The sequence below is a fragment of the Rahnella inusitata genome (genome assembly GCF_003263515.1).
Taxonomy (GTDB): domain Bacteria; phylum Pseudomonadota; class Gammaproteobacteria; order Enterobacterales; family Enterobacteriaceae; genus Rahnella; species Rahnella inusitata.
Genome location: NZ_JYDE01000028.1, coordinates 1 through 44721 on the forward strand (window position 1 = coordinate 1; position 44721 = coordinate 44721).

Genomic DNA, 44721 nt, shown 5'->3' on the forward strand with positions numbered 1-44721 from the left:
AAAGGAAACAGAGATGTGAAAGTCTAGTGATTTAAGAAGTACCTCGTGTGGGGGTATAGCTCAGCTGGGAGAGCGCTTGCATGGCATGCAAGAGGTCAGCGGTTCGATCCCGCTTATCTCCACCAAATATTAAAGAAACCCGCTTAGGCGGGTTTTTTGCTTTCTGCTGTTCACTGCTTTCCCCGTGTTCAATTCCCGGTATTTCCCAAATTGCAGGTATAAAAAAAGGCGCCGGAGCGCCTTTCTTGTCGTTCTGTCGTTCGCTTACTTACGCCAGTACCAGACCCGCGATAGAAGCAGACAACACGCTGACCAGCGTCGAGCCGTACAGCAGTTTCAGGCCAAAGCGAGAAACTACGTTGCCCTGATGTTCGTTCAGACCTTTGATAGCCCCTGCCACGATACCAATCGAGGAGAAGTTAGCGAAGGACACCAGGAACACGGACAAGATACCGACGCTGCGTGGTGACAAATCAGCAGCAACTTTCTGCAGATCCAGCATGGCAACGAACTCGTTGGAAACCAGCTTGGTGGCCATCATGCTGCCGACCTGCAAGGCTTCGTGGCTTGGTACGCCCATCATCCATGCAAACGGATAGAAGACATAACCCAGTACGCCCTGGAAGGTGATACCGAATACCACGTCGAACAACGCATTCAGGCAAGAGATCAGTGCGATGAAACCAATCAACATGGCTGCAACGATGATCGCCACTTTGAAGCCGGCGAGGATGTATTCACCCAGCATTTCAAAGAAGCTCTGACCCTGATGCGTGTTACCGATCTGCAGGTCTTCTTCCGAATCAACTTTATAAGGGTTGATAAGCGACAATACGATAAAGGTACTGAACATGTTGAGTACCAGCGCAGCAACAACAAAGCGCGGTTCCAGCATGGTCATGTACGCACCCACGATCGACATAGAAACCGTCGACATTGCCGTAGCGGCCATGGTGTACATACGTTTTTCAGACATTTTGCCCAGAATATCTTTATACGCGATAAAGTTTTCTGACTGACCCAAAATCAGGGAACTGATGGCGTTGAAAGATTCCAGTTTTCCCATGCCATTAATTTTCGACAGTACCGTACCGATGATACGGATGACGAAAGGCAGTACGCGAATGTGCTGTAAAATACCGATCAGTGCGGAAATAAACACGATCGGACACAAGACTTTCAAGAAGAAGAACGCTAATCCCTTATCGCTCATGCCCCCAAATACGAAGCCGGTTCCTTCCGCAGCGAATCCTAATAATTTCTCAAACATATCTGAGAAGCCTTTCACAAAACCTAAACCAATAGATGAGTTCAGGAAGAAATAGGCTAATAGGACTTCAATCACTAACAGCTGAACGATGAACCGTAAACGGATACTTTTACGGTCACGGCTCACCAGTAAAGCGAGTACTGCGACAACGGCCAACGCTAATACAAAGTGCAAAATGTTAGACATGGGTGCTCCAAATTAGAGGCAGGCTATATTTCGACGGACATTCTATGTAACGCGTACATTTAAAACGTGAAGTCGCTTGCAAATATAGAAATTGCAGACATGAATTGCAACAAATCCCATTCCACCACACAAAAAATCAAGATGTTAAGAAAAATAGGCACAGTTTGCTTTCCTGTGCTAGCTTTATCATGTGCCGTAATGCGTTCTAAATCTGGTCAAACAGCCTCTGTTTTAGGAAAGCGCGCGCGTCCGGATTGAGAAAGCCGGGCGGGCGAATAACCACACAGTTATCACGTCGTCGCTTACTGCCTATCAGAATCATCGCTCAAATTTATCTAAATGCACTTGATAATCATTATCATTTAGACGATATTTGTGTAAGCGTAATAATTGTAGGGGTTAACACATTATGTTGAACAGCCGGACCGAATCTTCAGGCCGCGCATCCAGAAAGATGAAGCTTTCGTTGATGGGACCGGCTTTTATAGCTGCCATCGGTTACATCGATCCGGGTAACTTTGCGACAAATATCCAGGCCGGTGCTTCTTACGGCTACCAGCTGCTGTGGGTCGTCGTCTGGGCCAACGTGATGGCGATGCTGATCCAGCTTCTTTCTGCCAAGCTCGGTATCGCCACTGGCAAAAATCTCGCTGAACATATTCGCGATCGCTTCCCGCGTCCTGCCGTCTGGGCTTACTGGGTGCAGGCAGAAATTATTGCGATGGCCACCGATCTGGCAGAATTTATCGGTGCGGCCATCGGTTTCAAATTACTGCTCGGCGTGTCGCTGTTTCAGGGCGCGGTGCTGACCGGTATCGCCACCTTCATTATTCTTGCTCTGCAAAAGCGCGGACAAAAGCCGCTGGAACTGGTGATCGCCGGTCTTCTGCTGTTCGTGGCCGCCGCTTATATTGTCGAACTGTTCTTTTCGCAGCCGAGTATGGTCGCGCTGGGAAAAGGGATGTTAATTCCGGCGCTGCCGACCAGTGATTCCGTCTATCTGGCTGCCGGTGTGCTGGGGGCGACAATTATGCCCCACGTCATCTACCTGCACTCTTCGCTGACCCAGCGCGGGGGCAAGGCGTCGAAAGCGCAACGTTATTCTGCCACCAAGCTGGATGTCGGGATCGCCATGACCATCGCGGGTTTCGTGAATCTGGCGATGATGGCGACCGCCGCTGCGGCTTTCCACTTTAGCGGGCACAGCGGTATCAGCGAGCTCGATGAAGCCTATCTGACGCTGCAACCTTTGCTCGGCCACGCCGCCGCCACCACCTTTGGCCTGAGTCTGGTCGCCGCCGGGTTGTCTTCGACCGTCGTCGGAACACTGGCCGGTCAGGTGGTCATGCAGGGCTTTGTGAAGTTCTATATCCCGATTTGGGTGCGTCGCGTCGTCACCATGATGCCGTCCTTTATCGTTATTCTGATGGGGCTGGACGCCACACGAATTCTGGTGATGAGCCAGGTGCTGCTGAGTTTCGGGATTGCGCTGGCGCTGTTGCCGCTGCTGGCGTTCACCGGCAACCGCAGCCTGATGGGTGAGATGACCAACACCAGAACGGTGCAATGGGCGGGGCGGCTGATTGTGCTGATTGTCGTCAGCCTTAACCTCTATCTGCTGATCGGCATGCTGAAATAACCTCAGCGCCGCAGCAATAAAAAACGGGACAGCGCAAACTGTCCCGTTTTTTTATCTGAAATCTTTGCGAATCAATGGCGGTGATCGCCATGACCCCGGTGATCATCATGTCTGTCGTGCCCGCGATCCGGGCCGCGACCTCTGTCGTGACCATGACCCCGGTCCGGCCCGCGACCATGATTATCATAATGGGGACGGCCATAATAGCGCGGCGGAGGTGGACGATGATGAGAACGGTTATCCCACCAGCCGCGATCGCGCCAGCGGCCGCCATCCCAGTAATAGCCGCGATGGCTGCGTTCACCGTAGTAACGGCCGTGGTGATTGTTCCACCAGCCGGCATCACGCCAGTCATACCCATCCCAGTAATAACCGCGACGATCGCGGTCACCGATATTGATTGAAAGACCCGGAGTACTCAGGCTAAAGCTGCTGGCCTCTACAGCGGGAGCCGCAGCAGGAAGCAGTGCAAATAATAATGTACCGAACAGTAAAGGCTTAATCATAATGCCCCCAGATTCCTTATAATTTATGCTGACAGTTATAAGGCGAAGACACCCCCGATACTATTGGTCGCAATCCTGTTTTGATTGATTTACGCGCCTTAACGGAATCCTTACTGAGTCTCCATAAAGGCGCGTTTTTTGCTCATATGCGTAAACGGTTACACTAAAATCGCTTCAATCGCCGCCAGTTCTTCCTGCGTGAAATGACGGTTAGCGACCATGCCGACTGCATCATCAATCTGACTGGTTTTGCTGGCACCAATCAGCACGGAAGTCACGCGGTCGCCGCGCAGCACCCACGCCAGCGCCATCTGCGAGAGCTTCTGCCCGCGCGCCTGCGCGATGTCATTTAGCTTGCGGACTTTCGCCAGTTTTTCTTCAGTGAGCGAATCGGTAGTCAGGAACTTACTGCCGCTGGCGGCGCGTGAATCCTCAGGAATACCGGCCAGATAACGGTCAGTCAGTACGCCACCGGCCAGCGGGGAGAAGGCGATTGAACCGACGCCGTTGTCTGCCAGCGTTTCGAGCAAATCGGCTTCCACCCAGCGTTCGAACATTGAATATTTCGGCTGATGGATAAGGCATGGCGTACCGAGCTGTTTCAGGATTTCAAACGCTTCTTTAGCGCGGTCAGCAGGATAGTTGGACAGCCCGACGTACAGCGCTTTGCCCTGACGGACGATCAAATCCAGCGCGGCCATGGTTTCTTCCAGCGGCGTATCGGGATCCGGGCGGTGATGATAGAAGATATCCACGTAGTCCAGGCCCATGCGTTTCAGGCTCTGATTCAGGCTGGCGACCAGATATTTCCTGGAACCCCAGTCGCCGTAAGGGCCGTCCCACATGGTGTAACCGGCTTTTGAAGAGATGATCAGCTCGTCGCGATACGGCAGCAAATCTTCCTGCAAAATACGGCCAAAATGTTGTTCTGCCGAACCCGGAGGTGGCCCGTAGTTGTTGGCGAGGTCGAAGTGGGTGATCCCGTGGTCAAAAGCATGGCGGATAAGCTTGCGGCCATTTTCAAAATGCGCGTTATCGCCGAAGTTGTGCCACAGGCCGAGGGAAACGGCGGGCAGTTTCAGGCCGCTATGGCCGCAGCGACGATATTCCATCTTTTCGTAACGGTTTTGACTGGCAAGATACGGCATAAGAACCTTTTTGATTGAGGTAGAAATAATGTAAGGATGAGGTAAATGCTGTTTTAGTGTATGCGTTTTCACTCGCAATTCCAGCTACTCCGATCACAACCAGAACAATCCTTAGTTTCCGTTACCGTTGAAAAGCGGAGTTATTATCATCATCCATTACTTTCATTGCTGAACCTGCATCGTTGCGTGATCTCAGTGCAATGCTGTAACTCTGCGTTGCCATACCTCTTTCGAATAAAAAATCTCCTATTCCCGTTTTTGGCGTAATACTTAAGTTAGCGGGATTAACTGTTTACCTTCTATTTAACAGAGGATCGTCATGGATAATCTATACACCGTAGGTGACTATCTCTTGGATCGCTTATCCTTCAGCGGTATCTCCGAACTGTTTGGCGTGCCGGGCGATTACAATCTGCAATTCCTCGACAGCGTCATCAGCCATCAGGAAATTACCTGGGTCGGCTGCACCAACGAGCTCAACGCGGCCTATGGCGCGGACGGCTACGCGCGCACCAAGGGCATCGCCGCGCTGCTGACCACCTTTGGCGTCGGCGAACTCAGCGCGCTGAACGGCATTGCAGGCAGTTATGCCGAATATGTCCCTGTGATCCACATCGTGGGCGCGCCGCCACTCTCTGCGCAGCGCAAAGGTGAATTACTGCATCACACGCTGGGCGACGGTGATTTCAGCCATTTCATGCGCATGTCGCAGCCAGTAAGCGTGGCGCTGGGCTCGCTGACCCCGGAAAATGCGCTGACCGAAATCGACCGCGTTATCGAAGAAGTGATCTACACCTCGCGTCCTGGCTATCTGTTGTTGCCAAGCGATGTCGCCGCTATGCCGGTCAGCACGCGGGCGCACGCCGTCCCTGCGCGGCAACCGACGTTTTCAGCGGCTTCGCTGGAAGCTTTCGTGGCCGCCGCCGATGCCCAACTTCGCCGTGCCGGACGCGTTGCCCTGCTGGCGGATTTTCTGGCCGAGCGATTTGATGTAAAAGCCGCACTGGAACACTGGATGGAGGACGTGCCGCTGGCGCACTCAACGCTGCTGATGGGCAAAGGATTGTTCAATGAACAGCAGCCGAATTTTGCCGGTACATACTCCGGCGCGGCCAGCGCGGCTTCCACCAAAGAGGCGATTGAAGGCGCTGATGTGGTGATTACCGTTGGCGTTAAATTCACTGACACCATCACCGCAGGTTTCACCCAGCAACTTCCCGCCGAAAAATGTATCGATCTCCAGCTGTTTTCCGCCCGCGTAGGTAATCAGATCTTCCACCAGTTGCCGATCGCCAAAACTGTCAGCGTGCTGCACCGGCTGACGGCTGAACTGGCCTCACTGTGGCCGCCGTATGCCGTGAAACGCACAACGCTTCCTCAACCGGCGGATGACAGCCTCGATCAGTATGCCTTCTGGCAACAGATTCAGGCCTTTCTCCGGCCTGGCGACGTGCTGGTTGCCGAGCAGGGGACATCTTGTTTCGGCGCTGCGGCGCTGACGCTGCCGCAGGACTGCCAGTTTGTCGTCCAGCCCTTGTGGGGGTCGATCGGCTTTACGCTGCCCGCTGCGTTTGGCGTGCAGATTGCGGTGCCGGATCGCCGTGTGGTGTTGCTTATCGGTGACGGCTCGGCGCAGCTGACGCTTCAGGGGTTAGGCGCTGCGATCCGCTACGGACTGCCGCCGGTGATTTTCGTCATCAATAATGAAGGCTACACGGTTGAAAGAGCGATCCACGGCGAGACTCAGCGCTACAACGATATTGCGCAATGGAACTGGACGCAGTTCCCGGCGGCATTCGGTGGTAAAAATGTGTTCAGCGCGCGGGCAGATACCCCGCAGGCGCTGAAAGCGGCAATTGAACAGGCCAGCGCCAAACGGCGGATGGCGTGGATTGAGGTGATGTTGCCGAAAATGGACATTCCCGAGCTGCTCGATTCCGTCACCAAATCGCTGGCGAAGCGTAACTCAGGGCAGTAACTCAGCGTCCGGCGACGGCGGGTCGATCAGCTGGTCGATGAACCAGCTTCCCGCCGGTCCGGGCTGATTATTCTTGCTCCACACCGCATCCACCGAAATCTTCTTCGGCCAGCCGCGCAGGGGAAGGGCGACCAGCTTGTCATGCCCGAACTGCTGCACCAGCCAGTGCGGCAGCGTCGCCCAGCCAAACCCTTGTTCCGCCATTTCCAGCAGCATCAGATAGCTCGGCGCAGACCAGATCTGTCCCTGCGCGCGCGGCATTTCCCGGCGGCTGTAAGGTTGCAGACACAGCTCGCGGAAGGTAGGTAACTGCTCGGGCTGCAATTGTGGGATCTTTGCCAGCGGATGGGCTTTGCTGCAAAAAATCGACATATCCGTCTGCTCCGGCAATCGCGCCACGCCGATGTCCGGCGGGTAGCTCTTCTGGACTTCCACCATGCCGATATGGGCGCGGCCCGACTGCAACAGGTCGATAACGTCCTGATCTTCCGCAATCTGGCACTCGAATTCAATATCGGGATAACGCCGTTCGAACCGGCGGAGCAGCGCTTCGTGGTGGGTCGGCTGATACGTATCTGAAAGTACAAACGTCAGGCGCGTCTCCACCTGGGTGGATAACCGCACCGCCAGTTCGTCGAGGCGTTCACTGGCGGCAAGGATCGCCTGAACGTGGCTCAGCACGCGCTGCCCGGCGGGTGTCAGCACTGGATGGCGGCTCTGGCGGTCAAACAGCGTCACGCCTAAATCCACTTCCAGATTAGCGATGGCGGTACTGACGGTGGACTGACTTTTGCGCAGCTTTCTGGCGGCGGCGGAAAAGGATCCGGCGTCGGCGGCTTCTACAAAGGCCATCAGGGCTTCCGGCGAATAACGCATGTTCACTCTCCTTACTATTGATGTATCTATTTTATCGATACTTTCTATCTTTTACCTATCTCATTTTATGATGATAATGCCCGCCTGTGACAACCGTCACTCATCAATATTCAGGAATCAGGCAGGTTTTTATGTCTAAGCAAACACGGAACATCTCTCAGAAAACCTTCGGCGAGCGCATTTTACATGCGGTGGGCTTCGAAACGCTGGCCGTGCTGATCTCAGCCCCGGCAGCGGCCTGGTTATTAAATAAACCGGTCTGGGAAATGGGCGCACTGGCCATCATGTTGTCGACAACGGCGATGGTGTGGAACATCGTTTATAACAGCATCTTTGACCGGTTGTGGCCCGTATCGCGCGTGGTGCGGACGTTTAAAATCCGCGTGGCTCACGCTTTGGGTTTTGAAGGCGGCTTTATCCTTATCGGTCTGCCGATTGCCGCGTTGTGGCTGGGTATCAGCCTGCTGGACGCCTTTATGCTGGAAATCGGGTTCTTCCTGTTCTTCCTGCCGTACACCGTGGCGTACAACTGGATCTACGACACCCTGCGTCAACGCTTGATAAGCCGTCGTCAGACAATGGAGGATTGCCCCGCGAAGCACTGATCGTCGTTTTGACGTCACACCGAAAAGCCCGCAGACATTTTCTTTGTTTGCGGGCTTTTTGTCGGTTATGGTTTTGCACATCACACACATTCAGGGGCGAAGATGAAGACGTTAGGGCTGATTGGCGGCATGAGCTGGGAATCCACCGTGCCGTATTACCGTATGATCAACGAACACGTCAAGCAGCAGCTCGGCGGCTTACACTCGGCCACACTATTTCTCTACAGCGTCGATTTCTATGAAATTGAAAAACTGCAAATGGCCGGAGACTGGCAGCAGGCGGGCGAAATCCTCGGTAATGCGGCCAATGCCCTGGCGCGCGCCGGGGCAGAGGTGATTGTGGTTTGTACCAACACCATGCACAAAGTGGCGGACGATATCGAACGCATCGGCGGCCTGCCGTTACTGCATATCGCTGATGCGACGGCAGAAAAAATTAAAGGGCAGGGGCTGCGAAAAATCGGTCTGCTTGGCACCCGTTTCACCATGGAACAGGATTTCTATCGCGGGCGTTTACAGGGTATTCATCAGATTGAGGTCGTGACGCCGGATGAAGCCGACCGCGCAATTGTCCACCGGATCATCTACGAAGAGTTGTGTCTGGGGATCGTTAATGACGCATCACGCGAAGAATACCGCCAGATTATTGCCAAACTGGAGCTGCAGGGCGTTGAAGGCATTATTCTGGGCTGCACTGAAATCACCCTGCTGGTCGGTGCGGAAGACGCCAGCGTGCCGGTCTTCGACACCACCGCCATCCATGCGCTGGCGGCGGCGGAGTTCTCTCTTAAAGACGATGTTTAAGCTTTACGACTCAGGATCCGGCGGCTGACGACGCAGCTGCTGTTTCGCCACCAGCATCAGCGGCTTTCCTGCCAGCATCAGCCAGGCTGGCAGCATCACGATGCACAGCAGTGGCAATAATTTCAGCCCCGGCACCACGGCGGCGGCCATAAACAAACTTAGCCAGCCGTCACGCGTGACCACCAGCACCATGCCCATCACGGCGCAGGAAACCGTCACCGCCGCCGGTACATCTGGCGCGTACTGATGCAGCATCAGGCCGAGCGAGACGCCAACAAATACCGCCGGGAAAATGCGTCCACCACGAAAACCGCAGGCTGCCGCTACCACTAAGGCCGCGAGTTTGGTCAGGGTGATCGCCAGCAGCGGTCCCATCTCAAACAGCTGGTTGGAGTGCGCCAGTTCCTTCATCTCATCCAGCCCTTTGAACAGGGTGATTTCCCCGCCGATCAGCGCCAGCAGGCCAAGCACAAACCCGCCGATCCCCAGTTTCAGCACCGGATTTTGGATGCTGTTAAACAGCCTGTGTACGTGCGGGAACAACCAGACGGCGATCATACCCAGCGCAACGGCAATGAGCACCACCACCGAACCGCTGAAAATATCGATCAAATTAGAGCTGTCATACGGTGGAATACTCAGCGAAAAATCCGGTTCGAAGAACTGATCGGTGGTGATCGCCCCGGCACCTGCCGCGACCAGCGGAGCGAACAGGCGATCCCACAGCGGCACATCTTTATTGGTGCCGAGCGATTGCGAGAAAATCAGCGCGGCTGCAACCGGTGTGCCAAACAGCGCACCGATGGTGCCCGATGCCGCGAGGATCACCCAATCGGTGGTCGGAACTTTCGGCATAAACCGTGCGCCAAACGCTGCGGCCAGCGCGATATTGATCACCGTAATCGGATATTCAGGCCCGAGGCTGACACCCCCTGCTAAACCGAGCATCAGTGCCAGTGCCAGACCGGGCAAGGCGTTCACTGCGACCGGTGCGCCAATCAGCGATTCTGCCGCCGGATCCGGCCCGGCGTGTCCTGGCATATACTTAATCAGCGCACCGACGCCGATCCCGGTCAGCGTCAACATGAACAACGTCCAGCTGGCGGACTGGGTGTTGACGTGCAGGACAGCGGGAATGTGCTGCCACAATAAGGTCTGCAGCGCGCCGGCAATCATCATAACCGCCACCAGAATCAGGCTCGATAACACGCCGATAATGAGAGCAGGCAGGGCGAAAGCCAGCATGATTCTGGCGCGGGGATGAAACATGCAAATATTTCCTTATAGTTATACTTATCTGATAGTTCCGATGAATCTTAATGCGGTCGGGTTGCGGACCTTCGACATTATTTTGTGTGACATGCCGCATAAATGTGCGTTGGTTCAAAACAGCGTTGCAGCGTATAGCAAATACGGCTATTTTGCCCACACGATTTATTCAGCACTTTTACCTTGTATAGCCTTGTTAGCAGGCTTTAGCCAGTCGCATTAATCGATGAATACCGCTTACATCGTGGCGTCGGGCAGCGTACTCTCTGGCCCAGCCGTTTTGACGCGGGTGCGCAGTATAACTACATTATTTTCGTGGAGAATAACATGACCAAATACTCCCTGGTGGGCGATGTCGGGGGCACTAACTGCCGTCTGGCGCTTTGCGCTTTAGACAGCGGCGAAATTTCACAGTCACAAACCTTTTCCGGGCTGGATTACGACAGTCTCGAAGCGGCGGTGCGTGAGTATCTCTCGCAGCAGCATCAGGAGATTGAGGATGCGTGTATTGCGATTGCCTGTCCGATCACCGGTGACTGGGTGGCGATGACCAACCATACGTGGGCGTTCTCCATTGCTGAAATGAAAAAAAGCCTTGGCCTGCAGCATCTGGAAGTCATCAACGACTTCACCGCCGTATCAATGGCGATCCCGATGTTGAAAGAACAGGATTTGTTGCAATTCGGCGGTAAGAAAGCGCTGGATGGCAAACCGGCGGTGATCTACGGTGCGGGCACGGGTCTGGGTGTCGCGCACCTGATCCACGCCAATAAGCAGTGGCTGAGCCTGCCGGGCGAAGGCGGTCACGTGGATTTTGCACCGAACAGTGAAGAGGAAGACATCATCCTTGAGCAGCTGCGTACCGAAATGGGTCACGTTTCTGCCGAGCGTATTCTCTCCGGTCCGGGATTGGTGAATCTGTACCGCGCAATCGTAAAATCCGATAACCGCGTGCCGGAAAACTTCAAACCGAAAGACGTCACCGAACTGGCGCTGTCAGATGACAACGTCGACTGTCGCCGCGCGCTGTCGCTGTTCTGTGTGATTATGGGGCGTTTCGGGGGCAATCTGGCGCTGAACATGGGCACGTTCGGCGGTGTGTACATCGCAGGCGGCATCGTTCCGCGCTTCCTGGAATTCTTCAAAGCGTCGGGCTTTCGCGCCGCGTTCGAAGATAAAGGCCGCTTCAAAGATTACCTGATGGATATTCCTGTCTTCCTGATCACTTACGATCAGCCGGGATTATTAGGTGCAGGTGCCTACTTGCGCCAGTCGATGGGTATGACCATCTGATTTTACTCCCTCCCCTGCGAAGGGGAGGAAGCCATATCAAAACCGCATTAACTGCCTGAACTCTTTCACTTTACTGCGACTCACCGGCACTTCAAAATCCAGATCGCTTAACCGCAAAATGTAGGTGTTGTTAAACCACGGCACGATCTCGCGGATCTTCGACAAATTGACACAATACGACCGGTGGCAGCGGAAAAAATGTTCTTCCGGCAGGCGGTTGCACAACTCGGTGATATTCATCGGCATGGTGAATTCTTCTTTACGCGTGTACACCTGCGTTACCTTTTCCTGCGCGGCCGCGTAATAAATATCGTTGATGTCAGTGACGATAATGCGTTCGTCTTTAATCAGATTGATGCTGTGACTCACGCGGGTGGCGCTGCCCTGGGCCGGATGAACGTCTTCCGGCTTATTCACGCTCTGCTTATCGCGCGCAAAATGCGATTCCAGTTTTTGCAGCATGGTCACAATGCGCGACTCGTGATACGGCTTAAGAATGTAATCGAACGCCTCAATTTCAAAGGCTTCGGCAGCGTGTTCTTTGTAGGCGGTGATAAACACGATGTACGGCTTGTGGGCGAATTTACTGATGTTCTGCGCCAGTAATACGCCGTCGAGGGAAGGGATGCTGATATCGAGAAAAATCGCATCGACTTCATGAGTTTGCAGATATTTGAGCACGTCCAGCCCGTCGTCGAACGTGGCTTCAATTTTGATGCTGCTGTGCGTATTAATGAGATAACTCAGCTCTTCCTGAGCCAGCACTTCATCTTCGACGATAATAGCTTTCATGGAATTATCCCCCGTGCGAAGGCCCGAAAAGCGGGCATGAGTAAAAAGTGTGAACAAGTTTCCCTCAAACGTGGTCAGGCTATATCGCTCTCGAGGGCTGCCGTGACTTTTGCCGGGGATTGGGTTATCAGAAACGAAATATCGGTGCCGGGCTCCAGGCGGCGGATCACCAGCCCCTGACCATACAGTAAAGAGACGCGGTGATGCACATTCAGCAGTCCAATTTTATTGCCAGGCATTTCATTGCGCGCCACGCGGTCAATGGTTTCCTGATTAATCCCGTGGCCGGTGTCTTTCACAGAAACCCAGATACCCTTTGCATGGTGCTTGATTGAAATCACCACCACACCTTTGCCGCTGCATTTTTGAATGCCGTGCACGATGGCGTTTTCCACCAGCGGCTGGATCAGCAGGCTGGGTATTTTCACCGAAATATCATCATCAATATCGTAGATGACCGTCAGTTTACTGCCAAAACGCGCCTGTTCGATGGCGATGTAATCCTGCACCTGATGCAGCTCCTTGCGCAGGTCGATTAGCTCGTCGTTCAGCTCCAGGTTGTAGCGCAAATAACGGGAGAGATTGATTACCAGCTGGCGAGCGACGTCAGGTTTGGCACGGATCGATGAGGAAATCGCATTCAGGGCATTAAACAGGAAGTGCGGATTTATCTTGCTCTGCAACGCGCGCATTTCGGCTTTGTTCGCCATTTCGCGCAGCTGTTCGGTGCGCGACACTTCCATCTGCGTCGACATAATCTGCGACAGCCCGATCGCCATGACTTTCAGCGAATAGGTGATGCGGTGCGGGTCGCAATAATAGATTTTCAACGAACCGGTCACTTCACCTTTTTCCCACAGCGGGATAATGATAAGCGAGTGAATTTGCGGCGTGCGGTGCATTTCGTCGTTATTTCTGACCGTGATTTCCCCGCTTTCCAGAGTGGCTTTGGTCATGTCACTCAGCGTTTCATGGCCGATATTGTATTCTTCTGCTCCCACCCCGACGTACGCCAGAATATTTTTGTTATCAGTGATCGCCACCGCATCGGCATCGATATCATCGCGGATAATCCGGCATATACTGGCTAACGATTCGGCGTTGATATCGCGGAAATAGGGCAGCGTTTTATTGGCGATATCCAGTGCCAGCCTTGCCTGGCGGGCGGCGATCACCTCTTTTTCATCCTCGACGCTTTGCACCAGCAGTACGATTAGCCCGATAGAGCTGGCACCGAGGATCAGCGGCGCGGCGATGTTCATCACGATATCCAGCCCGAGCGAAAACGGGCGCGCCATCAGCAGGATAAGCACCATGGTCAGTGTTTCGCACAACATTCCGGCGAGGATACCGACCTTCCAGTGAAGTGCCTTTTTGACTTTCTTATTGATGTAGCCCGAAAGCACGCCGGCGGTAATGCTGGTGATCAGACAAGGAATGGAGGTCGGGCCGTGAATGTCTATCAAAAAACGGTGCGTACCGGAAATCACGCCGGTGATAATTCCCACCCACGGACCGAACAGGATCCCGCCGGACATAATGGCGATGGTTCGCACGTTAATCAGTGACCCTTCGACGTTGATGCCCGAGAGCGTGCCGAAAATGGCAAACAACGAGAAAATCGCTGTGACCGCCGCCAGCTCAAGCGCCGTATGGTTTTCGTTTTCTTTGTGCAGCAGTTTGCGAAACAGCGGGGTGCGCGTGAGGAAGAACAGGCAGATCAGCATCAGCGCTGCGCGGTCAAAGACCGCCAGCAGCATATCGAACATGTGTTGCATGGCAGGTTCTCTGCGCGACATTGTATAATCACGCTAAATTAATTCGTGGTTTATTATATGTAAAAGGCCCGTGATTAACCACCGGACAGACCCTCCGCCGTCTGTTTTGGCACGATAAAATCAGGGATAGTGATCAGACAGCAAGGGAGTTTTGGACATGATTTCGTTATCCACCTCAAGGCTGGTGATGCAGCCGCTTCAGGCCGACGACTGGGCTTTTTTCCTGCGGTTATACCAGACCCCTGACGTCATGCGTTTTATCGGTAATCTCGAAACCCCTGCTCAGATCCACAGCCGGTTTGAGCAGCGTCTGGGTAACTGGGATCGCTACTGTGATTTCTGGTTGTGCTTACTGATCCGCGAAAAAGAGACCGGCTCCGCCGTCGGACTGACCGGATTCTTTCCCGACTGGCGACCTTATCAGCAAGGGGAGGTGGGGTTTATTCTGGCACCTGAACATCAGGGCAAAGGCTACGCGGCGGAATCCCTGCGTGAAGTGCTGAATTTCGCCTTCGATCACTGCGATTTTCACCGCTTACAGGCTAACGTGCTCGAAGGCAATCACGCCTCTCGCCGCGTGCTGGAGAAATGTGGTTTCCAGATGGAAGGGCTGTTGCGCGACAGCTACCGCATCGGGGAAGAGTGGAAGAACGACTGGCTGTTGGGGCTGCTGAAAAGCGATCCGCGCCCTTAATTAAAAAATTTTGCTCACTCTCTCGACAGTTTTTTGCGACTGCGATATGTTCGTGGAAGGCCGCAAAGCGGCCAGCGTCGCTCGGACGGTCCGGGCGCTTACGTATCCTCGAGGAATTTATGGCTGACTCACGTTCACCACGTCGTTTTTCACGCATTGATCGTCTTCCCCCTTATGTGTTCAACATCACCGCTGAGCTGAAAATGGCTGCGCGCCATCGTGGCGAAGACATCATCGATTTCAGTATGGGTAACCCCGACGGCCCGACACCGCCACACATTGTGGAAAAACTGGTGCAGGTTGCCCAGCGTGAAGACACTCACGGTTATTCGACCTCACGCGGTATCCCGCGTCTGCGCCGCGCCATTTCCCGCTGGTATGCGGATCGCTATCAGGTTGAGATTGATCCGGAAAGCGAAGCCATCGTCACCATCGGTTCGAAAGAAGGTCTGGCGCATCTGATGTTGGCCACGCTGGATCACGGCGACACCGTGCTGGTGCCGAACCCAAGTTATCCCATCCACATTTACGGTGCGGTGATAGCCGGTGCGCAGGTGCGCTCCGTACCGCTGGCCGAAGGGGTGGATTTCTTCGCTGAGCTGGAAAAAGCCATACGCGAAACCATTCCGCGTCCGAAAATGATGATCCTCGGTTTCCCGTCTAACCCGACGGCGCAGTGCGTGGAACTTGATTTCTTCGAACGCGTCGTTGCGCTGGCGAAACAGTACGACGTGCTGGTGATCCACGATCTGGCCTATGCCGACATCGTCTATGACGGCTGGAAAGCTCCGTCGATCATGCAGGTGCCGGGTGCAAAAGACATCGCGGTGGAATTCTTTACGCTATCAAAAAGCTACAATATGGCGGGCTGGCGCATCGGCTTCATGGTGGGTAACCCTGAGCTGGTCAGCGCGCTGGCGCGTATCAAAAGTTATCACGACTACGGCACCTTTACGCCTCTTCAGGTTGCAGCGATTGCGGCGCTCGAGGGCGATCAGCAATGTGTGAAAGATATCGCCGAGCAGTACCGTCAGCGTCGTAACGTGCTGGTACGCGGTCTGCACGAAGCAGGCTGGATGGTGGAAAATCCGAAAGCGTCGATGTATGTTTGGGCAAAAATTCCGCCGGCGTATGCCCATTTAGGTTCGCTGGAATTCGCTAAACGTTTGCTGACGGAGGCCAAAGTCTGCGTGTCTCCGGGCATCGGTTTTGGGGATTACGGTGATACCCACGTGCGTTTCGCGCTGATCGAAAATCAGGACAGGATCCGTCAGGCGCTTCGCGGCATCAAAGCGATGTTCCGCGCCGACGGTTTGCTTCCTCCGAAGAAAGCGGCGGGTGACCCCCCGGTGGAACAGGATCCTGCGCTCAATCCGTAATTCAATGTCTTTGCATGAAACCGGGCTTGTCCCGGTTTTTTTATCTTTTGTTTTCATAAAGTCTGCATGATTACCCCTTATACTCACTTCGATACCCTTGTTGATATTGTGTTCATCCTCCCCAGGAAATGACTTATGAAAACCCGTTATTCGCTGTCTCAGATAAGCCTGCACTGGGCGACGTTGCTGATGATTATCCTGACCTACGCCGCAATGCTAACCCGCGATTATTTCCCGGAAGACAATCAGCCGCTGGTCAAGCTGCTGCACTTCAACTTTGGGATTTGCGTCTGGCTGCTGATGTTTGCGCGTATTTTTCTTCGCACCCGTCACGCCACGCCGCCGGTCACGCCGCCGCTGCCGCGCTGGCAACATGCCGCTTCGCATGCGGTTCATGGCATTTTGTATCTGCTTTTTCTGTCGTTACCGGTGCTGGGCGTGCTGACGCTGGAGTTTGGCGGGCGAGAGTGGTTTTTACTGGGCTGGCAGGTGCCGCAGTTTGTGACGCCTGATCCCGACACGCGCAGTGCGGTAAAAGCAACGCATGAGTTTCTGGCGAACTGCGGTTATTACCTGATTGGCTTACACGCGCTGGCGGCGATTTATCATCATTACGTTCGTAAGGACGATACGCTTTTACGCATGACGCCTTAATTTTGGTAAACCGGCAGGCGGAATGCCTGCCGGTGAATGACATGTAGAATTACTCATTTTCGCTGCTGTAATAGACCACCCGACGTTTCCCCTGAATCTGCACGTCCGCCCATTTACGCGGCACCGGTTTCACTTCCCCGTCACGCAGTGCCTGGATCAGCCCGTTTTTATCTTTGTCATCATAAAGATACAGTTCGCCGGCTTGCTGCCATTTCCCTGACTGTTTAGCGTATATACGGCAGTTAATGGAAACGGTATTGAGCGTATTACACAGGAAAATTTCTTTCTGTTTGTCATTATTGAGCTCAAGCGTATTCAGGATGCACGCGCCCTGCAGGCCAAGACAATCGCGCAACGTGCTGCTGTATTTCTCCAGCTCCGGCAGGCTGTTCCACCAGGCATCCTCGGGTGAAACCGAGCCTTTCGCCAGTTGAAACATTTTCTTCGCGTTTTCCGGACGATAATTTTTTGCCGCCTGAGCGGCATCTTCCACACCGTAAGATCCCCAGCGTGACGTCTGCGAAATCGTATTTTTCAGTATGGCCATCAGGCGTGGATCGGTCATAAACGCCGGGTTTTGCTGTAAATCTTTCAGCGCTTCATTTCCGCGACGACCGGTATCGAAGCGCAACATGCTCAGATCGAGATCTTTCGCCTGGGTTTTCCCTTCGTCTAAACGGGCAATCTGATTATTCACGCTGATGCGATAAGGGTCGAGCAACGGGCTGTTTACGGCGATCACCAGCAGCACCACCAGCAGCGAAAGCGGTTTATTGAACTGCGTGATGTGCGGCAACCACTCGGGGCGCTTATCGATAACCGACAGGCTATAGCAAACCGACGCCACCAGTGTCACGCCGATGGTCAGCACCGCCCACATGCGCTGCGGCGTCCAGCCGTACTGCGCGATGCGCAGCCCGGTCGCGTACATCGCCAGCGCGGCATACACCGGCAGCAGCAGGACAGCGGCATTGACCATCAGGCGTATGAAGCGTGGATAGGGCTTCACCGCGCTGTCCGTTTCCCGCACCACGTTAACCAGGATCAGAATGCTCATCGCCATCACGGTCAGCAGACTGGCGGCAGACCAGGCCGTCGACAAGGCTTTCAGGCCAGTAAACGGCAGGGCGAAAAGGAAGATCAATGCAACGAACGCCACCAGCGGCAGCAGACATTTCAGGATAAGGCGGATGATATTTTTAGTGACATTCATCAGCGACGGCTGTGTGCGGCAGGTGATGATACTGATCCCGAGCAATACCCCGTAAACCAGCCACATAAACAGCGGCGTGTCGAAGAAAAGCTCGTGGAAATAATCAATGCCAATCAGCCGGAACAGCGCGCTGCACAGGGCCAGCACGCCGACGGTCAGCTGCATCAGCAGCAGGGTGAACATCAGGCATAGCGTATTTTGCGAATAGCAGGCGGCCAGATTGGCATAGCGGTAGCGCGTCTCTGACGGGAAAGACTGCACCTGCAACCACGGCAGCACAAAATAGATAAGCAGGATCAGTGAAAGATAAAAAGGCAGGAGCAGCGAGTCCGCCGGTGTTGCCGTGCTGTTGCTGTTAACCCATGCCGACATGCCCGCCAGCAGCAGCGCGAGCACAGCCATACAGCCCCAAAAACGACGGTCATTCAGTCTCACCACAGATAAAGAAATCAGTACCGGTAATGTAAATGCCATCGTCTGGCCGTAAATATTATGGCTAAGGGATTCGAGCGCGGGTGACGCGTGGTACGAAAGGAAGAAATACAGCAACAGCCCCTGGAGTACGCAAATCGCGAAGATCAATGCGCGGGTGGCTGAGGGAACAGGTGGCATAACGCTGCCTGCGCGGGTGAACTGAGGCATCCGTGACTCTCCAAAATGTAAGGGCAGGTAAATTAAAAAGTGCTGTCAGTGTAATGGGTTCCGCGAAGGAGTGCAGAAAACTCTTTGATCTGGCCAGGCTGTCATTTTTGTGAGCCCGGCTGCATAACTGGCAAATTCAGCGACAGTCACTAGGCTTGAGGCTGGGAGAGAGAATTCGAGGTGAAAATGACAGAACAACAATTGAAAGATAAACGCATCAACGTTGTGAAGAATTTTTACGCCAAACTGGATCAGGCAGATGCTTCCTTATTAGATCTTTTTGCGGAAGACGTACAGCTGTTCTTTCCTAAGTTTGGCACCGCTCAGGGCAAATCCTCACTGGGAGAATTAGGTAAGCGTTTCGCGCTGGAGATCGACAAAATCCAGCACATTCAGGATGGGTTCCGGTTTGTCTATGATGGCGATACCCTCGTGCTGGAAGGCCAGATGCGCGGGGTGATGCAAAACGGCGATCGCTGGCCGACGTCACAAACCGGCAGTCATCATTTTTGTACGGTGTTTGAATTTGACGCGTTACTGATTAAGCGGGTGAGCATTTATCTTGATCCTGACTTCAATCTTGAGGATAAAAAACGCGTCAATAATTACCGGCAGGTGGTGAAAACTGAGGAAAATAAAGCCTGACGTTAAAAAAGGAAAGACAGCCGCCTCAACCAGCGGCTATCTTTCGCCAACTGCCTCCCATCAGGATTCGGCAGGGACAATAGTGTTCTTATAGCGTTGAAGAACCGGTGAATTGATCTCTGAAGGATTCTGCAACTGCCACAGATTACGATCGATACCGTCATTGACCAGATAAATGACCCCGGATTCAATGGCCGACATCAGGCAAAGCATCACTGGCTCGTTGGTGGTATAGCCCAGTTCGCCTTCCAGCAGACGCTGATAGTCGATAAAGCGGAACACCCCGGCCTGCACTTCATATGACAATATCGTCTTACTGGTATTCACTGACGACAGAACTTCCCCGGTATTGACGTCGACAGCGCGCAGGTTCACGGCTATCTGGTCCAACTGGTATTGCGTGCTGGCGCCGATCCCGAAGTACCGCGCGCCAATCCCGCCTGATTTCACATTACTTTCATAACCGATGATTGAGCCTTCAATCAAAATGTTTGCCGCCACCAGCGAAGCCAGCGGTCGCTGGTTGTTGATGGCGACGCTGCCATTTTCCTGCGCGGCGCGGATAATCTTGCGTTCGTTAAGCAGGTTTTGCAGCCCCTGACGTTCCAGCGGGATAAACCATTTCGAATCTTTCAGCGCGGAGACCAGCATCGCCGTGGCGCTCTGCGGCACCGCCGTCGAGAAGTTACTCGCCGGATACGGTTTAAACTGCCCGGTTTCATCCTGAATGTTATACACAGAGACAAAGATCCGGCCCTGCGGGGCAGGGAGGTGTGTCAGGTCGGTGTAGCTGGGCGCACGTGGTAATAATGTCGGTCTTGCGGCTTCTTTAGGTGCTGCTGCAAGGCACCCGCTCAACACAAAAACTGCGATGAGTAATAAGTAATTGCGCATGATCTGATTCCCATTTTTCCCTTCTTATTTCGATTTAATATCGAATTATTTTGGGGATTTTGTTCTTCGGTATTAGTTCGTCGTAGAAGACAAACCCTGAACCTGAATGGTGGATACCTTGCCGGTCTGGCGGTCGGTAACATTCATCACCAGCTGCCCGTCGGTATTCTGGATATCGACTATAAAGTCCTGCGTCACCAGCCGCCCCGGTTTGCCCTGATTGATGTTACCCATCAGACTGCCAAGCAGTTGCGACTGAATCGATGACGTGAAGTTATCCAGCGCCGAGGTGCCGGACGACCCAAAGTCATAGCTATCAGGGTCTTTATACGAGTTCTGCGCCTGCGCCTCGTTGAGTAAAAACGAACCGTTATTCGGGTTACCGCCAAAATTCGGATTCACAAACTGGAACACCATATTGCCGCCCCAGGAAAGTGGGGACGCCGTCAGCAACGCCAGCAGCATCACCGAGCGGGGGACTGAAACTGGAATATTCACGATGCTCTCCTTACAAGAGGCTGTGCATTAAAATTCATCATGGGCAAGATCCCCGGTGCCAAGTAACGCCTTGTCTAACTGGCGACGTGAAAGCGCCTCGGTGACGCCATCTATGGCGGTGTCGACGTCCTTATTAAAATTGCGACGGTTTGGGAACAACAGCGTCTGATAGAGCGTGTCCTGGCCTATTTTGATGCTGATCCAGCTGCCCCAGCGCGCGCTGGGTCGTTCAGAAATAGTGATGGTTTCCGGGTAGTTGCGGTCCCACTTATCGGTAAAACCACGATAAAAATCATGGCCGACCGAGGTTACCGTGTGGTCGGTAATCAGGCCGGGGTCTTTCACATCTGCTGCCTGAACATGCAGGCAGGAGGCGCAGAGCAGCACCAGCCACAGCCAGAAGGTCTTCCTGCAAAGTGTCATGATGTCAGCGCTTGAGATTGTCGTTGGCCCAGGACGCCGCCTGAGTGCGGTTTTTAACCGAGATTTTTCTAAATAAATTATAGAGATGCGTCTTAACGGTGTTCTCACTGATAAACAGCAACCGCGCGATTTCAGTGTTCGAGGCGCCGACGCGTAATTTATTGAGGATCTCTTTTTCACGATGGGTCAGTCCGGTGTCCTCAGAATGAAGATGACGGAAGGCACCGGACTGGTTGATCAGATAGCTGGCAAAGCCCTGCGAGAAGTAGCACTCTCCGCGGATCACGCTTTTAATTCCTTCAACCAGATTGTTTTCATCGGCCGAGAGATAAAACACAGCACTGATCCGCGGCCAGGTTTCAATTTCCCGGAAATGATATTCGTCAGGCGTATTTAATAATAATAACTTCACGCTATCGTGATAATGATGTAATGCTGATTGCCAGTGATCAATCGTGCGGCGATCAGCCTCCATCATATCGAAGAGAATTAACGTCTGATGAAGATATTGATCCTCTAAAGATTTATGAATGTTGTGAAGTCGTGTGTTGACACAAAGTTGCTGTTTCAATTGTTGCAATAAAGCACTGGCCTGCAATGACGGTTTTGTCACTAATAAAAGGATATTATTATTGATCGCCGCTTCATTAAGCATAATCAAACCCTGCCCTGATTTTTATCGTCACGGCCTGCTGTCATCCGATAGAGGAAACAGAAAATAGGCCGTTAACTTTTTTGCTAAATCTATAGCTGGTTATTTGCTGTGTATATCTAAAAAGAGAAAATAAACACAACCTGGTGCACATAATAATTCAGGTCATTTCATGTGCGGTACAGACTCAATTTAGCGTTTGGCCTCTCTTACGCAAGGCTTATTTATGTTTCAAAATGTAACTCAAAATGTATAAAGTTTTCCTAATGTATTGTGAATATTTTCTACTGGCCTGTTAAATTAAACTTAAGTAATGCAGTTTACATAATCTTAACGTTTGCCTTTGTTAAGCCTGTGTTTTTAACGTTACGCTGGCCATAAACACCCTCCGTAAACTGCAATACACTGCATGTTTCCTCTTTAATAACGCAAATATTGGCCCCCCTAATTATCGATTTAACTTAGGTGGCGGACGTAAGAACACCCTTCTGCGGGGTGCAAAAGGTGGGAAACGGCAGTGTGGCGGGGGTTTGACCTCAATTATAAGCCTCGGAATTGTGGCGCAGATCGCTTTATTTGAAAAGGGAACGTTCCCGAAGTATTAAGAATAGTTGCATTTGTGTGATTAATTAAATGACTCTTTCCCGTTACTTTAGGATTAATGCCATACACCAGATTAGCGATATTGACCTTTAGCCAAAATCGTCTGGTCAATCCGCATGAGACGGAGCGACTCATACTTTGTAATGAACTGCGAAATTAAAATACGCCGTGCGGGTGAGTTTCTTATTTCCCGATAACTCCATAATCAATTCGTCAACAGCAATAAAACCGGTCAGCAAGAAATTGGTTTCCGGCTTTAATACAGGGTGACGCAATGAAAAAGACTTTATTGACCCTGGCGTTACTTTCAGCATCCTGGGTCGTTCACGCACAACAATATGATATGGCTTTCCCGGAGATAAGCTCCGACAGCGCCGAACAATATTATACCGGTGCGGGAAGTTCATCAGGGAATACATCAATGATTTATCAGAACGGTAATAGTAATGCGGCCTACAGTAATCAGGCGGGAAATGGCAGTTCCAGCATTATCCGGCAGTCAGGCTCAGACAATACCGCACTGATAAAACAACGAGGTAATGGAAATAACGCGGATATTTCTCAAAGCGGCAGCGATAATTTTGCCTATATTTCGCAAACCGGCGGCGGGAATTCATCCATTACGCAACAAAATTTTGGCAACACGGCTTACATTCTGCAAAAAGGCCGGAGTGTAACTGAGATACGCCAGAATGGTACGAACCAGACCAGCGGTGTTGTACAAAACTCGTCAGGAATGGCGATTAGAGTGACACAGCATTAAATAACATACGTTCTTATGACATCCGATATTTAACTAATGGGGTAGCATCATGAAACTTTGGAAAATTGTGGCAGTCTCCGCTTTAGTCGTCAGTGGCAGTGCATTCGCAACCGGTAACAATCACGGCGGCGGTGGTGGCGGCGGTCCTTCTACTCCTCCATCCACAGTGCCGACGTTTACGGCCACCCAGTGGAATTCTGAAATTCAGATTTATCAGCAGGGTACCGCAAACCTCGCGAATGCCACTCAGACCGGGGCTCAAAAATCGCTGACTGCGGTTAATCAGGATGGGTACAGAAACAGTGCCGGTACCAATCAGACCGGTGATGGCAGCCTGATCAGCGTGGTTCAAAAAGGTGACTATAACAATACTAACGTGGCGCAAAGCGCTAACGGCAGTAAAGTTCTGGTCTCCCAGAATGGTTCAGGCAACTATGCGCAGGCTTCTCAGGGTGCCAATGGTTCTCTGACCAGCATCACTCAGGTGGGCACTGCTAACCTGGCGTATGCGTCTCAAAACTGATTCGCTTTCTCCTTATACGGAGTGAGTTAAAAACAGGGCACTAGCCCTGTTTTTTTTCGACTGTTTTAATGATGTGTCTGAGGATAAAAATATGCATTTACTTCTGATCGCGGCAGTCATGTCTAATCAGCTTTGGTTCGATACCCAAAGCGATGCACAAAGTTACGTAGTGACGCCGATGGTCAATCTCACCAAAGCCTGCGCCTGTCAGGTGGCGGTGTCGGTCTCGCAAGAAGGCGGCGCCGGTAACAGTACCAGCCATCAGAGCAGCAACGTCAACCTCTCAGCCAATCAGCCTCAGCCGCTGGGGCGTATGCGTTTTTCGGTAACGCCGGGCAGCAAAACGCAAATCATGATTACCGTCACCGACGGCGGCACGTTGCGTCTTGAAAAACAAATCACTTTACCGGGTGATGCGTAACGGCATCAGACCGCCAGATTATCGTACCCTTTGCGACGATAATTCAGCGCCGAGATCCCCCAGAACACCACGAAGACAGCCACGGCGGCGTAACCCACGCTGCCCATATTGTCGTTCAGTCGCTCAACCACCGACCACGCTCCGCCGTGCAGTTCCAGCTTATCGGCCATCAGCCCCAGCGCTTCCAGCCCGCCAATAAATAGCGCAATCACCACGCTGGTAGCGGTAATGGTCATATTGTAATAGAGCTTACGCACCGGCTTGTCGAACGCCCAGCCGTAGGCACCGACCATCACAAAGTTATCCAGTGAATCAATCAGCGCCATGCCGCTGGCGAACAGCGCCGGAAACACCATGATGCTCCACACTGACATGCCCGACGATGCCCCCGCCGCTGAAATCCCCAGCAGACCAATTTCCGTGGCGGTATCAAAGCCCAGCCCGAACAGAAATCCCACCAGATACATTTGCCAGCTCTTATTCACCATATTGAAGGCGAAGCTGAATAGCCTGCTCATCACGCCGCCCTGAATCTGGTGCAATTCCTCTTTATCCGTGAAAGTTTTGCCGTGTTTCACTTGCTGAAAACGGCGATAGACATCGCGCAGGATCAACGCATTCAGCAGCGCCATCATAAGCAAAAATAACGCCGAAACCAGCGTGCCGATGGTGCTGCCGTAATCGTGCAGCCAGCCGATTTTATTGCCGAATACCAGCGATGTGGCGGCGATTGCCACGCAGGCCAGCACAACAATGCTCGAATGGCCGAGTGAAAAAAACGCCCCAACCGCGACCGGACGCTGGCCTTGCTGCATCAGCTTGCGGGTGACGTTATCGATCGCCGCAATATGGTCGGCATCCACCGCGTGGCGCAGGCCATAACCGTAGGCCAGCAGCGCCGCCGCAATCAGTGCTGCGCTGTGGCGAAACGCCGCCAGCGCCCAGCCCCAGGCCAGCAGATTGACGGCGATCAGGCCTATAAAAAGCCAAAAGGCACGGCGATGGGTATGAAAAAACGCGCGGTTAATCATGGGGATCCTTATTTATCATTCAGTTAATTCAGAAACAGATTGAAGACGGGCACAGGCGATAACCGCCTGACCCAGCGCCAGCCCGCCGTCGCCTGCCGGATAGTCGAGAGGCATGAGTACGTGCAGTGGCGTTAACGCGTCGTATAAACGCTGGCGCAGCAACCGGTTATGCAGCACGCCGCCGCCGAGCGCGACCGTGCGGGTGCCGGTTTTCGTGCAGTGATAGCGGGCGAGGGCAGCAAAGCCTTGTGCCAGCGCGTCATGAAAGGCAAAAGCCCGCTCCGCCGGTGTCGCCTGCCAGGCGAGCCACTGCTGCCAGAAGACCGCCAAATCGAGAAACGTCCCCTTGTCTGCATGAATCAGCGGCAGGGTGACCGGATGTTTTACGCCATACGCCCGCCGCGCCAGCACTTCCAGGCGGCAGGCAGCTTCGCCCTCCCAGCTGAGTTTCTCCGGCGCGCAGCCGAGGGCGGCGGCAACGGCGTCGAATAAGCGCCCGCAAGAAGAGGCCAGCGGTGAATTAATCCTGGCGGCGATCGCCTTAGACAGCGGCTGCCACGGATGCGCCAGCAGCGCCTGTGCCTCGGGAAGCTGTTCCCAGCCGGGCACGAACGCCATCCACTGTGCCAGCAGATTTCGCCAGGGTTCCCGCGCAGCGCGGTCGCCGCCGGGCAGCGCCACCGCCGGTAATCCGCCCAAATGTTCACAGCGCAGATAATTCACGTTCAGACATTCGCCGCCCCACAGTTCACCTTTCTGACCATATCCCAGACCGTCAAGCGCCAGACCGATGACGTTTCCGCCGTCCAGTGGCCAGCGGTGTTCTGCCAGGCAGGCGGCGATATGCGCGTGGTGATGCAGAACGTCAATCACCCGTATTCCGTGGCGGTTGGCCTGAACATGGCTGACGTAGGCGGGATGCGCATCGCGCGCGATGACAGACGGCGTACAGGCAAAGAGATGCTGAAAATGTTCCTGCGCCTGTTGCTGTTGCAGGGCAATATCGCGATGCGCCAGCGAACCAAAATGTGCGCTGAGCACTGCCTGGCCGTTGCGCACCAGGCAAAAGGTATTTTTGAGATCGCCACCCAGCGCGAGTAACGGCGGCAGCGCGATGAAACCCGGAGGCAGCGACAAAGCATCGGGCACATAACCTCTGGCGCGGCGTAATACTTCGATGCCCCCGGGCGTCAGGCGCACCAGCGAATCATCAGCGCGCTGGACGATATCGCGGTTGTGCAGCAGCCACAGATCGGCGATGCCGTCGAGCTGGTTCAGTGCGTCCGCGTTAGTTAATGCAGGGGCGCTGTCTGCGCAATTCCCCGAGGTCATCACCAGCGGCGTCTGGCAGGCCTGCATCAGTAAATGGTGCAGTGGCGTAAATGGCAGCATCAGGCCAACTTCATCGAGCTCCGGCGCAATGGCCGCGCAAAGAGGTGTCATCGCACTCTGCGGCGTCAGCACAATCGGCGCGGCGGGGGATTGCAACACTTCCCGCAGCGCAAACTGGGGGCTTTCGTCGCTGCAACGCGCCAGCCAGACGATGTCCGGCAGCATGACGGCCAGCGGTTTTGTCGGGCGATGTTTCCGCTGACGCAGCCGCATTACGGCGGCCTGTTGTGTGGCGTCACAGGCCAGATGAAAACCGCCGAGCCCTTTGATGGCGACGATTTTTCCGGCGCGCAGCGCAATCACTGCCTGTTCAATGGCCGCCTGACTTTGCGCCACGATTTCGCCATTTTGCAACGTGGCGCTGACCTGCGGACCGCAGTGTGGGCAGGCCACTGGCTGCGCATGAAAGCGCCGGTTGGCCGGGTTTTGATATTCCTGCTGACACGCCGGGCACAGCGGAAAATCCGCCATGCTGGTAGAAGGGCGGTCGTAAGGCATCGCGCGGATCAGCGTAAAGCGCGGGCCGCAGTGGGTGCAGTTGGTAAAGGCGTAGCCAAAGCGACGATCGCCGGGCTGATTTATGTCCTTCAGGCATTCCGGGCAGGTCGCGGCGTCGGGCACTACCTGAGTATCCATCTGCGTTTTTCGACTGCCGGTAATGGTGAAGTTATGCGGGGGACTCTGCCAGTCAAAAGGGGCGAGAGTCATGCTGTCGATGCGTGCCAGTGGCGGGCAGTCGCGTTGTAACTGTTCGATAAAACTATCGATATTGACCGGTTGAAGCAGTCTGATTTCCACACCCGCGCTGTCGTTACTGACGTCGCCACGAAGCCGTAAACGGTCAGCCAGTTGCCAGATAAAGGGCCGAAAACCGACCCCCTGAACCTTGCCACTGATGCGGATAAGTAAAGAATCAGACATAAAGTTTCTCTGAAATGGAGCGATATCGCCTTCCCCTCTCACGAGGGGAAGGCTGGCAGGGGGAGGCGCTAAAAGCATCGACTTATGAAGCAAAAAAACTACACCTCAACCACCGGGATCACATCTTCAACGGCACTGCGCAGACGCGCTTTCATATCGCTGTAGCTTTGCTGGGCATAATCTTCCGCCCAGCGTTGATCGGCGATTTGCTCGACGTTGACCGCGCAGTATTTGGTTTCTGGCGTTTTAGATATTGGATCCAGATTTTCCTGCGTCAGTTCATTACAGGCGCCGATCCACCACTGATAGGTCATATAAACCGCACCAATGTTGATGCGCTCGTTGTAGTTGGCGCGGGAAATGACTTTGCCACGGCGCGAGGCAACCCACACCAATTGCTGATCGCGAATGCCCAGCGCCTGCGCGTCTTGTGGATGCATCTGCACAAAACCCGGTTCGTCGGCCAGCGTTTGCAGAGCGGCGCAGTTACCGGTCATTGAGCGGCAGGAGTAGTGGCCAACTTCGCGCACGGTACAGAGCACCAGCGGATAATCACTGTCCGGCACTTCAGCCGGTGCGCGCCACGGTGCGGCGAACAGCTGGCCCTTGCCGGTCGGGGTATCGAAGTGATTGTCCTGATACAGGTACTGCGTTCCCGGACTTTCCAGCGTGGTACACGGCCACTGTACATGCCCGAGCGTGCCCATTTTTTCGTAGGTCGCGCCGTAAAACAGTGGGCACAGCTCACGCATTTCGTCCCATATTTCCTGGTTATCGTTGTAATGCATCGGATAACCGAGTTCGGTCGCCAGCAGGCTGATGATTTCCCAGTCGCGCTTCACGTTGTACTTGGGTTCGATGGCTTTCTCGAAACGCTGGAAGCCACGATCCGCACAGGAGAACACGCCGCCATGCTCGCCCCATGAGGTGGCAGGCAGGATCACATCAGCCTGTTCGGCGGTTTTGGTCATGAAGATGTCCTGCACCACCACAAATTCCAGCGCCTCAAAGCCTTTACGTACCAGACTCAGGTCCGCTTCGGTCTGCAATGGATCTTCGCCCATGATGTAATAGGCTTTGACGTGACCTTCCAGCGCAAGATGCGGGATCTCGGTGATGCGATGACCGATTTCAGGATCCATCTGGTTCACGTCGATCCCCCAGGCATCAGCGAATTTCGCACGTACTTTCGGATCGGTGACCGACTGGTAACCGGGGAATTCGTTGGGCAGCACGCCCATATCACAGGCACCCTGCACATTATTCTGCCCGCGCACCGGCCCGACGCCGACGTTGGCGCGCCCCAGATTACCGGTCAGTAACGCCAGACCGGCCAGACCTTTGACCACATCCACCGCCTGACCAAACTGCGTCACGCCCATACCCCACATGATGGTCGCTGAAGGCGCAGCGGCATAAGTCCGCATCGCCTGACGAATTTGCTGGGCAGTCACACCGGTCTGCTCCGCCACCGCTTCCGGTGAATAATTCGCGACGTTTTTGCGGTACTCCTCGAAGCCCTCGGTGTATTTGGCGACATAGTCATGGTCGTACAGATTTTCTTCGATCAGCACATAGGCAAACGCATTCACCAGCGCCATGTTGCAGCCGTTGGTGATTTGCAGATGCTGATCGGCAATACGCGCGGTTTCGATACGACGCGGATCGCAGACAATGATCTGCGCGCCTTTCTCTTTGGCTTTGATCACCCGGCGGGCGACGATCGGATGGGAATCGGCGCAGTTATAGCCGATCACCAGCAGACATTTCGAGTTCTCGATATCGCCGATGGAATTGCTCATCGCGCCGTTACCGAGCGTGGCCTGCAATCCCGCAACTGACGGGCCGTGGCACACACGGGCGCAGCAGTCGACGTTGTTGGTGCCGATCACCGCACGGGCGAATTTCTGCATCACATAGTTGGTTTCATTGCCGGTGCCACGTGAGGAACCGGTATGCATAATCGAACGCGGGCCGTGTTTTTGTTTGATCTCTTTCAGGCGCTGCGCGGTGTAACGGATGGCTTCATCCCAGCTGACGGCTTCGAATTTGCCGCCTTTCTGACGGCGGATCAGCGGCTGCGTCAGGCGCGGTGTCAGCAGTTTGGTGTCATTAAGGAAATCCCAGCCGTAGTAGCCTTTCAGGCACAGTTCGCCCTGATTGGTCACGCCATTGGCGGCTTCTGCGCGGATAATTTTGCCATTATCTACAATGAGATTCATTTTGCATCCCGCCCCACAGTATGGGCAGACAGTGGTGACTTTTTTCATGTTCTTCCTTCCTCTCTTCGAGGTTAAAACAGCAGGGGGGAGGTGCTATCGAGCGCAGCGCGGCGGCGTTTTTCTGCGTTCATTTCCTGTAAGTGATTGCGATCGATGGCATAAAGCGCCTTGGTCGGGCAGATCTCCATACAGGCCGGGCCGCCAGCGCGGGCATGGCACAGGTCGCATTTATGCGCTTCGGCTTTGTCAGAGGTGGCGGTCATGGCCGCGCCGTTCTGGCGGAAAATCGGTTTGGTGACGACCTCCATCGCACCGTACGGACAGGCGACGACGCAGGTTTTACAGCCGATGCAACGTTCCTGCATTACCTGAACGCGGTCACCGACGCGGCTGATGGCGCCGTTCGGGCAGACATTGGCGCAGGGCGCATCTTCACACTGGCGACACATCACGGCGGTGCTCAGATTGACGCCTTTGATCACATGCAAACGCGGCGCAAACGTGGCGGCGTTGAGCAGGGAGATATCCTGCGATTCACTGTGAGCCATGACGCAGGCGATTTCACAGGTACGGCAGCCGATACATTTTTTAGGGTCGGCGATAATAAACCGGTTCATCTTCAACTCTCCTGATTCCGGATTTTCTTATGAAGCCGGATGACACCGGCCTGACGACATTGCTGCACTGGCTATACATAAACCGTGCCAGTTCCGGTGATTAATTTTTACGTTATTTATTCAATGGGTTAGCCGAGATGGCTAGGGCAGTGACGAAATCCGGCGCTGACGTCATGTCCGCTTCGTCACTGCCTCGACAGTTGTGTCGAAAGCTGGCGTCAGGCTATTTCCGCCCTGTAAGGAGCGATGCCCAGCCCGGTTTCCAGTCGGGGTAAGAGTTGATGCAAGCGGCTAACCGCCTGCTCCACCACCGGGCTCATCGGGTAATAAAACGCCACGACGTCAGGCTGGATGCCGACAAAGGTGATTTGCGGAATATCTTCGCGCAGTTGCTGAATAAGGAACGTTAACGGCAAGTTGTGCGTGGTCATCATGAACATCTCACCGATGTCATTTTCATCAATGATGCGCATCTCACCGGGTGCCAGCCCCATGTCGGTGGCGTCGACAATCACCAGATAATCCGGGCGCAGTTCGCGCAAAAAACCGATGTCGTTTTCCGGCGCGGCACCGCCGTCGACCACCGTCCAGCCGCTCAGCGGGTGTTCAGCACAGATTTCAGCCAGCCGCGGGCCAGCGCCGTCATCCCCCATCATGCTGTTGCCGACGCACAGCAGGGCGAAGCGGGATAAATGGGAAGCGATATCAGGCATCGTATCTCCTGACCATCAGGTACATGGCGGGGTCGTTTTCGATTTGCTGGAGCAGCACAATCAGCGCGTCGCTCCAGCCCTGCTGCTGCAAGTTCATCTTTTCGCGGGCATCGCGCAGCGCCAGCGCCAGACAATGGGTGTGGGTGCTGTCGATGTTGATTTCACCAAAGCGCTGAACACCGGCCAATTTGCGGCGCGCCTCGCTGTTTTCCGCCAGGCAGTCCATCCACTGACTGTAGCCATCGAGCGGGCATTCCAGACGGGATTTCAGGCAGTCAATCACCCCCAGGTGATGGCCGATCGCCAGGCTGTAATAGATCACCTCCTGAACTTTTTGTGAGCTGCGTTTCTGCGCACTTTTCTCATCGACGAACTTGCTGCTCAGCGAATAGAAAATCACTTTGTTTTTTTCTGCTTTCACGCCCGCCATGGTCTGGTGTCGGGCGTAACGCTGGTCATTGGCCGGGGTCATCACAGGCGAACCTCCCCGCGCAGTACCTGCTGATAAATCTGTTGCAGGTTGCCGACGATTTCATTGAGACGCATATCCCCCTGTTCTTCCAGATATGCCGATACGCGCTCCTCTGCCGGTTGCAGACCGGGGGCGGCGACCAGTTGCATAAACCGGTCGGCAATCTGACGACCATAGCGATAACCGGCCATGCGGCGCGCTTCGCGATCGAGCAATACGCGCAGCGGTTGTGGCAAATCCGGGTGCAGCAACATCGCGGGAAGGGCTGCTGCTTCATCGTGTTGCTGGCCTTTGATTTTTTGATCAAGCAGGCCGAGCGCCATCGCAAAGCCATAAATCGTGGCGGCGGGCGTTGGCGGGCAGCCGGGAATATAGACGTCCACTGGCACGATTTTGTCGGTACCGCCCCAGACGCAATACAGGTCGTGGAAGATGCCGCCGCTGTTGCCACAGGCCCCGTAAGAAATGCAGATTTTTGGATCCGGTGCCGAATCCCAGGCGCGCAGTGCCGGTACCCGCATGGCACGTGTCACCGCGCCGGTGAACAGCAAAATATCGGCATGACGCGGCGACGGCACTACTTTGATCCCGAAGCGTTCGGCATCAAACAGCGGCGAAATTGCGGCGAAGATTTCAATCTCGCAACCATTACAGCCGCCGCAGTCCACGCGATACACGTAGGCCGAGCGGCGGATGCTGGTGAGGAGGGTGGATTTAAGTTTGGCGATGCTTTCGTCAAGCGTGACGGGCACCGGCAGACCATTTTCGTCACGCGGGCCGATCAGTGTCTGGCTCATGACTGCGCCTCCGTGGTCATATGACGGCCAATATCAATTCGGTCCGTGGATGAAAGACAGTGCATTTTTTTGCAGGCCGGGCAGGTTTCATACTGCGCGCGGCGGTCATCGATTTGCCGGTCGCTCAGCGCGCCGTTCTCCTGTAACAGACTGAGCGCGAAGTCGATTTCCTTTTGCACGGCGTAAGGTTTGCCGCATTCACGGCAGTGGCAGACCGGGAAATCGGCAGTTTCGTATAAGTCTTCTTTGCGCCACACCGCCAGCTCGAACTCTTGTGAAAGTTTTATAGCTGCCGTCGGGCAGACTTCTTCACAGCGGGCGCAGAAAATGCAGCGCCCTAAAAAAAGCGACCAGCGGATATTTTCACCGTCTTCGGCCGTGGTCATGGTCAGCGCGTTGGACGGGCAGGCGTTAGCACAGGCACCGCAGGCGATACACTGTTGCGCGTCGTACTGCGGTTTGCCGCGAAAATTCGGTGCCAGATCCAGCGGTGTGAACGGGTAGCCCACCGTCGCCTTGCCGGTCTTCAGGACTTTTTTAATCAGTTTCAGCATGATTGGGCGGCTCCTTAAAGCGGCGAGTTTTTACGTTCAATGCCGTAACGTTCGATCTCTTTGTAAGGCACGACGATGGTCGTTTTCTTACGCACATCCACCACCGTCATGCGGTCGGTGCACGAATAACAAGGGTCGAGACTGCCGATGATCAGTGGCGCGTCTGACACCGTGTTGCCGCGCAGCATGTAGCGCAACGTCGGCCAGTTGGCGTAGGTCGCCGCGCGGCAGCGCCAGCGGAAGAGTTTCTGGTTGTCGCCGGTCATGCTCCAGTGGATGTCGTCACCACGTGGTGCTTCGGCAAAGCCCAGCGCAAAGCGGTGCGGAATGTAGTTAAAGCCTTCCACCGCCAGCGGCCCGCCCGGCAGGCTTTGCAGGCCGAATTCGATCATATTCAGGGAGTTGAACACTTCGTGGATGCGCACTTTCAGGCGGGAATAAACGTCGTTACCGGTTTCGCTGCAAATTTCAAAGGGCAGCCTGGCGTAACCGGCGTAAGGATGATCCTGACGCATATCACGGCGGTGGCCGCTGCCGCGTACCATCGGACCGACGTTGCTGAAATCGCGTGCAACCTGCGGATCCAGAAGGCCGACGCCGATGCTGCGCTGTTCGGTATTCGGCGTACTGAGCAGAATATCCACCAGCTCATGCAGGTCACGGCGCATGCTGCCCGCCAGTGCAATGGTGGCTGTCATGTCGTCTTTGAGAATGTCGCGACGCATACCGCCGATCAGATTCATGCCGTAGGTTTTGCGCGCGCCGGTGAGGATTTCTGCCATTTTCATGGATTGCTCACGCACGCGGAAAAACTGCATGAAGCCGGAGTCAAACCCGACAAAATGGCAGGCCAGCCCAAGGTTCAGCAGGTGGCTGTGCAGACGTTCAACTTCCAGCAAAATTGAGCGGATCATCTGCGCACGTTCCGGCACCACAATCCCCATCGCGTTTTCCACCGATGAGGTATAGGCCACACTGTGCGTAAAGCCGCAGATGCCGCAGACGCGATCCGACAGGAACGTCACTTCGTTGTAGCCCATCCGGGTTTCGGCCAGTTTTTCCATGCCGCGATGAACGTAGAACAGGCGGTAGTCGGCGTCGATAATGTCTTCGCCATCGACAAACAGACGGAAATGTCCGGGTTCGTCAGAGGTGACGTGCAGCGGGCCAATCGGCACGATTTTGCTGCCTTCTTTGGCTTCGGAAATAAACGGATAGGTTTCTTCGTCAGTGGTCGGCGCGGGGCGCTGGCGATAATCCATGGCATCTTTGCGCAGCGGATATAAATCGTCTGGCCAGTCATCGGGCAGCACCAGACGGCGTTCATCCGGCAATCCGACCGGACGCAGACCGTACATATCGCGCACTTCGCGCTCGCCCCAGACAGCGGCAGGCACGCGTGGCGTCACGGATGGGAATTCCAGCGAAACCGGATCCACTTCGGCGCGTACTGTTATCCAGCACTTCACGCCTTGCTCCATCGAGAGCACGTAATACAGCGCGTAATTGCCGCACAGCGTGCGCTCGTCATTGCCGAACAGCACCGACAGCCAGCCGCCCTGCTGGTAGTAAAGCCACTCAACCACTTCCGGCAGGGCGTTCAGTTTGATTGTCACGGTTGCCTGCGTGTCGGTTTGCCATTCACTGCCTAAAATCGCCGACGGAAACTGTTTCGCCAGCGCCGCCAGATAATGCTTACCGACCGGATGTTGGTTTAACGCGGTATTGAAATCACTCATTACAAAGCCTCTTCCCGCCGCAGCGGGACAAGAAAAATGTCAGGTCAGCCTGCGACCAGCCAGGACACCAGCGCCAGAAACGCCAGCCCGAAGCCCGCCCAGGTGGTGCGGGAAGTTTTAAGAAAGCGCAGACGGGCAACGCTGTTTTCAAGAAGCGCGACGACAAAAACGGCGATCAGCAGTTTCAGCAGGCACAACACCACGGCGACCAACAGCGTCAGCGGCGTCAGGTTTTCCGCCAGCCCGAACGGGAAAAACAGACCGAGGAACAGCTGTAAGACCACCAGCTGTTTCAGGCTGATCCCCATTTTCAGCACACCGAGCGCCGCGCCGGAATATTCGGTCAGCGGCCCTTCCTGTAACTCCTGCTCGGCTTCCGCCATATCAAACGGCAGTTTGCCCATTTCGATATAAGTGGCGAAAGCGCAGGCCAGACCGGTGAGAATCAGCGTTAAGGAAGAGGAAACCGGCCAGTGGCGTACACAGTCAGCAATCGCGCCGAGGGACGTTGAACCGGCGACCAGCGCCGCCACCCACAGGCCGAGCAGCAAAATCGGCTCGACCAGCACGCCGAGCACGGCTTCACGGCTGGCGCCGATACCGGTAAACGGGCTGCCGGTATCCAGACCGGCGATGGCAAACACAAAACGCACGATAGCGAAGAGATAAATGACCGTGATCAGGTCGCCGGCTGCGCCCATCGGCGATGCCAGCGTCACCATCGGCAAGGCGGTGGCGATTGCCAGCAGGCCGCCAGTCAGCAGATACGGCATACTGCGAAACGCTGCACCCGCCGCCGCCGGGGCGACGCTTTGCCTTTTCAGCAACTTTGCGATGTCGCGGTATTCCTGTAACACCCCCGGTCCCTGACGGTTGTGCATTTTGGCGCGCATGACGCGGCTGAATCCGGCGAACAGCGGGGCAACGGCCAGCAGCGCAATGGCCTGGATCAGCGCCAGCGGCCACAGCGCATTACTCATCAAAACGGGAAAATTCATAGTCAGTTCCTCAGGCGAAAGCCACGACCAGCAACACAGCCAGTTCGATGAAAGCCAGACGGCGGCAGAAAGCGCCGAGCCAGCCCTGATGCAGCGCGGTCACCAGTGCGGCAGGCGTAGCGCGCTGACGCAGACGGTACAGCGGTGCAAACATTACGCGCAGCGGCTGGGCGAAACCGGTAGCAGTCACCACCATGTCTGGCGAATGCCCGTAGCCGCAGGCCCAGGCATCGCCGCGCAGCCGGTTCGGCAGACGTTGGCCGCGCAACAGACTGGCGATAAGCCACGGCAACACCGGCATCGCCAGCAGCAGCAGGGCAATCATTGGTGCCGATACGGCGGAAGTGCCGGTCATCGCCGCGCCCTGACCGGCAAACGGCATCAACGGCGCGTTCAGCACCGACGCCGCCACGGCGGAGAAATGCGGAATAAGCCACGGTGACGCGACGCCAAAAATCACGCACAGCAGTGCCAGCAGCAGGCTGGCCAGCGTCATCGGAAGCGGTGCCGGTGTGGCATCGGCCGCGGCCTGACTGCGCGGTGCGCCGAGGAAGGTCACACCAAACACTTTGGCGATACACATCAGCGCCAGCGCACCGGTCAGCGCCAGCCCGACCGCCAGCAGCGGCCCGAGCAGGCGAGCGATAAACACATGACTGCCGCTCAGCTGGAACAGCGACTGGTAAAGTAGCCATTCACTGGCGAAGCCGTTCAGCGGCGGCAGCGCGGCCATCGACATCAGCGCAATCAGCATCGCCATGGCGGTCCACGGCATCAGGCGCGCCATCCCGCCAAGCTTTTCCATATCCTTAATACCGGTCTGCATTTCGATTTCACCGGCGCCGAGGAACAGCGCGGTTTTGAACAGGCCATGGTTGAAGAGATGGAACAACCCGGCCAGCAGTGCGAGAGATGCGAGCACCGGCAGATTCAGCGCCACGCCGACCATTGCGCCGCCGACGCCGAGCAGGATAATCCCAACGTTTTCCAGTGTGTGATAGGCCAGCAGGCGGCGGATATCGTGTTCCATCAGGGCGTACAACCCGCCAATAAATGCGGTCAGGATCGCCAGAAGCAGCACCATCAGGCCCCACCAGAGTGGCGGCGCACCGAGCAGATCCAGACCGACTTTTATGACACCCATGATGCCAATTTTCATCAGGGCGGAAGAGAACAGCGCGGCAGCCTGTGCCGGTGCGCTGGAGTGCGACTGAGGTACCCAGCCGTGCAGCGGAATAATCCCGGCGTACAACCCGAAACCGAGCAGCGACAGCAGGAAAGCGAGAGATTTCACGCCGGGGGGGAATTCTGTATGGCGCAGCACATCAAAATTCACACTGCCGCTGGCGTGATGGAGCAGGGCAAAGGCCAGGATCAGGCACAGCGTGCCCAAGCGCCCGGACAGAAACTGATTCAGACCGGCGCGACGACTTTTCACATCGTCGGTTTGCACTATCAGGAAATATGCACACAGCGCCGCCAGCTCCATCATCAAAATCAGCCCGGCGCCATTAGCGGATATTGCCGCCGCCGTCAGCGCGGCCAGCAGCAGGTTACACAACAGTCCGGTGCGCGCGCGTTTGCGCTGGTTCACACCATTAAGCCATGCGCAGGCATACAGGCTGCAAAACAGCGCCGGGACCGCCATCGCCAGCAGTAACAGACCGTTGAGCGGGCTGAATTCGGCAGCAAAATGCAGTACCGGTAAGGTGATGCTCTGTGCGGGCCCGCTGTGCAAAATCTGCATCGCGGCGAGGATGACAGCCAATGAAGCCAGCATGCCTCCCGTCCCGGATATCATGCTGCTCAGACGGGCGAAAGCCGCCACCAGCCAGCTCACGATGCCGCTCAGCAGCCAGATCATCAGCGCCAGCGTCAGCAGCGATGCTGGCGTCCATGCAAATAAAGAGGTCATCATTTTGCCTCCGCGTCAGGGGTGTTGAAGGCCGTCAGTTCGACAGGAAGTTCTGCCGGGAAAACGTTCATGGCGTTAAGGCGTTTTAACTGGCTGGCACGGTCAGAGAGATCAGCGGTGACCAGGGTGATCGCCTGGGTCGGGCAGGTGGTGATGCACGCCGGACCTTGCGGGCTGAAACTGCATAAATCACATTTCACCGCCACGGCGCGGATGCCGGGGACGCAGTCGAGAAACGGGCTGACAGCGCGCGGCGCACGAGGGGCGGGCAGCGCTTTCGAGGTGTTGCAGTCGCGCGGAATATCCACAGGCGTACTGCCGGAAAAGGTGATGGCCCCAAACGGGCAGGCGATGCCGCACAGTTTGCAACTGACGCACAGACTTTCATTGAGATGAATGGCGTTATTCTCGCGGGTGATGGCATTGACCGGACACACCGGCGCGCAGGGGGCATCTTCACACTGGTGACACATCACCGGCGCGGAATCCAGACGGTTACGCATCACCTGCAAACGCGGTGCAGACTGTAAGCCGTGGCGCTGATGTTCCTGCGAACAGCTGGCCATACAGGTATTGCAGCCGATGCAGAGCTTCGGATCGGCTATCACATATTGATTCATGGCAACGGCAGTGCGGCTCATGAAGTCTCCTCTCTGTTTCGTCAAAGATGACGAAATCGGCACTTAAAATGACATTTCGACACTTATGTCAGAATGAATTGCATTAATTCAACGGCAGTTTCGCGAGGCGTAATTTAATTTTCGCCATGCCTTAAAAATGTATTCAGGCGAATATTTATGCCTGAATTAATAATTTTTCTAATTGCGGTAATACGGGCTGATTGTTATGCAGGGAGTCAAACAGACACTGATAAATAGCGGAAATTTTATTCAGGTAATGTTCCTGTACAGCATTTTTATCGCGGATATCCACGGTGCCGTCGAGACGCCCGTCTTCACTCAGTTTTGCGTGGGCGAAGGCTTTGAAATCAGGCTCTTCACTGGCTGGGGTCATATTCAAACTGTAGATAACATCCTGACTGTAAAAATCGTCGCTCAGATGAATACTGACGGAGAAATGGTTAAACAGGGTGAAGCGGATGTCCTGTTCTTCGCTACAGGTAAACTCATGATTTATTTTCTTATTTGACGTGGTAATCGCCTGAATCAGGCTGTTCTGATAGGTGTGCCATTGCGATTTAAGGTGATTATTTTTACTGGCAATGTAATCCGCTTTGCTGGTCAGTTCGCTGAGAGTGCTCATGGTATTTACCCGTTATTGAGTTCTTTATGGGTGCCATTTCGAAATGTCAGATGACGACGAAAATACGGCGCATAAGTCTCTGTTGGCATAAAGCGTGCCAGTTACGAGAATTTTGATATAACAGATTTAAAATCAACAGCTTGATGAATTAATAACTTTTAAGTGTCTTCTGCGGGGAAAGAAATGACATGTCGATGACACCTTATTTCGACATATATGTCGTGACGTGATTTTACTGTCAGTCGCGGATTTAATTCGTGCGAAAAACTCTGGCATTAATATTGCAAACATCCTTCATCACTTTCCAAAGAGAGCGGAAATCATGCACGAAATAACCCTGTGCCAGAATGCCGTGGAAATCATGCAGGAATTTGGCCGGCAAAATAATGCGCGCAGAATTACTGCCGTGTGGATGGAAGTGGGCGCATTTTCCTGCGTTGAGCCAGAGGCGCTGACATTCTGCTTTGAACTGGCCTGCCGCGAAACGCTGGCACAAGGCTGCGAGCTGCATCTTGCGACGCCCGCCGCCGTTAGCTGGTGCCACGATTGCCAGCAGGATATCCGCTTGCTCAGCCCCGGCGTGCTGCTCTGCCCGCAGTGCGGCGGCCGCAATTTAAGGGTCATTGCCGACGATGGCATGAAAATCAAACGTATTGAAATCGAATAACGGGCACGATGTGCCCGGGGAGAAAACTATGTGCAGTACCTGTGGTTGCGCCAGCGGCGAGCTTCGGATTGAAGGCGTCAGCAGCGAACATTCTCATCATCACTCTTCTGACGACGCTTCCCCGCATTCTCATTCCCACATTCACGATCATTCCCATGGCCTGCCGTTTGCACCGCGTCGCCTGATTGATATCGAAATGGACGTGCTGGCCAAAAATAATCATATCGCCGCCCATAACCGCGAGCATTTTGCGCAGGCGTCGATTTTGGCACTGAATCTGGTTTCCAGCCCCGGCTCCGGTAAAACCACGTTGCTGACCAGCACACTCACCCGTCTGGCCTTGCAGTTTGACTGCGCGGTAGTAGAGGGCGATCAGCAAACCACCAACGATGCCGATCGCATCCGCGCGACGGGTGTTCCGGCAATCCAGGTCAATACCGGTAAAGGCTGCCATCTGGATGCGCAGATGGTTCACGATGCCGTACATCAGCTGGCACCTAAAAATAACAGCCTGCTGTTTATCGAAAACGTCGGCAATCTGGTGTGCCCGGCCAGTTTCGATCTTGGCGAACGTCATAAAGTGGCAGTGCTTTCGGTCACCGAAGGTGAAGACAAGCCGCTGAAATACCCGCATATGTTCGCGGCGTCGCGGTTGATGATCCTCAATAAAATCGATCTTCTGCCTTACGTCACTTTTGATGTCGACACCTGCATCGCCAATGCGCGTCAGGTGAATCCAGAGATTGAAGTTATTCAGCTTTCGGCCACGACAGGCGAGGGCATGGAACAGTGGCTGGCGTGGCTGGAGCAGCAACGATGTGCATAGGCATTCCAGGACAAATTGTCGCGCTGCACGAACAGCAGCCCGATCATGCCTGGGCAGAAGTGTGCGGCATGCGTCGCGAAGTGAATATTGCGCTGGTGTGTGAAGGGAAACCTGACGCGTTGATCGGCTGCTGGGTATTAATCCACGTAGGTTTTGCGCTCAGTAAGCTGGATGAACAGGAGGCGCGGGATACGCTGGCAGCGTTACATGAAATGGAAGAAGTGGAAGCCGACGTCGCGCTGTTTCTCGGCAAAGGAGAGGCAAGATAATGCGGTTTGTCGATGAATTTCGAGATCCAAAACTCGCCAAAACGTTGATCGAACGTTTGCATCAGCGGGCGGCGCAGCTGCCTTATACCGCCGAAAAACCGATGCAGATTATGGAAGTCTGCGGCGGTCATACTCACGCTATTTTCAAGTTCGGGCTGGATAAACTGCTGCCGCCACAGCTGGAATTTATCCACGGGCCGGGCTGTCCGGTATGCGTTTTACCGATGGGGCGGATCGACGCCTGTTGTGAAATCGCTGCCCATCCGCAGGTGATTTTCTGCACCTTCGGCGATGCGCTGCGCGTGCCCGGTGAGCGCGGTTCGCTGCTGACAGCGCGCGAACGCGGCGCGGATGTGCGCGTGGTGTATTCGCCGCTCGATGCATTGAAACTGGCACGTGAAAATCCGCAGCGCAGCGTGGTGTTTTTCGCCCTCGGTTTTGAAACCACACTGCCGGTCACCGCTGTCACACTGCAACAGGCGCGCCGCGAAGGACTGACGAATTTCAGCGTCTTCTGTCAGCACATCAGCCTGATCCCGACGTTGCGCAGCCTGTTGCAACAGGACGACGTGCGTATCGATGCGTTTCTCGCGCCCGGCCACGTCAGCATGGTGATCGGCACCTCGCCCTATCACTTCATCAATGAACAGTTCGGCAAACCGCTGGTGATAAGCGGCTTTGAGCCGCTGGATATATTGCAGAGTGTTTTGATGCTGGTGGAACAAGTTTGCGAGGCATCGTGTAAAACCGAAAACCAATACCGTCGGGTGGTACCGCAAGAGGGTAACCTGCTGGCACAGGAGGCGATGCGGGAGGTGTTTGTGCTTTCCGGCAGCAGCGAATGGCGCGGTCTGGGGCTGATTGAGAATTCAGGAATACAACTGACCGGCGCCTACGAGGCTTTCGATGCCGAACGGCGTTTTAATCCGCAGGTGCAGTCGGTTTGCGATGATCCTCGCGCACGCTGTGGCGAAGTGCTGACCGGGCGCTGTAAACCGCATCAGTGTCCGCTGTTTGGCACCGGTTGTACGCCGCACAATGCGTTCGGCGCACTGATGGTGTCATCAGAAGGTGCCTGCGCAGCCTGGTATCAGTACCGGCATCAGGAAACTCAATACGTGCAAATTGAAGAAAATCAGAAGGTGGCAGGATGAGCGTGAGCAATGACGTGGTAACAATGGCGCACGGCAGCGGCGGACGGGCGATGCAGCAGATGATCGAACGGATGTTTTTGGCCGCATTTGATAATCCCTGGCTCAACGAACGGGAAGACGGCGCGCGGATAAGCCTCGCCGATCTCAGCCGTCAGGGCGATCGTCTGGTCTTTACAACCGACAGCTACGTCATCGATCCGATTTTCTTCCCCGGCGGCAACATCGGCAAACTGGCGGTTTGCGGTACGGCTAACGATCTGGCCGTCAGCGGCGCGACACCGGCTTATCTTTCCTGCGGATTTATTCTCGAAGAAGGCTTTCCGCTGGGCGATTTGCAGAAAATTGTCACCACGATGGCGCAGACCGCCAGGGAAGCGGGCATCGCGATTGTCACCGGCGATACCAAAGTGGTGCAGCGCGGCGCAGCCGACAAAATCTTCATCAATACCGCCGGGATCGGCGTGATACCTACTGCGGTGAACTGGGCTGCGAAATCTGTTCAGGCCGGTGACAAAGTGATCGTCAGCGGTACGCTTGGCGATCACGGTGCAGCAATTCTCAATCTTCGCGAACAGTTGGGGATGGACCTCGGTGTGCAAAGCGATTGCGCCGTACTGGCACCGATGATTGCGCCGCTGCGTATGCTGGCCGGTGTCCATGCTCTGCGCGACGCCACGCGCGGCGGCGTGAACGCTATCCTGCACGAATTTAGCGATGCCAGCGGTTTCGGGATTTGCATCGACGAAAATGCCTTACCGGTCAAAGAGGCAGTACGCGGGATCTGCGAACTGCTCGGGTTGGAGCCGTTGAATTTTGCCAACGAAGGCAAACTGGTGGTGGTGGTCGCCCCGCAGGCAGAAGACGCTGTGCTGAAAATCCTGCACGACCATCCGTTAGGGACTGATGCTGCAACTATCGGCGAAGTGACTGAACATCCGCAGGTCTGTTTACGCGGTGCACTCGGCGTTGTCCGGCAACTGATGTTGCCTCATGCCGAACCCTTACCCCGTATTTGTTGATCTCATCAGGGAGTGGCCTGCTGCGAAAGGGGTAGAATTTTGCTTATCGCCCTTCGATGAAATTCCTGTTACCCGGAATCATGTTACTCATTTTCTTTATTCAAAAAACGGGTACCCAGAGCTAACGCTATGCAGAGTGCAACAATGAGCATCACAAAACATAAAGGATTACTGGAACTGACGCGCACGTTGCTGCTGCAACAGACCATGACATCGCTGCTGGAAACCCTGACGCAGGTGGTGCAAAGCGCCGGTATCGCCGAAGCCGTCACGCTGGTGTTGTTCGATAACAACAGCGACCGCGTCAGTTTTTATGGGATCGACCCGCATCATCAGCCGGTCAGCTATGAAGATGAAACCCTGCTGGCCACCGGACCGGTGCATGCCTTGCTCAATAACCCAAAAATGCAGGTCTGGCGCAGTGAGGCGCTGAATTTGCGCTATCCGCAACTGTCGGCGCTGAATCTCTATCCGGCCTTTACCGATTACTGTCTGGTGCCGTTGCTGGCCTCTTCCGGACTGCTCGGTGGCTGTGAATTTACCCGTCAGCACGACAATTCGTTCAGCGAGGCAGACAAAGCCGGTTTACATGAACTCTGTATGCTGACTGCGATTGCCGTCGAACAAATTCAGCTGCGTGAAAATGCGCTGTTTCAGCAATCCCTGCTGCGCCACGAACGCGACGACTTTCGTATTCTGGTGGACATCACCAACGCGGTGCTTTCTAAATTAGATCTCGACGAGCTCACCGGAGAAATCGCAAAAACTATCCATCATTTCTTCCACATTAACGCCATCAGTATTGTGTTATGCGATGCCGGAAATGAGAGCGAACAGGCGAGCGTTTACGCCACGCATTACGTACAGACACACGTTGCAGAACGTGAACAGTCGCGCATGGCGCTTGCGGGAACGGTGGAACAGCAGGTGATGAAAAGCGGCGAGATGCTGCTGACCAACCTGCGGCCAGATAGCGAAGGGGAAAGCGACATGAGCACGCTGTTCCATCTTCTCTGGCGCGAGCAAACCAAAACGCTGTGCATTCTGCCGTTACGTTTCGGCCATAAAACGCTGGGCGTGCTTAAGCTGGCGCAGTGCCAGCCGGACAATTTCAACTCCGCCAATCTGCGGGTGTTGCAGCAAATCGCCGAACGTATAGCCATCGCGGTGGATAACGCGCTGGCTTATCAGGAAATCAAAAGCCTGAAGGAAAAACTGCAACACGAAAATCTGTACCTGACCGAGCAAATCAATAGCAACAACCCAGATTTCAGCGACATTGTAGGACGCAGTCAGAGTATGTCAGCGGTGCTCAAACAGGTGGAGATCGTGGCGAAAAGCGATTGCTCGGTGCTGATCCTCGGGGAAACCGGTACCGGCAAGGAGCTGATCGCCAGGGCTATCCACAATCTCGGCGACCGCCGCGATCAGCGCATGGTGAAAATGAACTGCGCCGCGATGCCTGCCGGACTGATGGAAAGCGATCTCTTCGGCCATGAAAAAGGCTCATTTACCGGCGCGACCGCGCAACGAATGGGACGTTTCGAACTGGCCGACAAAGGCACCTTGTTTCTTGATGAGGTCGGTGAAATCCCCCTTGAGCTGCAACCCAAGCTGCTGCGGATCCTGCAGGAGCAAGAGTTCGAGCGCGTGGGCGGTAACAAACTGATTTCAGTGAACGTGCGCATGATCGCCGCGACCAATCGCGATTTGCAGCAGATGGTCGCTGACAAAGAATTCCGCAGCGATCTGTTTTACCGGCTGAACGTGTTTCCGATTATTATTCCGCCGTTGCGTGAACGCCCGGAAGATATCCCGCAGCTGGTAAAGTTCCTTACCTATAAAATCGCCAAACGGATGAAGCGCACCATCGACAGTATTCCGGCAGAAACTTTGCGCCTTCTGAGCCGCATGCCCTGGCCGGGTAATGTGCGCGAACTGGAAAACGTCATCGAGCGTGCCGTCCTGCTGACGCGCGGCACCGTGCTGGATCTTCAACTCCCC

At 54.7% G+C, this 44721-nt stretch carries 43 protein-coding genes and 1 tRNA gene; 19 read left to right on the plus strand and 25 right to left on the minus strand.

Annotation, left to right across the window (positions count from 1 at the left end):
• The first annotated feature begins 49 nt into the window (after positions 1-49).
• Positions 50-125 (plus strand) — tRNA-Ala (locus TU92_RS16445).
• 143 nt (positions 126-268) lie between these two features.
• On the opposite strand, the gene TU92_RS16450 is transcribed toward TU92_RS16445, so the two are convergent.
• The gene (locus tag TU92_RS16450; RefSeq protein WP_112168272.1) at positions 269-1456 is read right to left on the minus strand and encodes a NupC/NupG family nucleoside CNT transporter; all 1188 of its coding nucleotides are present in this window, start codon (positions 1454-1456) and stop codon (positions 269-271) included.
• A 409-nt stretch (positions 1457-1865) separates the two neighbouring features.
• Here TU92_RS16450 and TU92_RS16455 point away from each other — a divergent pair, with 409 nt between their 5' ends.
• On the plus strand, positions 1866-3095 hold the full coding sequence (locus TU92_RS16455; protein ID WP_112168273.1) for an Nramp family divalent metal transporter: 1230 nt from the start codon (positions 1866-1868) through the stop codon (positions 3093-3095).
• A 71-nt stretch (positions 3096-3166) separates the two neighbouring features.
• Here the strand turns inward: TU92_RS16455 and TU92_RS16460 are convergent, their stop codons facing one another.
• Both TU92_RS16460 and mgrA read right to left on the minus strand, forming a co-directional pair.
• Positions 3167-3601 (minus strand): DUF2502 domain-containing protein, encoded by a 435-nt coding sequence (locus TU92_RS16460; protein ID WP_112168274.1) that lies wholly within the window; start codon positions 3599-3601, stop codon positions 3167-3169.
• A 158-nt stretch (positions 3602-3759) separates the two neighbouring features.
• On the minus strand, positions 3760-4749 hold the full coding sequence (mgrA, locus tag TU92_RS16465) for an L-glyceraldehyde 3-phosphate reductase (protein WP_112168308.1): 990 nt from the start codon (positions 4747-4749) through the stop codon (positions 3760-3762).
• Positions 4750-5068: 319 nt separating this feature from the next.
• Between mgrA and TU92_RS16470 the strand changes: the two genes are divergently transcribed.
• The gene (locus tag TU92_RS16470; protein WP_112168275.1) at positions 5069-6727 is read left to right on the plus strand and encodes an alpha-keto acid decarboxylase family protein; all 1659 of its coding nucleotides are present in this window, start codon (positions 5069-5071) and stop codon (positions 6725-6727) included.
• Here TU92_RS16470 and TU92_RS16475 read toward each other — a convergent pair.
• Positions 6716-7603: a LysR family transcriptional regulator gene (locus TU92_RS16475; protein ID WP_112168276.1), complete on the minus strand. Its 888-nt coding sequence runs from the start codon at positions 7601-7603 to the stop codon at positions 6716-6718. The two genes, TU92_RS16470 and TU92_RS16475, sit on opposite strands and share 12 nt — an antisense overlap.
• Positions 7604-7734: 131 nt before the next feature.
• Here TU92_RS16475 and TU92_RS16480 point away from each other — a divergent pair, with 131 nt between their 5' ends.
• Together TU92_RS16480 and TU92_RS16485 are read left to right on the plus strand one after the other, a co-directional pair.
• Positions 7735-8208 carry a multidrug/biocide efflux PACE transporter gene (locus TU92_RS16480; RefSeq protein WP_112168277.1) on the plus strand — a complete coding sequence of 158 codons (474 nt, stop codon included), beginning with the start codon at positions 7735-7737 and terminating at the stop codon, positions 8206-8208.
• A 102-nt stretch (positions 8209-8310) separates the two neighbouring features.
• Positions 8311-9012: an aspartate/glutamate racemase family protein gene (locus tag TU92_RS16485; RefSeq protein WP_112168278.1), complete on the plus strand. Its 702-nt coding sequence runs from the start codon at positions 8311-8313 to the stop codon at positions 9010-9012.
• A 3-nt stretch (positions 9013-9015) separates the two neighbouring features.
• Here TU92_RS16485 and TU92_RS16490 read toward each other — a convergent pair whose 3' ends face one another.
• Entirely contained in the window at positions 9016-10281 is a 1266-nt protein-coding gene (locus TU92_RS16490) for an ion channel protein (RefSeq protein WP_112168279.1), read from the minus strand.
• 327 nt (positions 10282-10608) lie between these two features.
• On the opposite strand from TU92_RS16490, the gene glk reads away from it, so the two are divergent.
• Complete coding sequence (gene glk, locus TU92_RS16495) at positions 10609-11574, plus strand: glucokinase (protein WP_112168280.1); 966 nt, start codon at positions 10609-10611, stop codon at positions 11572-11574.
• Between the two features lie 36 nt (positions 11575-11610).
• Here glk and TU92_RS16500 read toward each other — a convergent pair whose 3' ends face one another.
• Both TU92_RS16500 and TU92_RS16505 read right to left on the minus strand, forming a co-directional pair.
• Positions 11611-12366 (minus strand): LytR/AlgR family response regulator transcription factor, encoded by a 756-nt coding sequence (locus tag TU92_RS16500; protein ID WP_112168281.1) that lies wholly within the window; start codon positions 12364-12366, stop codon positions 11611-11613.
• 74 nt (positions 12367-12440) lie between these two features.
• Positions 12441-14144, minus strand: a complete 1704-nt coding sequence (locus TU92_RS16505; RefSeq protein WP_112168282.1) for a sensor histidine kinase — start codon at positions 14142-14144, stop codon at positions 12441-12443.
• Between the two features lie 157 nt (positions 14145-14301).
• On the opposite strand from TU92_RS16505, the gene TU92_RS16510 reads away from it, so the two are divergent.
• The 3 genes from TU92_RS16510 to TU92_RS16520 all read left to right on the plus strand — a co-directional run bounded on the left by TU92_RS16510 (position 14302) and on the right by TU92_RS16520 (position 16871).
• Positions 14302-14838 carry a GNAT family N-acetyltransferase gene (locus tag TU92_RS16510; RefSeq protein WP_112168283.1) on the plus strand — a complete coding sequence of 179 codons (537 nt, stop codon included), beginning with the start codon at positions 14302-14304 and terminating at the stop codon, positions 14836-14838.
• Positions 14839-14957: 119 nt separating this feature from the next.
• Complete coding sequence (gene alaC, locus TU92_RS16515) at positions 14958-16217, plus strand: alanine transaminase (protein WP_112168284.1); 1260 nt, start codon at positions 14958-14960, stop codon at positions 16215-16217.
• 135 nt (positions 16218-16352) lie between these two features.
• Positions 16353-16871, plus strand: coding sequence for a cytochrome b (locus TU92_RS16520; protein WP_112168285.1), 519 nt, complete (start codon positions 16353-16355; stop codon positions 16869-16871).
• A 49-nt stretch (positions 16872-16920) separates the two neighbouring features.
• Here TU92_RS16520 and TU92_RS16525 read toward each other — a convergent pair whose 3' ends face one another.
• A complete protein-coding gene (locus tag TU92_RS16525; RefSeq protein WP_112168286.1) occupies positions 16921-18726 on the minus strand; it encodes a DUF4153 domain-containing protein in 1806 nt (601 codons plus the stop codon).
• A gap of 186 nt (positions 18727-18912) precedes the next feature.
• Between TU92_RS16525 and TU92_RS16530 the strand changes: the two genes are divergently transcribed.
• Entirely contained in the window at positions 18913-19371 is a 459-nt protein-coding gene (locus tag TU92_RS16530) for a nuclear transport factor 2 family protein (RefSeq protein WP_112168309.1), read from the plus strand.
• Positions 19372-19431: 60 nt separating this feature from the next.
• On the opposite strand, the gene csgG is transcribed toward TU92_RS16530, so the two are convergent.
• The 4 genes from csgG to csgD all read right to left on the minus strand — a co-directional run bounded on the left by csgG (position 19432) and on the right by csgD (position 21841).
• Positions 19432-20265: a curli production assembly/transport protein CsgG gene (gene csgG / locus TU92_RS16535; RefSeq protein WP_112168287.1), complete on the minus strand. Its 834-nt coding sequence runs from the start codon at positions 20263-20265 to the stop codon at positions 19432-19434.
• Between the two features lie 72 nt (positions 20266-20337).
• Positions 20338-20730: a curli production assembly/transport protein CsgF gene (csgF, locus tag TU92_RS16540; RefSeq protein ID WP_112168310.1), complete on the minus strand. Its 393-nt coding sequence runs from the start codon at positions 20728-20730 to the stop codon at positions 20338-20340.
• 60 nt (positions 20731-20790) lie between these two features.
• The gene (gene csgE, locus TU92_RS16545; protein WP_112168288.1) at positions 20791-21186 is read right to left on the minus strand and encodes a curli production assembly/transport protein CsgE; all 396 of its coding nucleotides are present in this window, start codon (positions 21184-21186) and stop codon (positions 20791-20793) included.
• Positions 21187-21190: 4 nt separating this feature from the next.
• Entirely contained in the window at positions 21191-21841 is a 651-nt protein-coding gene (csgD, locus tag TU92_RS16550) for a biofilm master transcriptional regulator CsgD (RefSeq protein ID WP_112168289.1), read from the minus strand.
• 874 nt (positions 21842-22715) lie between these two features.
• On the opposite strand from csgD, the gene TU92_RS16555 reads away from it, so the two are divergent.
• The 3 genes from TU92_RS16555 (at position 22716) to csgC (ending at position 24148) form a co-directional block, all read left to right on the plus strand.
• Positions 22716-23204 carry a curlin gene (locus TU92_RS16555; RefSeq protein WP_112168290.1) on the plus strand — a complete coding sequence of 163 codons (489 nt, stop codon included), beginning with the start codon at positions 22716-22718 and terminating at the stop codon, positions 23202-23204.
• A gap of 49 nt (positions 23205-23253) precedes the next feature.
• Positions 23254-23727: a curli major subunit CsgA gene (gene csgA / locus TU92_RS16560; RefSeq protein WP_112168291.1), complete on the plus strand. Its 474-nt coding sequence runs from the start codon at positions 23254-23256 to the stop codon at positions 23725-23727.
• A gap of 91 nt (positions 23728-23818) precedes the next feature.
• On the plus strand, positions 23819-24148 hold the full coding sequence (gene csgC / locus TU92_RS16565; RefSeq protein ID WP_112168292.1) for a curli assembly chaperone CsgC: 330 nt from the start codon (positions 23819-23821) through the stop codon (positions 24146-24148).
• Positions 24149-24153: 5 nt separating this feature from the next.
• On the opposite strand, the gene TU92_RS16570 is transcribed toward csgC, so the two are convergent.
• The 13 genes from TU92_RS16570 to hycA all read right to left on the minus strand — a co-directional run bounded on the left by TU92_RS16570 (position 24154) and on the right by hycA (position 38782).
• Complete coding sequence (locus TU92_RS16570) at positions 24154-25179, minus strand: HoxN/HupN/NixA family nickel/cobalt transporter (RefSeq protein WP_112168293.1); 1026 nt, start codon at positions 25177-25179, stop codon at positions 24154-24156.
• 15 nt (positions 25180-25194) lie between these two features.
• Complete coding sequence (gene hypF / locus TU92_RS16575) at positions 25195-27492, minus strand: carbamoyltransferase HypF (RefSeq protein ID WP_112168294.1); 2298 nt, start codon at positions 27490-27492, stop codon at positions 25195-25197.
• A gap of 98 nt (positions 27493-27590) precedes the next feature.
• On the minus strand, positions 27591-29762 hold the full coding sequence (gene fdhF, locus TU92_RS16580) for a formate dehydrogenase subunit alpha (RefSeq protein ID WP_112168295.1): 2172 nt from the start codon (positions 29760-29762) through the stop codon (positions 27591-27593).
• A gap of 23 nt (positions 29763-29785) precedes the next feature.
• The gene (hydN, locus tag TU92_RS16585) at positions 29786-30331 is read right to left on the minus strand and encodes an electron transport protein HydN (protein ID WP_056774212.1); all 546 of its coding nucleotides are present in this window, start codon (positions 30329-30331) and stop codon (positions 29786-29788) included.
• 218 nt (positions 30332-30549) lie between these two features.
• Complete coding sequence (gene hycI / locus TU92_RS16590) at positions 30550-31044, minus strand: hydrogenase maturation peptidase HycI (protein ID WP_112168296.1); 495 nt, start codon at positions 31042-31044, stop codon at positions 30550-30552.
• Positions 31037-31516: a formate hydrogenlyase maturation HycH family protein gene (locus TU92_RS16595; protein ID WP_112168297.1), complete on the minus strand. Its 480-nt coding sequence runs from the start codon at positions 31514-31516 to the stop codon at positions 31037-31039. Before TU92_RS16595 ends, hycI begins: the two co-directional genes overlap by 8 nt.
• Positions 31516-32313 (minus strand): NADH-quinone oxidoreductase subunit B family protein, encoded by a 798-nt coding sequence (locus tag TU92_RS16600; RefSeq protein WP_112168298.1) that lies wholly within the window; start codon positions 32311-32313, stop codon positions 31516-31518. The genes TU92_RS16595 and TU92_RS16600 overlap by 1 nt, the downstream gene beginning before the upstream one ends.
• The gene (locus tag TU92_RS16605) at positions 32310-32867 is read right to left on the minus strand and encodes a formate hydrogenlyase complex iron-sulfur subunit (RefSeq protein WP_112168299.1); all 558 of its coding nucleotides are present in this window, start codon (positions 32865-32867) and stop codon (positions 32310-32312) included. Before TU92_RS16605 ends, TU92_RS16600 begins: the two co-directional genes overlap by 4 nt.
• Positions 32868-32881: 14 nt before the next feature.
• On the minus strand, positions 32882-34606 hold the full coding sequence (locus TU92_RS16610) for a hydrogenase large subunit (RefSeq protein ID WP_112168300.1): 1725 nt from the start codon (positions 34604-34606) through the stop codon (positions 32882-32884).
• 44 nt (positions 34607-34650) lie between these two features.
• Entirely contained in the window at positions 34651-35604 is a 954-nt protein-coding gene (locus TU92_RS16615) for a respiratory chain complex I subunit 1 family protein (RefSeq protein WP_112168301.1), read from the minus strand.
• A 10-nt stretch (positions 35605-35614) separates the two neighbouring features.
• The gene (locus tag TU92_RS16620; RefSeq protein WP_112168311.1) at positions 35615-37519 is read right to left on the minus strand and encodes a proton-conducting transporter transmembrane domain-containing protein; all 1905 of its coding nucleotides are present in this window, start codon (positions 37517-37519) and stop codon (positions 35615-35617) included.
• Positions 37519-38139 carry a 4Fe-4S dicluster domain-containing protein gene (locus TU92_RS16625; protein WP_112168312.1) on the minus strand — a complete coding sequence of 207 codons (621 nt, stop codon included), beginning with the start codon at positions 38137-38139 and terminating at the stop codon, positions 37519-37521. Before TU92_RS16625 ends, TU92_RS16620 begins: the two co-directional genes overlap by 1 nt.
• Before the next feature lie 175 nt (positions 38140-38314).
• Positions 38315-38782, minus strand: a complete 468-nt coding sequence (gene hycA, locus TU92_RS16630; protein ID WP_112168302.1) for a formate hydrogenlyase regulator HycA — start codon at positions 38780-38782, stop codon at positions 38315-38317.
• Positions 38783-39104: 322 nt separating this feature from the next.
• On the opposite strand from hycA, the gene hypA reads away from it, so the two are divergent.
• From hypA to flhA, 6 genes are all read left to right on the plus strand, one after another.
• Positions 39105-39449 carry a hydrogenase maturation nickel metallochaperone HypA gene (gene hypA, locus TU92_RS16635; RefSeq protein ID WP_112168303.1) on the plus strand — a complete coding sequence of 115 codons (345 nt, stop codon included), beginning with the start codon at positions 39105-39107 and terminating at the stop codon, positions 39447-39449.
• Positions 39450-39477: 28 nt separating this feature from the next.
• Positions 39478-40275 carry a hydrogenase nickel incorporation protein HypB gene (hypB, locus tag TU92_RS16640; RefSeq protein ID WP_112168304.1) on the plus strand — a complete coding sequence of 266 codons (798 nt, stop codon included), beginning with the start codon at positions 39478-39480 and terminating at the stop codon, positions 40273-40275.
• Positions 40266-40544, plus strand: a complete 279-nt coding sequence (gene hypC, locus TU92_RS16645) for a HypC/HybG/HupF family hydrogenase formation chaperone (protein WP_112168305.1) — start codon at positions 40266-40268, stop codon at positions 40542-40544. The genes hypB and hypC overlap by 10 nt, the downstream gene beginning before the upstream one ends.
• Positions 40544-41698, plus strand: coding sequence for a hydrogenase formation protein HypD (gene hypD / locus TU92_RS16650; RefSeq protein WP_112168306.1), 1155 nt, complete (start codon positions 40544-40546; stop codon positions 41696-41698). The genes hypC and hypD overlap by 1 nt, the downstream gene beginning before the upstream one ends.
• Positions 41695-42717 carry a hydrogenase expression/formation protein HypE gene (gene hypE / locus TU92_RS16655; RefSeq protein WP_112168307.1) on the plus strand — a complete coding sequence of 341 codons (1023 nt, stop codon included), beginning with the start codon at positions 41695-41697 and terminating at the stop codon, positions 42715-42717. The genes hypD and hypE overlap by 4 nt, the downstream gene beginning before the upstream one ends.
• A gap of 144 nt (positions 42718-42861) precedes the next feature.
• Positions 42862-44721 (plus strand): formate hydrogenlyase transcriptional activator FlhA (gene flhA, locus TU92_RS16660; RefSeq protein ID WP_248291968.1); only part of this gene is annotated, 1860 nt, incomplete at its 3' end.

Excerpts from the sequence above, each read along its gene's own strand:
- TU92_RS16450 (WP_112168272.1), bottom strand. The coding sequence starts at position 1,456 with ATGTCTAACATTTTGCACTTTGTATTAGCGTTGGCCGTTGTCGCAGTA.
- TU92_RS16455 (WP_112168273.1), top strand. The coding sequence starts at position 1,866 with ATGTTGAACAGCCGGACCGAATCTTCAGGCCGCGCATCCAGAAAGATG.
- TU92_RS16460 (WP_112168274.1), bottom strand. The coding sequence starts at position 3,601 with ATGATTAAGCCTTTACTGTTCGGTACATTATTATTTGCACTGCTTCCT.
- mgrA (WP_112168308.1), bottom strand. The coding sequence starts at position 4,749 with ATGCCGTATCTTGCCAGTCAAAACCGTTACGAAAAGATGGAATATCGT.
- TU92_RS16470 (WP_112168275.1), top strand. The coding sequence starts at position 5,069 with ATGGATAATCTATACACCGTAGGTGACTATCTCTTGGATCGCTTATCC.
- TU92_RS16475 (WP_112168276.1), bottom strand. The coding sequence starts at position 7,603 with ATGCGTTATTCGCCGGAAGCCCTGATGGCCTTTGTAGAAGCCGCCGAC.
- TU92_RS16480 (WP_112168277.1), top strand. The coding sequence starts at position 7,735 with ATGTCTAAGCAAACACGGAACATCTCTCAGAAAACCTTCGGCGAGCGC.
- TU92_RS16485 (WP_112168278.1), top strand. The coding sequence starts at position 8,311 with ATGAAGACGTTAGGGCTGATTGGCGGCATGAGCTGGGAATCCACCGTG.
- TU92_RS16490 (WP_112168279.1), bottom strand. The coding sequence starts at position 10,281 with ATGTTTCATCCCCGCGCCAGAATCATGCTGGCTTTCGCCCTGCCTGCT.
- glk (WP_112168280.1), top strand. The coding sequence starts at position 10,609 with ATGACCAAATACTCCCTGGTGGGCGATGTCGGGGGCACTAACTGCCGT.
- TU92_RS16500 (WP_112168281.1), bottom strand. The coding sequence starts at position 12,366 with ATGAAAGCTATTATCGTCGAAGATGAAGTGCTGGCTCAGGAAGAGCTG.
- TU92_RS16505 (WP_112168282.1), bottom strand. The coding sequence starts at position 14,144 with ATGCAACACATGTTCGATATGCTGCTGGCGGTCTTTGACCGCGCAGCG.
- TU92_RS16510 (WP_112168283.1), top strand. The coding sequence starts at position 14,302 with ATGATTTCGTTATCCACCTCAAGGCTGGTGATGCAGCCGCTTCAGGCC.
- alaC (WP_112168284.1), top strand. The coding sequence starts at position 14,958 with ATGGCTGACTCACGTTCACCACGTCGTTTTTCACGCATTGATCGTCTT.
- TU92_RS16520 (WP_112168285.1), top strand. The coding sequence starts at position 16,353 with ATGAAAACCCGTTATTCGCTGTCTCAGATAAGCCTGCACTGGGCGACG.
- TU92_RS16525 (WP_112168286.1), bottom strand. The coding sequence starts at position 18,726 with ATGCCTCAGTTCACCCGCGCAGGCAGCGTTATGCCACCTGTTCCCTCA.
- TU92_RS16530 (WP_112168309.1), top strand. The coding sequence starts at position 18,913 with ATGACAGAACAACAATTGAAAGATAAACGCATCAACGTTGTGAAGAAT.
- csgG (WP_112168287.1), bottom strand. The coding sequence starts at position 20,265 with ATGCGCAATTACTTATTACTCATCGCAGTTTTTGTGTTGAGCGGGTGC.
- csgF (WP_112168310.1), bottom strand. The coding sequence starts at position 20,730 with ATGCTGCTGGCGTTGCTGACGGCGTCCCCACTTTCCTGGGGCGGCAAT.
- csgE (WP_112168288.1), bottom strand. The coding sequence starts at position 21,186 with ATGACACTTTGCAGGAAGACCTTCTGGCTGTGGCTGGTGCTGCTCTGC.
- csgD (WP_112168289.1), bottom strand. The coding sequence starts at position 21,841 with ATGCTTAATGAAGCGGCGATCAATAATAATATCCTTTTATTAGTGACA.
- TU92_RS16555 (WP_112168290.1), top strand. The coding sequence starts at position 22,716 with ATGAAAAAGACTTTATTGACCCTGGCGTTACTTTCAGCATCCTGGGTC.
- csgA (WP_112168291.1), top strand. The coding sequence starts at position 23,254 with ATGAAACTTTGGAAAATTGTGGCAGTCTCCGCTTTAGTCGTCAGTGGC.
- csgC (WP_112168292.1), top strand. The coding sequence starts at position 23,819 with ATGCATTTACTTCTGATCGCGGCAGTCATGTCTAATCAGCTTTGGTTC.
- TU92_RS16570 (WP_112168293.1), bottom strand. The coding sequence starts at position 25,179 with ATGATTAACCGCGCGTTTTTTCATACCCATCGCCGTGCCTTTTGGCTT.
- hypF (WP_112168294.1), bottom strand. The coding sequence starts at position 27,492 with ATGTCTGATTCTTTACTTATCCGCATCAGTGGCAAGGTTCAGGGGGTC.
- fdhF (WP_112168295.1), bottom strand. The coding sequence starts at position 29,762 with ATGAAAAAAGTCACCACTGTCTGCCCATACTGTGGGGCGGGATGCAAA.
- hydN (WP_056774212.1), bottom strand. The coding sequence starts at position 30,331 with ATGAACCGGTTTATTATCGCCGACCCTAAAAAATGTATCGGCTGCCGT.
- hycI (WP_112168296.1), bottom strand. The coding sequence starts at position 31,044 with ATGCCTGATATCGCTTCCCATTTATCCCGCTTCGCCCTGCTGTGCGTC.
- TU92_RS16595 (WP_112168297.1), bottom strand. The coding sequence starts at position 31,516 with ATGACCCCGGCCAATGACCAGCGTTACGCCCGACACCAGACCATGGCG.
- TU92_RS16600 (WP_112168298.1), bottom strand. The coding sequence starts at position 32,313 with ATGAGCCAGACACTGATCGGCCCGCGTGACGAAAATGGTCTGCCGGTG.
- TU92_RS16605 (WP_112168299.1), bottom strand. The coding sequence starts at position 32,867 with ATGCTGAAACTGATTAAAAAAGTCCTGAAGACCGGCAAGGCGACGGTG.
- TU92_RS16610 (WP_112168300.1), bottom strand. The coding sequence starts at position 34,606 with ATGAGTGATTTCAATACCGCGTTAAACCAACATCCGGTCGGTAAGCAT.
- TU92_RS16615 (WP_112168301.1), bottom strand. The coding sequence starts at position 35,604 with ATGAATTTTCCCGTTTTGATGAGTAATGCGCTGTGGCCGCTGGCGCTG.
- TU92_RS16620 (WP_112168311.1), bottom strand. The coding sequence starts at position 37,519 with ATGACCTCTTTATTTGCATGGACGCCAGCATCGCTGCTGACGCTGGCG.
- TU92_RS16625 (WP_112168312.1), bottom strand. The coding sequence starts at position 38,139 with ATGAATCAATATGTGATAGCCGATCCGAAGCTCTGCATCGGCTGCAAT.
- hycA (WP_112168302.1), bottom strand. The coding sequence starts at position 38,782 with ATGAGCACTCTCAGCGAACTGACCAGCAAAGCGGATTACATTGCCAGT.
- hypA (WP_112168303.1), top strand. The coding sequence starts at position 39,105 with ATGCACGAAATAACCCTGTGCCAGAATGCCGTGGAAATCATGCAGGAA.
- hypB (WP_112168304.1), top strand. The coding sequence starts at position 39,478 with ATGTGCAGTACCTGTGGTTGCGCCAGCGGCGAGCTTCGGATTGAAGGC.
- hypC (WP_112168305.1), top strand. The coding sequence starts at position 40,266 with ATGTGCATAGGCATTCCAGGACAAATTGTCGCGCTGCACGAACAGCAG.
- hypD (WP_112168306.1), top strand. The coding sequence starts at position 40,544 with ATGCGGTTTGTCGATGAATTTCGAGATCCAAAACTCGCCAAAACGTTG.
- hypE (WP_112168307.1), top strand. The coding sequence starts at position 41,695 with ATGAGCGTGAGCAATGACGTGGTAACAATGGCGCACGGCAGCGGCGGA.